This window comes from Streptomyces sporangiiformans, from assembly GCF_005768555.2.
Taxonomy (GTDB): domain Bacteria; phylum Actinomycetota; class Actinomycetes; order Streptomycetales; family Streptomycetaceae; genus Streptomyces; species Streptomyces sporangiiformans.
In genome coordinates this window covers 1-51,756 of sequence record NZ_VCHX02000171.1, presented here as the reverse complement: position 1 = coordinate 51,756, position 51,756 = coordinate 1, and the positions used below count along the sequence as shown (strand labels likewise).

The window sequence follows — 51,756 nt, the reverse complement described above, 5'->3', positions numbered from 1 at the left end:
CGTTCCCCGTCCTCCCCCTCCCCGTCCCCACCTTCCCCGTGCCCGAGTCCGGCGACGAAGCCGCACGACCCGAAGGATCCGCCATGCCGAAAACCACCGCCCGGACGGCAGCCGAGGCACCACCGGCCGAACCCGACCCGTACGCCCTGCGCGCCGAGGACGTCCGCGAAGCACCCCGCACTTTTGCCGGGCGGCTGCGCCATCTCGGTCCCGGATTCGTCCTGTCGGCCGCCGTCGTCGGCTCCGGAGAGCTCATCGTGACCACCTCGCTCGGCGCCGAGGCCGGGTTCGTGCTGCTGTGGCTCGTCGTCATCAGCACCGCGGTGAAGGTGTGGGTGCAGATGGAGCTGGCCCGCTGGACGATCCTCAACGGGCGTACGGCGCTGGAGGGTTACCGGGACATAGGCCCTCGCATCGGCCGGGTGGGCTGGATCAACTGGCTGTGGATCGGGATGGACTTCGCCAAGATGTTCCAGCGGGGCGGCATCATCGGCGGTACCGCGGCGGCGTGTTCGGTGATGTGGCCGATCACCGGCGAGACGCTGAGCTGGCCTTCGCTAGCCGTGTGGACGGTGCTGATCACCGCGCTGGCCGTGATCCTGCTGCGTACGGGCAAGTACAGCATGGTGGAGCGACTGTGCGTCGCCTCCGTGGTCATCTTCACCGTCGCAACGCTGGCACTCGCCCTCGGCCTGCCCCTGACCGAATTCGGGTACGGGCCACCCGAGCTGGGCGAGGGCTTCAGTTTCCTCATCCCGGCGGGCACGGCCGGAATCGCGCTGGCAATGTTCGGCATCACCGGGGTCGGCGCCGACGAGATGACGACCTACACCTACTGGTGCATCGAGAAGGGCTACGCCCGCTGGACCGGCCCGGACGACGGGAGCGAGGAGCGGGCCCGGCGGGCCGAGGGGTGGCTGAAGGTGATGCGCCTGGACGTCGCCGCCGGCTGGCTGGTCTGCACCCTGTGCACGCTCTCCTTCTATGTGATCGGCGCGGCCGTGCTGCATCCGCAGAACCTGATCCCCGAGGGCAACTCGATGATCACCACGCTGTCCCGCGTCTACACCGACACGATGGGTCCCTGGGCCGAGTACCTGTTCCTGATCGGCGCCTTCGCCGTCCTCTTCTCGACGCTGATCGGGTCGACCGCCAGCGTGCCGCGGCTGTGGACCAACACCCTCGGACTGCTCGGTGTCATCGACTGGCACGACGTCCGGGTACGGCGGCGCACGATCCAGGTCCTGACGTGCTGCCTGCCGCCCCTGTGGGCGTCGTCCTTCCTGTGGGTGCAGTCACCGGTCCTGATGGTGCAGATCGGTGGCATCGGCGGCGGAGTCTTCCTGCTGGCCGTGGTGATCGCGGTCTGGCGGCTGCGGTCCACCGGCGTCGACAAGCGCTTCCGCGGCAGCCCGTGGCTGACGGCGGCGCTCGCGGTCAGCAGTGCGGCGATCGTGTTCCTCGGCGTCTACGGCGTGCTGGACGTCCTCGGCATCAGCCTCGCCGGGTCCTGAGTCGGCCGGGCACGGGCGGGGTACCCGGGGTCTGCGAGACGGTACCGGGCGGCGACGGCCGGCTGTCCGCCGCCGCACCCGGCGCCGTGGGTCGAGGGAAGGAGCGGGACGTGGGCGAGAAGGACCCGCTGCGGACGTACCGCGGCAAGCGTGACTTCGGCAGGACCAGGGAACCTCACGGCCAGGACAGGCCCTCGGACGGCGAACCGCACTTCGTGGTGCAGATCCACGACGCGAGCACGATGCACTTCGACTTCCGGCTGCAGGTCGGCGACGTGCTGAAGTCCTGGTCCGTCCCGAAAGGGCCGTCGGCCGATCCGCGTGAGAAGCGGCTGGCTCTGCCCACGGAGGACCATCCACTGGAGTACGAGGAGTTCGAGGGCCTGATCCCCGAGGGCGAGTACGGCGGCGGAACGGTCATCGTCTGGGACCGCGGCACCTACCGGCCCACCAGCCACGACCGGCGTGGGCGGCCCGTGCCCTTCGAGGAGGCGCTGGAGCGTGGTCATGGCACGTTCCTGCTGCACGGCTCGAAGCTGCGCGGCGAGTACGCCCTGACCCGGCTCCGCGGCGGGAAGGGCGAGGCGTGGCTGCTGGTGAAGACCGCCGACGAGCGGGCCCGGCCCGGTGAGGGCGGGACGCCCGATCCGCGGCGGGCGCGGTCGGTGCGCAGCGGGCGCACGCTGCGGCAGGCGGCCGGAGCGGGGTGAGCGGCGGTGGCCGGTCTTCTGTACACGCTGTCCGCCGACGAGCGCCGATGGCTGCGTGACGCACGCTCGGGCGTGGAGCTGGCCTCCGAGCCCATGCTCGCCACGCTGAGCAGCCGGCGGGACTTCTCCGGCGAGTGGATCTTCGAGCGGAAGCTGGACGGCGTCCGTGCGCTGGCGGTCCGGGAGAACGGGCGGGTTCTTCTGCTCTCGCGCGGCGGCAACCGGCTCAACGAGACATATCCGGAGATCGTCGAAGCACTCGCCGCTCAAACGTGCACGGACTTCACGGTCGACGGCGAGATCGTCGCGTTCTCGCGGGGCCGTACCGACTTCGCCCGCCTCCAGCGGCGGATGGGGCTCACCCGGCGCCGGGACATAGACGCCAGCGGTGTGGCCGTGACGTACTACCTGTTCGATCTGCTGCGGCTGGAGGGCACCGACACCCGGCAACTGCCGTTGCGCACGCGCAAGTCGCTGCTGCGGCGCGCCCTGGCGTTCCGCGCACCGCTGCGGATGAGCACGCACCGCAACGAAGGCGGCGCCGAGTTGCTCGCCGAGTCCTGCGCCCGCGGCTGGGAGGGGCTCATCGCGAAACGGGCGAACAGCCGCTACCAGCCGCGCCGTTCACCGGACTGGCTCAAGCTGAAGTGCTCCCGGGAGCAGGAGTTCGTCGTCGGCGGATTCACCGAACCGGCCGGCAGCCGCGCCGGCCTCGGCGCGCTGCTGCTCGGCTATTACGAGGGTGACAAGTTGCGGTACGCGGGCAAGGCGGGCACCGGCTTCGACCACCGGATGCTCACCTACCTCCGCGACCGCTTGGACGACTTGTCCCTCGCCACCTCGCCTTTCGCCGACCGCGTCCGGGAGCCACGCGCCCACTGGGCGAAGCCGGAGCTCGTCGGGCAGATCGCGTTCACCGAGTGGACACGGGACGGCATGCTGCGCCATCCGCGGTTCCTCGGGCTGCGCGACGACAAGGCCGCGCGGGACGTCGTACGCGAACGCCCGGTGGCGTAGGCCGGGTCGCTCACCACCAGCACCCTCACGAACTCACGAACCACCGACTCGCCGGATCCGGCTCAGACGCGAACGCGGACCGTGCGCAGTTCCGCGTCGGAGGCGTCCGGAAGGTTCATCCCTGCCCGCAGGCCGGTTCGCAGGTACCGCAGGACCGGCTCGGTGAGCCGCTCACCCGGCAGGACGGCCGGGATGCCGGGCGGGTAGGGCGTGATCATCTCGGCCGAGACACAGCCTGCCGCGTGCTCCAGGGGCACGGCCCGGGCGGGGCCGAAGTACGCGTCGCGGGGGCGGCAGGTCTGCTCCATCCGCATGTCCTGCCCGCTCGGTACGTCGATGACCGGCCGGCCGTCGACCGGCTCCGCGGCATGCGCGGCGAGGTCGCGCAGGGCGTCGAGCAGCGGCTGTGTGGTGGCGGTCGAGTCGGCATGGGTGAGCTGGGCACTGATGCGCCGGTGGTCGACCAGGTGCATGTCGAGATGGTGTTCGCCGCGCAGCCAGTCGGCCGCTCGGTAGCCGCTCGTGCCGAGACCGCTGACGTCGATGACCACGGGCAGCGGGTCGAAGTCGGGGGACAGGCCGGGCCCCACGAGGTGGTCGTGGCCGAGGACGTGCAGGCCGGGTATCTCGTCGACGGCGGCGCGGACTTGCGAGGCGAGACGCAGCGCGTGGTCCAGGAGGCCCTTCCCGTGGAGGACCATCTGGCGGCGCCAGGCGTCGAGTCCCGCGTAGATGAGGACCGAGGGGCTGGTGGTGCCGAACAGGTCGGCGCGCGCCCGCAGGGTGTCCGCCTCGATCCGGGAGCCCTGGAGGTGGTAGACGGAGCCCTGTTCCAGTCCGCTGCCCATTTTGTGGATGCTCGTGACGCAGACGTCCGCGCCGGCGTCCATCGCCCAGGACGGCAGTTCCGGGTGGAAGGGCAGATGGGCGCCCCAGGCCTCGTCGACGACGACGGGGAGGCCGCGCGCGTGGAAGATCTCCGCGATGTCGTTCAGGGCGGCGCAACTGCCGTACGGGGTGGGGCTGGTGACCAGGGCGCCGCGCGCGTCCGGGTGTCGGGTCAGCGCCTCCTCGAAGGCTTCCGGGCCGGGGGCATGGGCGAAGCACTGCTCCTCGTCCCACTGGGGATCGACCCAGACCGGTTCGATTCCGGAGACGATCAGACCGGAGATCACCGATTTGTGGGCGTCGCGCCCCACGATGAGCTTCTCGCTCGGGCCCGCCACGGCGAGCATGGCCGCCTTGACGGACAGGGAACTGCCGCAGGTGGTGAAGTACGTGTGCTCGGCGTGGACCGCGTCCGCCATCAGCCGCTCCGCACGCACCAGCACCTCGCCGCTCGTACGCCGGTCGTCCAGGCCTCCGGACGCCAGCAGGTCGGAGTGGTAGACGGCGTCGCCCAGCGTTGCCCGGGCCTCCGGATCGGCGCCTCGCCCCTGCTTGTGTCCGGGCGGGGTGAAGGCGATTTCGCCTCGCTCGTGGTGGCGCCGCAGGGCGTCGAGTACGGGCGCTTGGGTGTGGTCCACGGGCCATGTCCTCCTTTCGGCGACGACTGTCGGGGCGGACCGCGCAGCGACTGGCGTACCGCCTAGGGGCGGTCCGAGCGGTCGTCCCCGGTGGCCTCGCGGTTCGCTCGGGTGCTCGGGGTGATGGGGTCGCCCGGCCCGCGCTCTCGGCCCCGGCTGGTGTCCGTGTCGTCCTCGTGGCCCTGCTGTTCGGCTTCTGCCAGAGCTTCTTCGGCCGCGGTACGGGGTGCCTTCTTGCGCCGCAGCGGGCGCTGCATGATCTTGCGCATACGGCGGCGAGTACCCGGCGCTCCGGTGTGCAGTCACCCGACTGTGGACCGTGCCCGGCCTCGTGGCGCCTATGACTCCGATGACGTCCGCTCGGCCCGGATGATCACGAGCTCCTCGTTCTCCTCGCGCTCGCCCACCAGACCGGACTCCCGCAGCCACGGGAGCCGGGAGCGCAGGACCGGACCGAACGGGATGTAGGCCCGGTCGCTCACGGCGGGCCGGAGCCCACAGCGCGCCAGGCGGACGAGTGTCTCCTCGATGTCGCTCAGCCCCGACTGGGCCATGAGCAGCACACCGCCGGGACGCAGGACTCGCGGCGCGTCGGCACAGATCCGGTCCAGAACCGCACGTCCGTCGCGGCCGGCGTTCCAGGCTCGTTCGGCGCCAGGGACGCCCGGCCGGTGCGAGGCGGGAGTGGGGACGTAGGGCGGGTTGCTGACCACCAGGTCGACGGAGCGGTCCGGGACGGAGCCGAGGAGGTCTCCGTGGCGGACCGTGAGGCGCTGTCCGGAGCGCAGGGCGTTGAGCCGGGTGGTGAGTACGGCGCGCCAGGAGATGTCGATCGCCGTGACGCGGGCTCCCTGACGAGCGGCGCAGATCGCGAGCGTGCCGTTACCGGTTCCGAGGTCCAGAACCTCCGCGCCGGTGCTCAGCTGTTCGCCGCAGAGGGCCTGTGCGAGCAGAAAGGTGTCGGCCTGCGGCCGGTAGACGCCGAGCGGCGTCAGGAGGGTCGTCGGAGGGGGGACTGTGTCCACGAGACCAGCCATGGTGGTGACTCTCCGTCCGGGCAACCGTCTCGGGTGGTGGAGATGGCCTTTGCCGCCGACCGTCGATCGCCTGGCAGGGCGCGTCCGTTTCGTCGCGCCGAGTGCCCTGCAACCGCTCCCCCACACGTCGTCCTTCACGCGAGCCCCGGTCCGCTCGTCCGAATGAAGGACGCCCCCGGCGGTCGCACGGGCGAGGCCGGTGCGACCGCTCAGGGGCGTACCGCGCGGGCGCGGGCCGGTCTACCGGGGGGTCTTCTTCGGGCGCTCGGAGGGCCTCATGCCTTGCTCCTCCGTCTTGCCCGACATCTGTTCGCTCCGGCCTTCGCGCTCCATGGCCGTGTCGCCCATGGTCTTGCCGGTGGTCTCCTTCATCTTGCCCTTCATCTGCTTGGCCTTGCCCTTTGCCTTACCCATGGTTTTCCGTCCTTTACGGGGAGGGTTGGACTGGCATGTCCACCCTGCGCCCCGATCTCACCGCTCGCAATTCGTGAACTTCTCCCTACGTGGAGTAACCATGCCGCGTGCTCGCGCGCGTTCGCACTGGCACACGTCAGGCCGAGTGGGGACGATGGATTCAGGCCATACGCACGCGGGACAGCGAAGGGATGACACGGGAGAACCACGCCAGTGCTCCGACCCGGAGGGGACGATGACGCCAGACACCCGTTCGGACGAGGTCGCCGGCGGCCCACAGGAGCCGACCGCACCGGACGACCAAACGGCCCGGATCGCCGAGTTGCGGGCGGAGATCGGCCAGTTGAAGGAGGCCGTGACCTCGCACGCGGTCGTGGACCAGGCGATCGGCATGATGGTCGCGCTGGGGCGGGTGACACCCGAACAGGGCTGGACCGTTCTGCGGGAAGTCTCCCAGCACACGAACATCAAGCTGCGCAATGTCGCGGAGCTGATCATCATCTGGGGGCAGAAAGGCGACCTCCCGCCCGAGATTCGCACCACGCTGGAAGACGCGCTCGACCGCTACGGGCCCACGCAGATTCCGCACGCCTGATTCCACGACGCCTGATTCCGGACGCCTGATTCCACGACGCCTGATTCCGGACGCCTGACCGCCCCGGCCATCATGGCCTCCGGCCAGGACCCGACGTGGTGTTTCGGTTCGACGCACTTGGTTAGTTCGGACACTGGCGACACACTGGCCAACCGCTCCCGGGAGGGTTCGGCAGTGAGCCCGCCACCCGGCCGCCCGGCCCGAAGGTACTCGCGCCGGGCGGCCGGGCGTTCCACCCGTCCACTCCGGCGCGAGCCAGGCATCAGGCAGGTCCGGCGAGCGCCTTCTCCCTCAGTTCGGTGCAGCACGCACTGAGCAGCCGGGACACGTGCATCTGCGAGATGCCGAGTTGCTGCGCGATGCGGCTTTGTGTCATGCCTCCGAAGAAGCGCAGGTAGAGGATGGTCCGTTCGCGTTCGGGGAGCTCTCGCAGACAGGGCTTCACGGCCTCGCGGTCGACGACCAGGTCGAACCCGGCGTCGGGCTCTCCCAGGACGTCCCCCAGCGCATAGCCGTCCTCGCTGCCCGGCAGTTCGGCGTCCAGAGAGAGGGCGGTGAAGCTGTCGAGGGCTTCAAGACCGACACGTACGTCGTCCTCACTCATGCGCGCGTACGCGGCGATCTCGGCGACGGTGGGCCGGCGGCCGGGAGCCGACTGCGACAGTTCCTTCTCGGCGACCCGGACGCGGTTGCGCAGGTCCTGGACCCGGCGTGGCACATGAAGGACCCACATGTGGTCGCGGAAGTGGCGCTTGATCTCGCCGGTGATGGTCGGGATCGCGTAGCTCTCGAAGGCACAGCCGCGATCCGGGTCGTAACGGGCGACCGCTTTGACGAGGCCGAGTGCGGCGACCTGGCAGAGGTCTTCGATGGACTCGCCGCGCCCCCGGTACTGGGTGGCGATGCGGTCCGCCATGGGCAGCCAGGCCTGGACGATCTCGTCCCGCAGCGCATCGCGGTGGGGCCCCTCGGGCAGAGCCGCGAGCCTTTCGAAAGCCGCGGCCGTGTCGGGGGCGTCGTCATGCGGGTGTTGCTTCGATCTGACGGTGACTCGCATGGTGCGTCGCATCTCCCTCAGAAGGCGCCGACTGGCAGTCACCATGGGAGGGCGCGCATGACGGGCTCGGAACACACCCGCGATCTGGCGGACCAGCTCCCACGGACGTGCCTCCTGTCCGAAGCACTTATATGCCCATTTCCCATCATTTCACCCGACCAAACGGGGATAATTTTCGCGATGCTCCGCGACGAGTCATCCGTGCGGAACTCGTGTAGAGCGTCGATTCGGGGAACTCGGGCTCTCAGGAGGTGGAGGTCATGGTCCCCGTCTTGTTGGTCCTCCTTCTGATCCTGATCCTGTTCGGAGTGGGATTCGTCCTGGAGGCCCTGTGGTGGATCGCCGTCGCCGTGCTCGTCGTCTGGTTGCTCGGCTTCCTGATGCGCGGCACGACGGCGACGGGTTCCCGGTCGCGCTGGTACAGGTGGTGAGGGCGAGGCCCAGGGCGCTCGTTCTGCGCGTGCGGCGTTGGCTCTACGCCACGCTGGGAGGGACGTACCAGCCCCGTGCGCGGACGGGTACCTGACGCGTACGGGCGAACGCCTGACAGGAAAAACTGCCGGCGGGTCTTTGACGGTGGGCCCGTCGGCGCCGGCGCGTGCGATGGCTGCCGGCGGTCGGCCGCCGGCAGTGGGCCCGCCTGGTGGCCCGGACCGCGGTCGGCCGCTGCCGCCGGGCGGTTGTTTCGGTCAGCCGCGGCGGGTACTCGCGCGAGATGGACACCGTCACGACGCACATGACCCTCTCCTCCCCCGTGCTGGGCGGAGTGGTGCCGTTCCTGGTAGGGGTCGTCATCGTCGGCGCCCTGATCGCCGCCGTCTGGTGGGGCCGTCGGCTCCGCGAGCGGGAGCCCGCGCCGCCGCACCCCCACGAACAGCCCCGGCCCCCGGCCTCCGGCCCCGTGCGCGAGGTGCGCGAGCGGCGAGAGCCCGTGGAGGTGCCGCGTGGCCGCCAACGGCTCACCCCGCACCAGCTGTGGGGACACGTCGGCGGCGGCTCCCGTCGCGCGCCGGACCAGGAGGCGCCGACCTGGGACAAGAAGAGCGGCGGAGCCTCCGGCAGCGGTGACCCCGGCCGGACGTGAACCTTCAGCGGACAGGGCCCCGGATGGCCACGGCACGCATGTGAGGGGTTCTCGGTCGCGGGTACCCCGCAGGCATGGAACGCGTAGCGAAGGGCCTGCCCCGGGAACCGGAACTGCCGCCGAGCCGGGGCCCACTCTCCGCGTCGGTCGCCGGCTATCTGCGTCATGCACGGCGACTGCCCGACCATGCCGCGATCGGCGACGCCGCCCCGTTCGGGGATGATCTGCAGCTGGCCCTCCACCTCTGCTACGAGCTGCACTATCGAGGCTTCGCGGGTGTCGACGCGGACCGGGAATGGGACCCCGAGCTGCTCAGGGTCCGGGCGGCGTTGGAGCGGCCGTTCCTGGCCGCTCTGCGTACCGGGGCTTCCCGGCACGAGCATGCCGACGACGCACTGGACGAGTTGCTCGTGGAACCCGTCGACGGCCACGGGATCACGCACTTCCTCCAGGACGAGGGCGAGCTGTGGCATCTGCGGGAGTACGCGGCCCAGCGGTCGGTCTACCACCTCAAGGAGGCCGATCCGCACGCCTGGGTCCTGCCGCGGCTCTGGGGCCGGGCCAAGGCGGGGATGGCGGCGGTGGAGTTCGACGAGTACGGCGCGGGACGCGCCGAGCGCGTGCACGCCCGGATGTTCGCCGACCTCATGACCGACCTGGAGCTGGACCCGGCATACGGTCACTATGTCTACGCGAGCGGCGCCGAGGCCCTGGCGGTCGTGAATCTCATGTCCCTCTTCGGGCTGCACCGTGCGCTGCGCGGCGCGCTGGTGGGGCACTTCGCCGCCGTCGAGACCACCTCGTCGCCCGGATCCCGGCGTCTCGCCCGCGCGATGCGACGTATCGGAGCGGGGCCGGCCGCCGAGCACTTCTACCGCGAGCACGTCGAGGCCGACGCGGTGCACGAGCAGATCGTGCGCCGGGAGGTCGTCGCGGGCCTTCTCGAGGAGGAGCCCCAGCTCGACGGCGACGTGGCGTTCGGTGTGGATGCCACCGGGTACCTCGAGGAGCGTCTCGCCGACCGGCTGCTGGCGGCGTGGCGGGCCGGTGAGTCGTCACTGCGTACATCCCTCAGCACGTCCCCCCGCACTTCCCTCCACCCATCCGTCTGACGTCTTCCCCGCAGGAGAGGCCGGTGGTCATCCGTGTCGACCGTCCCCGGCGAACGTCCGCGCCGGATCACAGCCCCACGCGAGGGCCCGCTGCTCGTCGAGGGTCCGGTCGAAGTCGTCCTGGAGGACGGCACGACCGTGTCCTCCGAGCGGTTCTGTGTGGCCTTGTGCACCTGCCGTCGCAGCCGCGCCTATCCGTGGTGCGACACCAGCCACCGCCAACACCCCGAGCGGGGGCGTCCGGACTGAGGGGCCGCCCCCGAGTCGGCTGATCCGGCGCGAATCCTCATGGGCCATTGACGTAGGGAGCGCTGTCGGGGACCGGCAGCGGCGTGGCCGTGCACTTCCTCAACCGTGGTCTGAGCCGCGAGGCGATGAGCGTCGTCGTTCCGGTGAGTGCCTCACGCGGGGGTGGCACTGTCCGTGCTGTGCGGCGTCTGCTTTCTCGGCTGCCGGACCACTCCCCTGGCCTGGCTGGGCATCCTGGTCGAGGTGCCCGCGCTGTGGCTCCTGTCCGGCGCGGGCGCTCAGCACGGCGCCAGTACGGCGCAGGCGTCCGCGGACGGTCTGCTCGCCAGTCTGGGCGTGGCCGTGCAGCACATCGGGCTGGCGCAGGCCGGTGCGGGGAGCGGGGTCCGGCCCGTGGTCGCGGGGCGCGTCGCCGCTGTCTTTCCGCTGCTGCCGAGCGCCCTGCGGCACATCCGGCGGTTCAGGCGGCCGCCGAACCGCCGGCCCAGGCGGTCGTGATCGGGGCGGGGGCGGCACTCGGCTGCCGCAGACAGGTCGTCGGCCTGGTGGGCGCGGGCTCCGCGACCATCCTGCCGGTCCTGGGCCGACAGTCGCTCGATAGTACGTACATTCGAATCCATGGGTAACCTGGAGCCATGTCCCCGCACCTCCAGGGCTCGCTCTTCGACCAGAGTGACGACGTCCGCCTGGGCCCGCTGAGCGGGCTGCGCCGGACCGCGCTCGGCGACGGCGCATGGATCGACCTGCTCCCGGGGTGGCTGCGGGGAGCCGACGCTCTGTTCACGCGGCTCGCCACCGAGGTGCCCTGGCGGGCCGAGCGGCGCAAAATGTACGAGCACACGGTCGACGTACCGCGGCTGCTCGCCTACTACGACGCCGGCGACACACTGCCGCACCCCGTCCTGGACGAGGCGCGGGACGCCCTTTCCTCGCACTACGCGGAGGAGTTGGGCGAACCGTTCGTCACGGCCGGGCTCTGCTACTACCGCGACGGCCGGGACAGCGTGGCCTGGCACGGGGACCGGACCGGGCGGGGCGGGCACGAGGACACGATGGTCGCCATCCTTTCCGTGGGCGCACCACGCGATCTGCTGCTGCGGCCTCGGCGCGGCGGCGGCAGCGTACGCCGGCCACTCGGGCACGGCGACCTCATCGTGATGGGCGGTTCCTGCCAGCGCACCTGGGAACACGCGATCCCCAAGACCACGCGTGCGGCCGGTCCCCGGATCAGCATCCAGTTCCGGCCGCACGGCGTGCTCTGACCGCGGGAACGCCCCGTCTCGTCATGCGCTGTGGGGGGTGGCGGGCGTCCGGCTCCTGCGCCACCACGAGCGACGGCGGCGCGGCTCCTGGTCCGGAAGCCAGCCGAAGGCCAGGCAACTGCCGACCACGCCGAGGAGAAGTCCCACGAAGAAGCCGCCCAGGTTCGAGGTGAGCCACGTACCGAGGGAGAGCAGAACACCGCTGATCGAATAGAAGAGGCGCTGTGTGGGGTTGAAGAGGATCAGCAGACCGCAGATCAGCATCAGGGCGGGCAGGAGATACCCGGCCAGACCCTGCATGCCGATGTGCATGACGACCTTCAGCGACGCCTTCTCGGTGACCAGGATCTCGGCCCCGCCCAGGGCGAGCAGCAGTCCACCCCAGAAGGGCCGGGCCGCCCGCCACCGCTGGAAGGCCGGCATCAGCAACCCTTGTCGCTGAAGCGGAGCTTCAGACCGGGGAGTTTGAACACCGCTGCCGTGGTGGCGTAGTTGGTCTGCCGGAGGTTGGCGATGTGTACGGTGTCGGCCTGCTGGCTGAAGACGCCCTTCGGTCCCTGACCCCCGGGACCGGCCTTGTCGAGGGTGCTGGCGTCGTTGCCGATCTCGATGTTCTTGAAGGCGGCGTCGCCGGAGAGTTCCGTGGAGTCGGTGGTCAGGTTGCTCGCGCTCACCTTCTCGGAGCCCTGGCCCGCCGTGATGAGCAGATTCGTGCCACCGAGGTCGACGCTCTGACAGAGCTTGGTGAGCGTCGCGCTCTTGATCGCGGAGACCACCACGAGGACCTGACCTCCGGTGTCGCCCTCGTTGGGGCTGCCTTCCGCCATCTGGTCGAGGCCGCCGAACTGCGCGAAACCCTTCCCGTCGAGCTCCGTCGCGGTGACGGTGAACGGCATGCCGGAGATCGCGAACTGGACACCCAGGGCTCCCTGGGCGGTGAGGATCATCAACCCCGCCGCGAGCGCCGTGGCAGGCACCGCCATCACCGCGGCGCGGCGGAGGCGGACCCGCCCGCGTCTTTCGGAAGTGGAACCGCTCTCCGAGCTCTCGGCGGGCTCGGGGCTGGAACCGGTGGACGAGGTGACGTCCGGGGACGAGGCCATTTCTGCTCCCTGTGCAGTTCAGCGTGGGTAGGGCTTCAGCGGCACGATGTCCTGGCGCGGACAGCGGCCGCGGCGCACGCCTCCTCACACCACCCGGCGAGTGCAAGGGCTTTCTCGTTACGCCGCAGTAACCGCCGTGGAAGTTACCCCCGGTAAACAACGGAGGTCAAGGAGCTTGTGGAAAAAGAAAGTTGGAAATGTGACGGACCCATGGAGGATTACTGAGTCCCTTGGTTGACCCGCGGAGCGGAGCTACCCGGCAACAGCGCCACAGCGCGGCGTGGGCCACTCATTTCCTCGCCAACTTCCTTGCTATGCCTTGACGTTGAGCAACCCTCAGGTTTACAACTCTCCCAGGTTTCGCACGGATCCGTGGCGCCGGATCCGTTGTGCGGCGCACGTCGACTCCCGGGTTCCCACGCACATCGACTCCGGGCTGCAATCCCCGTCACACGGGCGACAGATCTCCTGTGCGGCCGCACCCACTCCTCGTGGCACCGAGCACGGCCGCTGTCCCCGGCTGCAGCGTGCTCGGTCGCCCCGCCCCGCCGGTCCGTCGCGTACGGAGAAGGCGCGACGGGCCGGCGGCGGCCACCCTCCACCCCCGCTTCGACAGAAGAGGCATATCCCCATGCGTACTCGCACCTACCTCACCCTGGCCGGTGTCATCACGGCCCTCTCGCTGTCGGCGACCGGCCCGGCCTCGGCGGCCGACACCCCGGTACTGACCACCGGCGGCGTCGGCGGAACTCCCGTCGCGACCGGTGACGTCCTCAGCGCCTCACTGGCCACCGGCACCAATGCCACGCTCTACTCCAGCAGCACCGGCACGAGCGGCCTCTCCTGCTCCTCGTCGACCTTCGTCGCCGCCGTCACCGACAACCCGGCCGCACCGGGGACGGCCACCGAGTCGGTCACCCGCCACACCTTCGACAGCAGCAGTTGCTCCAGCAACGTCATCGGCGTCCTGGGGGTCACCAGAATCACCGTCGACAACCTGCCCTACACCACCGCCGTGACATCGGACGGCGCCGTCACCATCACCCCGGCCGATGGCTCGTCCATCCAGACAACGGTCGTACTGCGCACGCTCCTGGGCAGCATCACCTGCGTCTACCGGGCGCCCAGCCTGTCCGGCACGGCGAGCAACACCGACAACAGCATCTCGTTCACGAACCAGCAGTTCACGAAGTTCTCCGGGTCGTCGCTGTGCTTCAGCAACGGCTACTTCACCGCCAAGTACGCCCCTGTCGTGAACACGAGCCAGGAGGGCAGCCCGGCGGTCTTCGTCAACTGACTCGCACATCCCCGTACAGCGACTGTTCTTGAGTTCACTCAGAGGCAGTTGACGAGATCCCGTCGATCTTTACGATCGGTCGGGATCTTCGTCGTTTCCGGGGACTGTTCGACGGTGTTCGGGGTGGAAGATGGCGGCGGTCTTCACTGTCGGCGGTGGTGTCGCCTCGGTCCTTGGTGTTCCGGGCATCGCGAGGTGCCCCGAGGCGCCGGGGCTGGTGCTGATCGTTTGCGGTTCGGCCTGCTCAGGGTTCGGGATGCCGCGGGGGCGGCAGCCCTGTGTGCACCAGAGGTGCGGTCCGGTTCGGGTTCGGCTTGGGCGGTGCGACACGGGTGTCAGCGGTGAAGTCGGCGTCGGTGAGGCGGGTGCCGGTGCGCTGGTAGAGCCAGGTCTCGAGGATGTCGAGGATGCCGGCGGTGACCAGAATGGCGACGAGGACGTTCTGGGCGACCTGGCCGGGTGCGGGCCGGTGTTTGGGGTTGCCGATGTCGATCTCGTCGCTCTTGAGGCGGCCGTGGATCCCTTCGTTGTGGGACCGGATGGGCTTGTAGGCGACGATCCAGGCGGTGGAGAGGTAGGGGACGTCCTGCCGGAACTTCGCGGTCTTGAGGTGGGCGTGTCCGTTGATTAGACACTCCCCTCAGCCCCGGAACTACGCACGACCGGCGTCACCGAATCCGCACCGTGGCGCAGGTGAACGTGGTCTCCTTGAGTAGCTCCGGGGTGATGGCGACATGGCGAGCAGGATCGTTTGTGCCGCGATGCCGCGGATACGGCGGGAGCCCGCGGATTCGATGCCCTCGGCGAGGGGGTTCTTGGCGTAGCCGTTGTAGCCCTCGACGCTGTTACGGAGCCGGAAGTAGACCTTCTGCCATTCCGGGCCGCCGTACTCCAGGGACCGCCAGCGCTTGGCACCGGCTTCTGCGCTGACGGTGATGGCGTTCTGGCGGCAGATCTTCAGCGGGCCCACTGGGCTGGCTCGGGGCCGACGAGGGGCAGTTGGATGCTGCGGTCCATGGTGTGCGGCTTGATGGAGCACTGGGCCTTGCCCGCTTCGGCGGGGCACATCATCCGCTGGTAGCCCTCGTCGTCGGCGTTCTGCTTGGGCATGAGGCGGTATCCGCGGCGGGCGGCGGTCAGCCGGACCCAGGTCTCGCCCGCATCACCAGTCGCATGACGATCACCACACGGTCGATCGACAGAACCGAGTCGAGGCGCGGAGCGTCCGGGAACGGCCGGTCGGGCGGAAAATCGCGGTCAGGGCCTACGGCGTCTGTCCACGGCCACGGGGAGGACGTGGGCCGAGCCCGGGCGGCGGGTTGTCCACGCATGCGACGGCCCGGGTGCCGTCGGGCGGAAGAAGCGCGCCGTGGCCACCAGGGCCACGGCGAGGGCAGCGGGTATCGCGTAGGCGATGCGGAAGTGGCCCGTAGCCCCCAGACCCCCGCTCGCGCCGGCTCCGACGAGCACACCGACGTAGTTGAAGACGTTGAGCCGGGCCAGCACCGTCTCGGGGGCACCGGGTCGCAGCCGGCCGGCCGCGGCGACGCACAACGGGATCAGGGCGGCGACTCCGAGGCCCGCGCAGCATGCCGCGACGACCGCGTACGGCCAGCTCGGGGCCACCGCCAGACCGGCCAGGGCGACGGCGGTGAGCAGGGCCGCGGCGCGGACCACCGCCACCGGCCCGACCCGGCGCACCATGAGGTCGGCGCCCGCCCGGCCGGTCACCGTGCCCGCCTGGTAGGCCGCGTACGCGAGCGGCGCGGTGGCCAGGGACGCGGCGAGCGTCTGGTGAAGGTAGGCCGTCGACCAGGCCGAGACCGCGGAGTCGACGACGTAGGCGACGAGCAGAACGACACCGAAGGGGACGAGCCGCGCCCACACCCGCCGCCCCGGGATCTCGTCGTCCGGCGCCGGTCGGTCGCTGGACGAGGAGGGCACGGGCGCGAGGGCGTGGGGCCGGACGGTCAGCGCCAGGAGTGCCACGAGTACGGCGTGCGCGGTCAGGACGTACTGGACAGGCCAGCCCAGCCGGGAGACGCCCGCCGTCAGCAGCGCGGCAGCCACGCCCGCGGCGCTCCATACGGCGTAGAAGGAGGAGAGGATGCTGCGCCCGTAGTGGCGTTCGACGGTGGCCGCGCGGGTGTTGACGGACACGTCGATGACGCCCAGCGCCAGACCGAAGAGGACGTAGGCCGCCGAGGCGGCGGCCGGGCCGGGTGCCCACGCCACGGACAGCAGGGTCGCGACCGCGGTCAGCACCGCCGCGCGCATGACGGCGACGGGACCCGAGCGGCGTACGGCGGCCAGACCCGTGAAGCTACCGACGCCCGCAGCCAGGGTCAGGGCGATCGTGAGGGCGGTCATCGCCAGGGACGACAGCCCCAGACGGCTCGCCATGGCGGGCACGGTGGTGGACACGGCGGCCACCGCCACGCCCTGGGCGGCGAACACGGTGGCCGTGACCCGACGGGCTCCCGCGAGCGAGCCGCCGCTCGCGGACCGGGGCGGAGTCGTCGCTCCGACGGATGCGTTCATGGGGGACCCTCTTCCTGTCACGGACCGTGGACGGGCCGGCGTGCGCGAATTGGAGCAACCGTAGGAATCCGGACCGACCCGCCGGAGGACACCGACGGCCACACGAGGGACCCTGGCGGCCAGCAGCGGACGGCCCGGGGCCGGTAGCCGATGACTTCGGGGTCAAGAGCCCACGGCGGCTGGTGCCGAGGATCCGACGGTTCGGGTGGCCGGGAGCCGACGGTTCGGGTGGCCGGGAGCCAACAGCCCGGCAGTCGGAAAACGGACGGGCTGGGGGTGTCTCACGGGGCGGGTTCGCCGTCGGCCGGGTGGCAGGGGCATCGGTCTGTGGCGCGCCGGGGCGGTCAGTGGGCTGGCCGCTGCAGCCCCCTTTGTGGCCGCACGGGCCAGTCCGCCGGTGCTTGCGTGCTGCCTAAGTTCCTCCCACGCCGAAAGTGGCGGCGAGAGGAGGTGGACTCGTGAAGGAGTCCGAGTTCGACACGTGTGTCATCGGTGCCGGTCCCGCTGGGCTGGCAGTGGCACGGGCGCTCGGTGAGCGACGGCTTCCCTACACGCACATCGAGCGGCACACCGGTCCGGGCGGCCTGTGGGACATCGACAACCCGGGCAGCCCGATGTACGAGTCGGCCCATTTTGTCTCCAGCAAGACCCTCTCGGGCTTCGGCGGCTGGCCGATGCCCGACCACTTCGCCGACTACCCGCCGCAGCGGCAGATCCTGTCGTATCTGACGTCGTTCGCCGACGCGTACGGGCTGTCGGAACGCATCGAGTTCGGCACCGCGGTGCGCGACGTGGCGAAGAACGCGGACGGCACCTGGACGGTCACCCGTGCCGACGGGCGCCCCAGCCGGCACGCGCAGGTGGTGGTCTGCACCGGCTCGCAGTGGCACCCCAACATCCCCGAGATCCCGGGTGACTTCAGCGGCGAGATCCGGCACACGGTCGGCTACCGCAGCAGCGACGAACTGCGCGGCAAGCGGGTCCTGATGGTCGGCGGGGGCAACTCCGGCTGCGACATCGCCTGCGACGCGGCCCGTGCCGCCGACCACGCGGAGATCAGTATGCGCCGCGGTTACTGGTTCATCCCCAAGCACCTGTTCGGCAGGCCCGTGGACACCCTCGAAGGCGTCGGTCCCCGGATGCCGAAGTGGCTGGAGCAGAGGCTGTTCGGCACGCTCCTGCGGATCGTCAACGGCGATCCGACCCGCCTCGGCCTGCAGAAGCCGGACCACAAGCTCTTCGAGACCCACCCCACGGTCAACTCGATGCTCCTGCACCACCTGCAGCACGGCGACATCACCGCGCGCCCGGGCGTCCTCCGCGCCGAGGGCCGCACCGTCCACTTCACCGACGGCAGCAGCAACGACTTCGACCTGATCCTGCTGGCGACCGGCTATGTGCACAAAGTGCCCGTCGCGCAGGCCTACTTCGGCGACGAGCAGCACCCCGACCTGTACCTGTCGTCGTTCTCCCGCGAGCACGAGGGGCTGTTCGGCGTCGGCTTCATCGAAACCAACTCCGGCGCCTACCAACTCTTCGACGCCCAGGCGCAGCTGATCGCCGGCTTCGTCCAGGACACCCACCGGGGCCTGCCGAACGCCGCGCGGTTCGCCCGCATGATTCGCAGCGACCGCCCGGACCTGACCGGCGGTCTGCGGTTCGTGGACTCCCCGCGCCACACCGGCTACGTCGACAGCGCCGCGTACACCAAGTACGTCACCAAGGTCGCCGCCGCCATGGGCTGGCCCACCGAGGGTCGGCCGCCGGCCATGCCGGCCGTCCGCAGCAAGGAGACGGTGGCATGAGCGGCTACGACTACACCGGCAAGGTGATGCTGGTGACCGGCGGCGCGGGTGGCATCGGCAGCGCGCTGTGCCGGCGGTTCGCGATCGGCGGCGCGGTGTGCGTCGTCGTCGACATCGACGGTGAGCGCGCGCGGCGGGTCGCGGAAACCCTGCCCGGCGCCGGTCACCTGGGCCTCGGCTGCGACCTGCTGGACCGGGCCGGGGTCGCGGACCTCTTCGAACAGGTCGCCGCCGCCTTCGGCCGCCTCGATGTGCTGGTCAACAACGTCGGTATGACCAGCACCGAGCGGTTCGACGTGCGCACGGTGGAGACCATCGAGAGGGAGATCGACCTCAACATGATCTCCCCGCTGGTGGCCACCCGGCTGGCCGTTCCCCTGCTGAGGGCCTCCGCCGATCCCCGCGTCGTCACCACCGTGTCCCTCGCCGGCATCTTCCCCCAGGGGGAGACTCCCATCTACGCGGCGTCGAAGTTCGGGCTGCGCGGCGCGATGCTGTCCATCGCCCTCGACCTGGGCACCAAGGGCATTCGCGTCGGCTCGGTGCTGCCGTCGGCCACCGACACCCCGATGCTGCGCCGGGAGGCCGTCGACGGCGGCAACTCCCTGCAGTTCCAGGACCCGCCGCAGCAGCCGTCCGACGTCGTCGCCGCGGTGGTGAGCCTGCTCGACCGGCCACGCCTGGAGGCGTATCCACGCGTCGGCGAATCGCTCCTGGTCCGCTTCTCCATGCTCGTGCCGAACCTTCTCCCCAGGCTTCTCCCGCTCTTCCGCAAGCGCGGCGAACGCGGCCTGGCCCGGTACCTGGAGGACCTGCGCCGTAGGGGTCTGGCCCGACAGGTCGACGGCCGCTGGGAACTCGTGAAGGAAGCATGATCATGACCACGGAAGCGAACGACCGCCTGCTCCGGGTCGTCAACCCAGCCACCGGGGAGACCCTCGACACCCTGCCCGCCGCCACCGCGGGCGAGGTGGACACGGCCGTGGACCAGGCGCACCGCGTCTTCGACAGCGGGGTGTGGGCGGCTCGGCCGCCCCGGGAGCGGGCCGCGGTCCTGTTGCGCCTCGCCGAACTGATGGAGCGCGACGCCGAGATCCTGGCCCGCCTGGACTGCGAGGACGCGGGCAAACCCATCACGGAGTGCCGTACCGGCGATGTGCCGGGCGCGATCGAGTCGATCCGCTGGTTCGCGGAGGCGGCCGACAAGGTCTTCGGCCGCACCGCCCCCACCAGCCACGACCACCTGGGTCTGATGAGCCGGGAACCCGTCGGAGCGGTCGCCGCCGTCCTCCCCTGGAACTACCCGCTCGCCATGGCCGCCTGGAAGATCGGGCCCGCCCTCGCCGCGGGCAACAGCCTGCTGCTCAAGCCTGCCGAGGCGACCCCGCGCTCGGCCCTCCACGTGGCCCGGCTGGCGACGGAGGCGGGGCTGCCGGACGGCACCCTCGCCGTGCTGCCCGGCTACGGCGCGGAAGCCGGCCGGGCGCTCGCCCGCCACCCCGGGATCGGCGCGCTCTCGTTCACCGGCTCGACGGCGACCGGACGGCGGATCCTGGCCGACGCCGCGGAGACCAACTTCAAGCGGGTCTCCCTGGAGATGGGCGGCAAGAGCCCCCAGGTGCTGATGCCGGACGCGCTCGACTTCGGCGTCGACCTCATCGACGACATGATCGCGGCCGCGTTCCTGACGATGGGCCAGAACTGCACGGCCGGCTCCCGGATCCTGGTCCACGAGGACATCGCCGCCCAGGTCGTCGCACGGTTCACGGCCGCAGCCGGGGCCCTGGTCATCGGCGACCCGGCCAAGCCGGACACCCGCACGGGACCGCTGATCAGCACTGCGGCGCGAGACCGGGTCGCCCGCGCCGTGGACGAGGCGGTCGCCGCCGGAGCCGTGGCCCACACCGCCGGGTTGCCGGCGGGCCTACACCCGCACGGGGCCTACTACCCGCCCACCGTCGTCGTCGGCGCCCCCGACGGCAGCCGGGTCCTCACCGAGGAACTGTTCGGCCCCGTGGTCACCGTCCAGACCTTCGCCTCCGAGCAGGAGGCGATCCGGACGGCGAACGCCACCCCTTACGGCCTTGCCGCCTCACTGTGGACCCACGACCTCGACACCGCCTTCCGCCTCGCCCGCGGCATCCAGGCCGGAGTGGTCTCCGTCAACTCCTACAGTGAGGGCGACATCACCGCCCCCTTCGGTGGCTGGAAACAGTCCGGATTCGGCGGGGCGGAGCGGTCCACCGACGCCTTCGCGCAGTGGACCAGGGAGAAGACCGTCTGGATCCGTACCCGCTAGCGCGGCCGAAACCGGACGCAGATGCCTAAAGTGGTCGCGAGTACGGCCCTGGAGAGAAGCCATGACCGAGGCAACCCGTCCGGAGGACGGCACCACCCGCAGCACGTCGGCGACGATCTCCCCGAACATTCTGCGCTACCTGGACCAGATCACCGAGGAGTACGGAGTCGACCTGCAGCCGGAACTGGCCCAGGTCGGTCTCACCGAGACCCTGATGCGCTCGGCGGCCCTGCGCGTCTCCTACCGCCAGGGCAGTGCCGTCATCCGGCGCGCCGTCGAACTTACCGGGGACGAGAATCTGGGCCTGCGGGTCGGAGCCGCGCAGCACCTCACCGCCTGGGGGCTGGTGGGCTTCGCCATGCTCGCCAGCGACACTCTCCAGGTCGCCATCGAGGCGGGGGTACGCTTCCAGAACGTGTCCGGGGCAATGACGGTCTGGTCGGCGGGCCGGGAGGGCTCTGACTACGTGGTCCGAGCCGACCTCCCGGACCCGATGGTCGACCCGAACGTCGCCGTCTTCCTTGTCGAGGAGGCGTTCTCGAGCGTCGTCACCCTGGGCCGCCTCGCCGCCGACGTCGGCCTCGCACCCCAGGAGGTCCACTTCGCCTTCGCCGCCCCGCGCGACGTCCAGCCCTTCCGCGACATCTTCCGCTGCCCCCTGCACTTCGGCGCCTCCCGCAACCGGCTGGTGGTGCCGCAGGCATGGATCAACCGCCCGATGCCGGGCCGCGATCCGGTCACCTACGCCTCGACCCTCGAACTCCTCGAAGGGCAGATGGCCTCCCGCCGTCGGCAGCAGGACCTGCTGGAGATCCTGGAGATCTCCGTCGCACAGAGCCTCCCGGTCGTCCCCTCCTTCTCCGAGCAGGCCCGCAGACACGCGTCGAGCGAGCGGACGCTGCGCCGCCGCCTGGCCGACTGCGGCACCTCCTACGAGGCGATCGTCGAGGGCGTCCGCCGTGAGCGCGTCGAACTGCTCCTACACCGCCCTCACCTCACCCTCCGCGAGGTGGCCCGCCAGGCGGGCTTCTCCGACGAACGCGCCCTGCGCCGGGCGGTCCGCCGCTGGCACGGCATGGCACCGTTGCAGCTGCGCGAGGGCTTCTCTTCGCAGACGGCGGGAACAACGCCGAGTCAGGGGCGCGGGCAACTACGCGACCAGCCGTAACCGGACCCGTAGCCGCCACCACACCAGCCCCCCCCCACGCTTGAAGGCGGTCTGGGCCGTGGTCGACCAGAGTCGTGGTCGAACATCTCCTCGGACGCCTTGCCGATCTTGAGTCCGGACTCGCCTACATCGAGGAGAACACCACTGCTGGGACGTGCTCTTGCTCCGCCTGCCCGACGACATCACCTCGGTCTAGCAACTCCCCAATGCATACGAGTCGGCTCCGCTCGGCCGCCTGGACGATGTCCTTGCGACCATCACGTGCGCCGTCCCCGAAGCCGACCTTTCCGACCCCACCTGGGGAGAGATCCTCGGACCCACCTGGTCGATGGAACTCAACATCGGATCAGACGACCCCGTGGACTCGATCATGCTCCACATCCGGGGCTCCGGCGACGACGTCCTCAGGGTCGTCTTCCGCCTCGCCGAAGCCCTGAACTGCAAGGTCCTCGACTGCGCGGAAGGAGAACTCATCACTCCACGACAGACATCAGGCTGGCACGCCTTCCAGCAGTACCGCGACCACGCACTCGGCACGACAGTCGGGTAGAACGGCCGACATGACGGTCTTCTACTGTGCGAAGTGCGGTGCTCAGCTGACCCGCGACCTTCAGGAGCTTCCAGAGGTCCCCGACGCCCGCGTAGCCGACGCAGACCGCGACCACAAAACCCGGTTGGCGCCGTCGACCGTGCCCATGGGGTCCTACGCCATCGACCCGAAGCCATGGGGCGCACCATTGTGCGATCGTTGGTGCACGACCCCGAACCTGATGCATCCGGGAATCGCGCTCTTCTTATGCCGCCCGAGCTGGACGGAGCGGTCTCCACCGGCCCCAGGAACTCGGTGATCGTGCATCCGAAGGACGTGCCGAGCCTCCGTCCGACCGGCGCGTTGGGCATACACCGCGGGTGCTGCGGGCCGTTGGGAACAGGGGGCCGCAACATGGCGTGCGTCTGTGGAGCACTCGTGGCAACCTTGCCGCGGACTGCCTCGGGCCCCATGAACTGCACCTCGACCCCATCCGTGTGTACGCCTACAACACCGAACCCAAGGCGTGACCGCAGATCCCTCGTCACCCTGGGCCCCACTCCCTGCGGTACTGACTCACCGTGCTGGCCCAAGGGCCCGCCCGGCAGAAACGGGGAACGATCACCGTCCGACTGGGGAACGATCTTCAACACGCTCCGCAGCCCCAGGCCAGACCGATTCGTGAACACCCCTACAGCCGCACGCCCGTAAGCACGCAGGGCGGGAGAGGGAGACACCTCCCTCTCCCGCCCTGCGCGGTGTCACGCTTGCGACCGATGCGCCTCGGCCGAGGCGCCTTGGTGCACCTCAGTCGAGATCGCTCTTCTTGATGTAGCCCGAGTCCACGAGCACCCGCTTGTAATTGCCCTTGTCGACGCTCACCGGTTCGAGGAGGTACGCGGGGACGATCTTCTTGCCGTTGTCGTACGTGTCGCTGTCGTTGACGACGGGCTTCTTGTTGTGGATCACCGCGTTGACCATGTACGAGGTGATGAGCGCGAGCTCACGGGTGTCCTTGTAAACGGTCTCCGACTGCTCGCCGGCGATGATCGACTTGACCGAGGGCACCTCGGCGTCCTGCCCCGTGACGATGGGCAGGGACTTACCCGCCTTGCCGTAGCCGTGTGACTTCAGCGCCTTGATGATGCCCAGCGACATGCCGTCGTACGGCGAGAGGACCGCGTCGATGCGCTCGGTCCCGTAGTGGGCGTCGAGCAGGTCGTTCATGCGCTTCTGGGCCCTGACGCCGTCCCAGCGCAGCGTAGTGATCTTGTCGAGATTCGTCTCCCCGGACCGCACGACGAGGTCGCCGTTCTGGACGTAGGGCCGCAGGATTTTCATCGCCCCGTCGAAGAAGAACTTGGTGTTGTTGTCGTCGGGGGAGCCGGCGAACAGCTCGATGTTGAACGGACCCTTCGCGCTGCCGTTGACCAGTCCCAGTTGCTCGATGATGTGGTTGGCCTGCAGCTCGCCGACCTTCTCGTTGTCGAAGGTGGCGTAGTAGTCGACGTCGGGGGTGCCCAGGAGCAGACGGTCGTACGAGACCACGGGTATGTGGGCGGACTCCGCTCTTCGCAGGACCTCGTTGAACGAACGTCCGTCGACCGCGGCGATGACCAGTGCGTCCACACCCTGGTCGATCATGGTCTGCACCTGCTCGACCTGGGTCTTCGGATCGTCTTCCGCGTACTTCAGGGAAGCGCCGTAGCCGAATTCCTTCATCTGCTTCACCATGTTCCGACCGTCGTCGATCCACCGTGCGGACTTCGTCGTGGGCATGGCAATGCCGACGCTCTGGTCTCCTCCGCTGCCCGCGTCGCCGTCCTCGCCGCACGCGGCGAGAGAGACGGAGACGACCGCGGACAGGACCGCGGCTACGGTGGTGCGGACGCGCATGCTCATCGTTCCTCACAGGGTGAAAGACATCCGCAGCGCGCGGTTCCAGGGCGGGCGGATCCCCAGGTGCGTCCCAGGGGTGCCTGCGCCGAGGTCGTACCGAGGCTGCGTGGCAGGAGTTCGGGGCGCCACACCGGAGCGGTTCGCACGATTCATACGTCCTATGTGGTTCGCCAGGCGGACCGACGCCCGATACGTGGAGTTCTCCGGAGTCGGCTGGAATCACCGGGTCGCGCTGAGGTGGTGCGAGATGGTGCGGTGGGATGGTGTAGCGTCAGACCGCTCGGTATGTGCATCAGCCGGCCTTCCGCAAACACCCGCACACAAGCAGGCCGGGGTGACCGGCCTCACGCGCGCGGCCTCGAACATGGATGCGCGGCAGCGTATCCGGTTTTCAGCCCCTGCGGCGCCCCTTGTGTCACATTCGTTGCGCGGGCGCACGATGAACGAGACCCCGGGTCGCGGGGCGGTGCCCCCTCCTGAGGTGTGACCTGGTCTTCCGCCTACGCTTCGTGCGCGGCCAGTTGGGCAACCAGGTGGTCGGCGAGCTCGCGGACCTGGGGCATCAGGCCGTCCCAGGACTCCCTCTCGTCTCCGAGGTAAACGGACCGCGCATGCGCCAGTACGGGTCGGTGCCGGGCCGGAAGGCGGTCGAGTACCCATGCGGCCGCCGCGTCCTTGGAGGTGATCGTCCCGGTCTCCAGGGTCGTCCAGATGCGCGCCAGGGTCAGCAGGACGTTACGGGTGTCCGAGTCCAGATCGGCGAGCAGCTCCGGCACGCCGGCGACGATCGCCCGCCGCAGGTCCTCCTGCGGTACGGGCGCGAGGACCTCCGCCGGGGGCGGGCCGGACAACGCGGCGTTCCCGAGCAGCACCATCGTGATCAGCGGTGCCAGATCGGGGGTCGGTGCCGGTTCCGGCACCACACCCCGCTCGAACTCCTTCCGCAGCCACTCGCCGTAGAGGAACTCGCCACGGGGCGGGTAGCGCCAGGGCCGGACATCGCCCTGGGCCACGACCGTGAGCTCGACCGGGCGGGCGGAACCGGCGCGGGCCCCGGCGCCGGAGACCTCAAGGAGCCCTTGGACCAGGGCGCGCCGCTCGCGCTCCGCCGTACGCCGCCGCAGGACGACGAACACGTCGAGGTCGCTACTCGGCCGCAGGCCACCGAGCACGGCGGAACCATGTGCGTAGACGCCGACGACGTCCGTCCCGAACAAGCGGTGCACCAGACGCAGGACGTCCTCGGTCTGAGATGAGCGGTCCGTCACGGTTTCGGATCGTAGGGGCCAAGCAGCTCGCGGGCACAACGATTTCGGACCGTTCCCCGGCCGTGGTGGTGACGGCGGTGGGAACCGGGGAAGTCGAACCGAAGGAAGGGGCAACCCGGGTCGAGCCGAGGGCGGCGCATGGACACGAACGTGTGGGTGGTGGTCCTTCTCGTCGCGGCTCTGCTGGCCGCGATGCTCGCCGTGGCGGTCGCGCTGCTCGTCCGACTCGTCAGGACCCGGCGCGCTCTGCGCCGTGCCGGGCTTCCGACGGGCTCGCCCTGGGTCTTCTGGGGGGCCGTCGCCTACGTCGTCATGCCGGCCGACCTCCTGCCCGATCCCGCCTACCTCGACGACATCGGCGTCCTGCTCCTGGCCCTGAGGTCCATGCGTACGTCCGCTGACCCGCGGATCTGAAGCGGCCGTGCGTCTGCTTGGCTGAGTGCCGTCAGGCAGGTGAGCTCGAAGGTTCGGGACGGTCACGGTCATGCGGGAAAACATTCACCAAGTCGCCGACGGCGTTCATCTGGTGCACGGCAGCAACACCAACTGGGTGATCCTCACCGACGGTGACGCCGTCACCCTGGTGGACACCGGCTATCCCAAAGACCGCGAGAAGCTCCTCGCATCGCTGTCCGCGCTCGGCCACTCGCCCGAGGCGGTCACGGCCGTACTCATCACCCACGCGCACAACGACCACCTCGGCTCGGCCGAATACCTCCGCGGTACGTACGGCACGCCGGTCTACGCCGACGAGGCCGAAGTCCCGCACGCACGGCGGGACTTCCTCCACCAGGTGACCATCGGCCAGGTCCTGGGGAACGCCTGGCGTCCCGGTGTCGTTCCGTGGGCGGTGCACGCGCTGCGGTCCGGCGGCACCGCCCACATCCCGGTCGCGAGCCCCCAGCCGTTTCCCGCCGCCGGCCCGCTGGATCTGCCCGGCCGCCCCGTTCCCGTACCCACCCCCGGCCACACCGCCGGCCACAGCGCCTTTCACCTGCCGGACGCGGGGATCGTGATCTCCGGCGACGCGCTGGTCAGCGGTCATCCCACCTCGCGCGTCAAGGGACCGCAGTTGCTGCCCCTCATGTTCGACCGCGATCGACAGGGCACGGTGGCCGCACTGGACGTCTTCGAGGCACTCTCGGGTGACGTACTGCTGCCCGGACACGGCCCGGTCCACCGAGGTTCGGTACGCGAGGCGGCGCGGCGCGCCCGTGAGCGGGCGTCCTGACGGCCGCAGCTGTACGGGGTCGAGGTGCTCGGACCAGGACGTCCGACCGCCGCCGACGGTGAGCCGGGGAACCCCCGCTGACCGGTGAGACGTTGACCCGGCAACGCCCTTCGGGGCGGGTACGGCGACCCGGCACCCCGACAGGCGGCAGCGCGATGAGTGAGTTGGTTCCCGGAGGCAACCTGCCCTTGCCGAGCGGCACCCTGACACTGCAGGTGCCGGGCCCGTTCGACGTGTCCGCGCTCATCACCGACGACAGCGGCAAGGTGCGCGGCGACGGCGACTTCGTGTTCTACAACCAGCCGGCCGCTCCCGGGGCGCGGCTGAGCGGCGAGACGCTCAGCGTCGACCCGCCCGCGCTGCGACCCGGGGCGAGTCGCGTCACCGTGGTCGTCAGCCCTGCCGAGCCCGGCACTCCCCTGGGCCGGCTTCCCGCCCCGAGTCTGCGCGTGGCCGGGCCCGGCGGCCGTGTCCTCGCCAGGTTCACCCCACCCCGCCCCCAGCGGGAAACGGTGCTGCTGCTCGCGGAGATCTACCGCCGCGGCACGACGTGGAAGCTCCGCGCACTGGGTCAGGGGTACGCGGACGGGCTGGCGGGCATCGCACGGGACTTCGGAGTAGAGGTCAGCGAGGACGCCGCTCCGGCGTCGGCGCCACCCGTCGGTGCCGGGGCATCCGGGACCACGGCCACCGGGCGATCGGCCACGACCACGCCTTCCGGCCCGGCAAGGAACACGCCTGCCGCGCCCGCCCGGGGCCACGCTGTCCCGCCCGCCCGGCGCACGGGCGCCACTCCGCCCACAGGCTCTGGCGCCCCCTCCCCCGACGGCTTTCTCGGCATCGTCAACTCCGCTCGTGCCGCTGCCGGTTCCCCACCCGTGGTCCTCGACCCCCGCCTCACCGCCGCGGCCCACGCGCACGCAGCCGGCATGGCGGCGCGGGGGCGCCTCGGCTCCGAGGGCGCGGACGGGCTCTCCCTGTACCAGCGCGTGACCGCGGGCGGGTACGCGTATCTCACCGTCGGCGAGCACCTCGTCTCCGGTCCGCGCACCCCGGCCGAGTTCGTGGAGTACTGCCTTTCGGACGGGCAGTCCAGCGGCACGCTCCACGATCCCGCGTTCACCGAGGCCGGTGTGGCGTACGTCGCCGACCGCCGTTCCGGCACGCTCTACTGGACGGCGCTGTGGGCCCACCCCTTCACCCCCGGCGGGCTCGCCCGGACGGCCGCCGAAGTCATCGCGCTCACGAACGCCGAACGCGCCTCGGCCGGGCTGCCGCCCCTGGCCCTCGATTCCCAGCTCACCGCGGCGGCGCAGGGGCACAGCGCGGACATGGTCGCCCGCGCCTTCTACTCCCACACCGCACCCGACGGCAGCGAACCCTGGCACCGGGCCGCCGCCGCGGGCAGCACCCGGCGCACCATCGGCGAGAACATCGCCTGCGGCCAGCGCTCCCCCGCCGAGGTGGTACGCGGCTGGATGAACAGCCCCGGCCACCGCGCCAACATCCTCAAGCCGGCCTTCACCCACATAGGCGTCGGCTTCGCGGGCGGCGGCACGGCGGGTACGTACTGGACCCAGCTCTTCGGCGCCTGACCGCATCCATCGCTCTTCATCGCCGCAGGTCAGAGGCCTGTTAACGGTGATGACAACGGTCACCGATGCAGCCTTTGCCGATCTCCGCGAGGTGCGCTTCACTGCGTGGAGTCGGCCACCGAATCCAGGGGGAAGCAATGACCAGCGCGCACCACGACCACGGGCCGGGCGGGCACGCCGGGCACGCGCACGGTGTGGCCGCGGACGCGGACCGCCGCTGGCTGGCGATCGCGCTGACCCTGATCGCCTCGTTCATGGCGGCCGAGGTCGTGATCGGTGTCCTCGCCCAGTCGCTCGCCCTGATCTCGGACGCGGCGCACATGCTCACCGACGCCGTGTCCATCGTGCTGGCGCTCGTCGCGATGCGGCTGGCCGCGCGCCCGGCCCGCGGCGGCTTCACCTACGGCCTCAAGCGGGCGGAGATCCTTTCGGCGCAGGCGAACGGGCTCACTCTGCTGCTGCTCGGCGCCTGGCTGGCGTACGAGGCCGTGCACCGGCTGATCGATCCGCCCGAGGTGGAGGGCGGGCTGGTGTTCGGCACGGCCCTGGCCGGGATTCTGGTGAACGTCCTGGCGGCCTGGTGCATCTCGAAGGCCAACCGCTCCTCGCTCAATGTGGAGGGGGCCTACCAGCACATCCTCAACGACCTGTTCGCGTTCATCGGCACCGCCGTCGCCGGTCTCGTCGTGCTGCTCACCGGGTTCGCGCGGGCAGACGCCATCGCGACGCTGATCGTGGTCGTCCTCATGGTGAAGGCGGGCTACGGGCTCGTACGGGAGTCCGGGCGGATCTTCCTGGAGGCGGCGCCGGCCCATCTCGACCCGGACAGCATCGGGGACCGGCTGGTCGCCCACGACGCGGTGGTCGAGGTGCACGACCTGCACGTGTGGACGATCACCTCGGGCGAGCCCGCGCTGTCCGCGCACGTCCTCGTCGACCCCGTAGCGGACTGCCACACGGTGCGCCGGGATCTGGAGAAGACCCTGCAGTACGACTACGAGATCACTCACACCACCCTTCAGGTCGACCACGCCCCGGCGGAGGTGCTGGAGGTCCGCTCGAGCGCCGTCGACGACGCGCACTGCGGGGCCCCGCACGGACCGGTGCACCGCCACGGGCCGCACACCCACTGACCCGCCCCGCCCCGCCCCGACGGGGGCGGGGGGGCAGGGACGGGCAGACCGGCTAGGACGGCGACTGCGCGCTGGTGCCCCGCAACTTGCGCATCTCTCCGCCGACTTCGGTGCGCAGGACCTTGAGGAGGGCGGGCTTGGCGCCGATCGCCCACTTCGGGCCCACGAGATATGTACCGCCATAGACAGCGGCGGCGTCGAGCCATGTCTCCTTGAACTTCTCCGCCGGGAACGTCGTGACGGTCCAGTCACCACGCCCGGTCCGGCACACGCCTTCGCGGAGTTCGTCGGCCTCGATGCGGATCTCCGCCTTGCAGCCCGTCAGCGACGCGATCTTCTCGACCTTCGCCGGTGCCGGGGAGACGGTCTTCGGGCTCGGCTTGGTCTGCGATTTCGCGGAGTCGGCCGAACACCCCAACAGCAGGGGACTCAGCAGGGCGGCCGCCGCGACAGTGCACAGGGAGCGGAGGCGAGGGCTCGTCACCGTGGTTTCCTTCCTGGATTTCCTGGACAAGGACCGGATTCGACAGGGGATACGTGAGGTGGCGCCAGGGCGTTCAACACGGTCTGACAAGCCCGTGATTCGCCGAGGGCAGAACGCCACCCCCTTCCTGACGCGCGCCACGCTCCTAGGCTGGAGAGGTGAGCAGCCACGCGTCGAACCGAGCCCGCGTCATTCCCCTGCGACCGGTGCGGACGGAGCCCGCCGGGCCCGCCAGGTCCGCCAAGCCCGCAGAGTCGGCCCAACAGGCCGGGCCGCCCGGGCCGGCCGCGAAGGAGCCGCTGTGGCGGGACGTCGTGGGTGACGTCCTGCGGCGCGAGCGGCTCGCTCAGGAACGGACGCTCAAGGACGTCGCCGACGCGGCCCGCATCTCGATGCCGTACCTCTCCGAGTTGGAGCGCGGCCGCAAGGAGGCCTCGTCAGAGGTCCTCGCGGCCGCTGCGCACGCGCTCGGCCTCGGCCTCGCCGATCTGCTGGCCCTGGCCCACGGTCAACTNCTCGGCCTCGGCCTCGCCGATCTGCTGGCCCTGGCCCACGGTCAACTCGCCCAGCCGGCACGGCCGCTCAGGGCCCGCACCGCGCCCCGGCCCTCCGAGGCGCAGTCGCGGCTGAGCGTCGTACGTCTCGCCGCCTGAGCGGGCACCGTCGCGCCCCGTAGGGGCGCGGGGAACTACGTGACCGGCGACGACGAACCCGCGGCTTCGAACCGGCCTTCCAGCGGAGCGCTCACGCTGCGGCCACCAGCCGCCGGCTGAGCACCTCGTCGGCGAGCCCGTACTCCACGGACTCCTGCGCGGTGAACACCTTGTCGCGGTCCATGTCGGCGCGCAGGGTCTCCACGGAGTGATGCGTGTGCCGGGACAGCACCTCCTCGACCTGCGAGCGGATGCGGACCATCTCCTTGGCCTGGAGGCTGAGGTCGGAGACCGTGCCCCGGGCGCCGCCGCTCGCGGGCTGGCCGAGCAGCACGCGGGCGTGCTCCAGGACGAACCGCCGTCCGGGGTCTCCACCGGCCAGGAGCACCGCCGCGGTCGAGGCGGCCTGGCCGACGCAGAATGTCGAGATGGGCGCCCTGACGTAGCTCATGGTGTCGTAGATCGCCATCAGCGAAGTGAACGAGCCGCCGGGCGAGTTGATGTAGATCGCGACCTCCCGCTCGGGCGCGGACGACTCCAGGTGGAGCAGCTGGGCGATGACGGCGTTGGCGACGCCGTCGTCGATCTCGGTGCCGAGGAAGATGATCCGCTCGGACAGCAGCCGGCTGTAGATGTCGTACGCGCGCTCACCGTGAGGGGTGCGCTCGACGACGTTGGGAATCGTGTACTGGGCCATGTCAGAGTCCCATCCGTCGCTTCGAGGTGGCAGGGCGGACGTCGTCGAGGGACTCGACGACCCGGTCGACCATGCCGTACGCCATCGCCTGCTCGGCCGTGAACCAGCGGTCGCGGTCGCCGTCGCGGGAGATGGTCTCCTCGGTCTGGCCGGTGTGTTCGGCGGTGATCCGCTCGATGGTCTGCTTGGTGAACTGGAGGTTGTCGGCCTGAATGGCGATGTCGGCCGTGGTGCCGCCGATGCCGGCCGAGGGCTGGTGCATCATGATCCGCGCGTTCGGCAGGGTGTAGCGCTTGCCGCGTGTCCCGACGGTGAGCAGGAACTGCCCCATGCTCGCGGCGAATCCCATCGCAAGGGTCGCCACGTCGTTCGGGATGAGCCGCATCGTGTCGTAGATCGCCAGGCCCGCGTGGACGGATCCGCCCGGGCTGTTGATGTAGAGGCCGATGTCGGTGCGCGGGTCCTCCGCGGAGAGGAGGAGCAGCTGGGCACACACGCGGTTCGCCGAGACCTCGTCGACCTGGGTGCCGAGGAACACGATGCGCTGGTTGAGGAGTTGGCCGGCGAGGTGGTCGTCGAAGCGTGATGGAGGGGTGTCTCCCTCCTCCGCCCTGGGTGCCAGGGCCGGGGCCCAGCCGGTGCCGGGTCCGGTACCGATCCCCGTACTGAAGGGTGCCATCGTTCCTCCTCGTGGTGGCGCGGCTCGCATCGCCGCGGTGTCTCCACCCTCGGCCCGACGACGGGGGCGCGGAAGGAATCTCGGCCCGCAGCAGATTCGCCGACGGCAGAGCCCGCGGCCCCGGGGAGGGGCTACTTCGTCACCACCAGCGAGAACTCGTACAGGTCGCCCCGGCACAAGGATTCGCCGTACTCCACGACATGGCCTGTCTCGTCGTACGCCGTGCGCCGTACCAGCAGGGCGGCGGAGCCCTCCCCGACGCCGAGCAGCCGGGCTTGACGGCCGGTCACGTTCACCGCCCGGATCTGCTGGGTCGCCCGCACCACGCGGACGCCCTGGGTGATCTGCAGGGCCTCCGACAGCGAGCCTTTCAGAAGTGACTCGTCCAGGTTCGGGAACCGCTCGGCGGAGAGGTAGACCGTCTCCAGGCAGATGGGGAAGTCGTCGCCGAGGCGCAGCCGTTCGATGCGGTGGAGGGTGGTGCCGGGGTCCACGCCCAGGGCCGTGGAGTGGTGCAGGTCGGCCTCGACCAGCTCCGCGGCCAGGAGTTCGGAGCTGGGCCGGTAGCCACGCGATCGCAGGTCCTCGGAGAACGAGGTGAGCGTCGACGTCTTGGTGATCTGGGGGTGTGAGACGAACGTCCCCACGCCTCGCACGCTGCGGATGAGGCCGTCCTCGCGCAGCGCCTGGAGCGCGCGCCGGGCGGTCGCTCTGCTGACGTCGTACCGCTCGGCCAGCTGCCGTTCGGTGGGTAGCGCCTCGTCGGGCCGCATCCGGGCGATGTCGGCCTGGAGCCGCCGCCGGAGCGCCTCGTGCTTGTAGGACTCCATCGGCTTCATCGACTTCGTCGACTTCATCGCCCGGCCGTCGTCTCCGCGCCTGTCCTCGACCGTCACATTCACTCCGCGGTTCGCACGTGTCCGCTATCCCCGAGGGGCGCGGTAACGGGGCATCAGCGTACGCACCACGTCCAGGGTCGCCCCGGCGGCGTGCGGTCCGGGCGTCTTCGCCTCACTCCGGCCGGCGATCCACCGCTCCTCCCAGTCGATCAGGGATGCCTCGAACTCCTTGGCCCGGTAAGGGGATCCCGTCTCGATGGCCCGGCCGATGTGCTCGTACCAGCGCCGCCAGCGGTGGAGGTGGAACGAGCGGACGAGCCCGGCCCAGTGCCGCCCCGAGTAGTCGTGCAGTTCGCTGCGGGCGTGGCCCCAGAGCGTGAGGATGCGCCGCGCGTCGGCCGCGTACAGCTCGGCCTCGGCGGGGGTGGATGCCCAGCTCCTGGCGTCGGCCAGCCAGGCGTCCAGCCGGTACTCCGGCCGGGTGGCCAGCAGTCGGTCCAGATCCTCGATGGTGGCGAGCAGCGCGGTGGCGGCGGAGTCGAAGCGGTCGGCGTCCCGTGCGAGAGCCGCGTCCGCCGCCCGCCCCTGCTGCTCGCATGCCACATGGGTGAGTACCTGCGCGGTGACGTCGCACAGGTCGCGGCCGAGCGGGCCAGCGCTGTCCTCCTCCGTCGCCTCACCGGCCAGGAGCGTCCACGCCTCGTCCAGCCCCGGTGGAACGGTGGGTGACGCGGGCGCCGCCAGGTGCACCGGGAGTTCCGGACGCAGATCGCCTGCCGACGTGGGCCGGCAGACGATGACCGAGCCCGGTGGTCCGGGGCCGTCAGCGGCGTAGACGGTGTCGTGCAGCAGTTCCCAGGCGCGCAGCAGCAGGGGGCTCACGCGGCCGTACCGGGCCCGGGTCCAGCTCTGCAGCCACACTCGTACGTCCTTGACGCCGCCCTGCCAGGCGACGTCCGCCAGCAGTTCGTACAGGACCGGGTCTGCGCCGAAGGCCTCCATGCTCGCGCCGATTCCGGAGAGCGAACTTCCGCGTGGGTCAGTGCGTGCCCGCGCGGCGCCGGTGGCGATCTCGTCCAGCCGACCGTAGAGCCCTGGCCGCCCGCCCAGGTTGTGCAGCATGCACCACACCCACGGCTTTCCCCGGTACCCGTCGGTGTCGCGCCAGACCGGCCGGTGCTCGGCCCACAGGTCGAGGATCAGCATCCGCTCGTCCGGGATCGCGTCGAGGAAGGCCCGGGTCCGCTCCGCCGTCCAGTAGTCGGAGCGGTAGGAGAAGGGCCACGCCTGCAGCACCCAGGTCGCCCGGTCGTCCACCGCGGTCATGGCGCCGTGCACGGCCTGGGCGACGCGGGCGATGTCCGCGGGATCGGTCACGGGGGGCGTCGTCTCGATGAACGGATCGGCGGCGTAGAGGTGGTCGGTGCCGAAGAGCCGGGTCTGCTCGGTCAGCAGCGCGATGCCGAACTCCTCGAACAGCGGGTCGCGCGGGTCCAGGACACCGACCTCGAAGTCCCACCAGGGAAGGGTCGTCGACCGGGCGCCCCGGTCCGCGATCAGTTCCCGGGGGACATGCCCGGAGAAGCCCTGGAGGACGGGCCGCATGCCCAGGGAACGCTCCCGGTCCAGGATGCGGCGGCCCAGGTCCGCGTGGCCGTCGATCCAGCCCTGGGGCAGTGGGCCGCCCCAACTGTCGAGGGAGGAGAGCCAGTTCCAGGGGAGGTAGGCGGGGCCGCCGAGGAACCGGCGGGCACCCTCGTCGTCGAGGCCCGCGTGCAGGAGGGCCCGTTGCCAGGCCGCCTCCATGCCGGTCATCGCCAGCGGGGTGGTCACGCCGTGCAGTGCCATCCAGTCGATGTGGCGCTCCCAGCGCGGCCAGTCCCAGAACGCCGTGGTGTACCCGAAGGTGCAGACGTTGAAGTGGTAGCGGTGGCGGTAGGGGGAGGTCGTCCGGGCGGCCGTTCCGGTGCGCGGCAGGCGGTCGGGCAGCCGGGGGACGGGCGCGTCCCAGGTGATCTGCGTCCGGCAGACGGTCCGCAGATACCAGCGCAGTGCCGAGGCGACGGCGACACCGCTGGACCCACGCAGCACGACGCCTCCCGGCCCGGCGTCGACCTCGTACCAGTCGGGCCCGCTCTCCCCCGGGACCACGTCGGCGGTGAACTCGGCGGCCCGGTCCCCGAGCAGTCGCTGCAGCAGGTGCTGGGCTGCCTGATTGTCCGGCGCCTGTGGTACGTACCACACGAGCCTCAGGCTAAGTCGGCTGTTTCCTGACGGTCAAGGAAATGCGCTCCCCTGTCAGTGAGTTGGTGCGAGGACTGTGCAGCCGTCCGACCCTCTGGTACGGTCCACAGCCACGCCAGCCGCTCACACCAGCCACCACCTCCGAGGAGAGGACGGCAGGACAGCGTGATGTAGCCGACCAGCGCACCGCGGGGGCATCCTTGAACGCCGATCTCGCTTACTTGGCCGCTCTCCAGGCGAACCTCACCGAGTTGGCCACCGCCGAGCAGCCCGCCATCGAGCGCGCCGCCCGGGCCGTCGCGGACAGCATCGCCGCGGGGGGCGTCGTCCACTACTTCGGCAGCGGCCACTCGCAGCTGGTGGCCATCGAACCGCTGCAACGGGCGGGCGGCCTCGCACCGGTCAACGTCATCGCCGACCCGGGGCTCTCCCCCACCGCGCCTCGGCACGCGGGCGCGGCCGAACGCGTCAGCGGTTACGCCGCGGCGATCCTGCGGACGGCGGACATCAGGAAGGGCGAAGTGGTGGTCGTCGTCTCCAACTCCGGCATCAACGCGGTGCCGGTCGAATTCGCTCTGGGTGCCCACGAGTTGGGTGCGACCGTCGTAGCCGTCACCAGTCGCGCCCACTCGCTGGCCGCAAAGTCCCGGCACACCGGCGGGCGGCGACTGCTCGACGTCGCCGACATCGTCATCGACACGCACGGCCGCCCCGGTGACGCGGTGGTCCCCCTGGGCGACCTCACCGTCGGCGCCCTGTCGACCGCCGTGGGGGCGGCGATCGTCAACGCCCTGACCTGCCGGGCCGCCCAGTTGCTCGCCGAACACCACGGGCAGGCCCCGCCGTTGATCGTCAGTCAGAACACAGGCGACGACGCCGAGCACCACAACAGCGCGCTGCTGGAGAAGGTCAAGGACCGCTGTCCGCGGGGCTGAGGCACCGGTCCGCCCGACGAGGCCCCGCTGGGAGGCCGATGATGGAGAGTACGCACCGGGTGCGCCGCCGCATCGCCGGGGCGGTCTGCGCCGTCGCGCTCGTGCTGCCGCTCACCGCGTGCGACGCGCTCACCCCGGGCAGCGCGGCCGCGGTTCCGGGACCGCGCAGCGTGCCGTCCTCGACCGCCGTGCCGGACGACGACATCACCCTGCGTCTGCAGTTCGCCGACGCGCCGCCGATGGTCGACGCGCTGATCGCCGCGTTCGAGAAGGACCACCCCGGTATCAGCGTCGAGCCGCAGTACAAGACGTTCACCGACTACGTCCAGAACCTCAAGCTCACCATGACCTCCGACAGCGCCCCCGACATCGCGCAGTACGCGGTCGGGATGACCGACCTCGCGGCGGACGGCCACATCCTCGACCTGGCGCCCTACAGGGAGGCATACGGCTGGGACGAGTCCATTCCCCCGGTCAGCCTCGACCAGCTCACCGCGGGGCAGAACAGCGAGGCCACCGGCGGGCGCGCCCTGTTCGGGGTCCCGGCCGGACTGTCGATGACCGGCATCTACTACAACAAGGAACTCGCCGAGCGGGCCGGAATCGACGGGCCGCCCAGGACGCTGGCGGAGTTCGAGGATCAGCTCGCGGCCGCGAAGGAGGCAGGCCTGACGCCGCTCGGTGTCGGGGGCCTCGACACCGGCGGCCTGCACCTGTGGGCCGCCCTGCTCAACCAGACCATGCCCACGGACGACTACTGGGACTGGGTCAACGGCACCAAGGGCGCCACCCTCGAGAACAAGGCCGGGACCACCGCCAGCGAGCTCGTCGTCGAGTGGGGCCGTAAGGGGTATTACAACGAGTCCGCCAACGGCACCGCTCAGCTCGACTCCACCGCCCAGTTCACCAAGGGCGACAGCGTCTTCCTGGTCAACGGCAACTGGGCCGCCGGACAGCTGGCGACCGCCATGGGAGACAACGTCGGATTCTTCCCGATGCCGGGCGAGCGGGCCGACGACCCCACGGTGGCCTCCGGCTTCAGCGTCGCCTACGCCGTCTCGTCCCGGACCGAACACCCCGAAGCCGCAGGCGCGTTCCTCGACTTCCTGACCTCGCCCGAGGCCGGCCAGATCATCAGCGACAACGGCTTCCTCCCGCCCAACCCCGAGGCCGTGGCGAAGCCGAAGGGCGTGCTCGCGGACGTCGCGGAAGGCCACCGGCGAGCTGTCGCCGACGACGGGATCACCACGTTCCCCGACTTCGCGGCTCCCGCCATGCTCGACCGACTGCGTTCCGGCGTCCAGAAGCTCATCGCGGACCGTATCGAGCCCGCGGACTACCTCGACTCACTTCAGGACGAGTGGGAGGAACATCATGCGGAGTAGACCGCCGGTCCGGCCCCCGGGCGCTCCCAGGCGCAGCCCATGGCGCGGATATGTGTATGTGCTGCCCGCCTTCGCCGTCTACTTCGCCTTCGCGGTGCTACCCGCCCTGCACACGGCGTATCTCTCACTGTTCGAGTGGGACGGTGTCACGCTGGGCGAGTGGGTCGGCCTGGGCAACTACCAGGAGATCCTCCAGGACGCCGTGCTGCGCCGGTCCGTGTTCAACGCCCTGGTGCTGGTGGTGTTCTTCTCCTTCGTGCCCATCGTGCTCGGCCTGGCGATGACCGGTCTGCTGGCCCGTTACCGGAGGCCCGGCATGGGGGCGTACCGGTTCCTGTTCATGCTGCCCCAGGTCGTCCCGCTCGTCGCGGTCGGCGTGACCTGGCGGTGGCTCTACGGGGACGACGGGCTGGTGAACCAGACGTTCCGCGCGGTCGGTCTGGACGGGGTGACACGGGCGTGGCTGGGCGACTTCGGCGCCGCGCTGATCGCCGTGGGCCTCGTCGGCACCTGGGTGCTGAGCGGGCTGTGCATGATGCTCTTCCTCAGCGGCGTGCAGAAGGTGGACCCCAGCCTGTACGAGGCGGCCCGGATCGACGGCGCGGGACCGGTCCGGGAGTTCGTCTCCGTCACCTTGCCGCACCTGCGCGGTGAACTCGCCGTCGCCATGACCGTGACGACGGTGGCGGCGCTGGCCAGCTTCGACATCGTGTACGTGACGACGAACGGCGGGCCGGGCGAGCAGACCACCGTTCCCGGCCTCCTCGTGTACCGGCTGGCGTTCTCCGAGGGCAAGGTGGGGCTCGCCGCCGCTCTGGCCGTCGTACTCGGCTGTCTGATCCTCGGGATCGTCTACCTCATCAACCGTCTGTCGAGGTCGGAGACATGAGCAGCGCCACGCGATCGGAACGTTGGTCCGGCTACGCGCTCCTGACCGTCATGGCGATCGCCGTCGTGATCCCGTTCCTCAGCGTCTTCCTCGCCTCCGTGCAGCCGGCGGGCACGCCGGTGGTGGGCCTGACCTGGCCGGAGCGGTGGAGCTGGGACAACTACGAGCAGGCGTGGTCGGTGGCCGCGTTCTCCGACCTCATCCGGCACAGCATCGTCATCGCCGTGGGTGTCGTCCCCGCCTCCCTGGTGCTCGCCGCGCTGGCGGGCTACGCGCTGGGCACGATGCGGCTCCCGGGTGGCAACGCGGTCGCGGGCTTCTTCATCGCCGGGCTCACCATCCCGGTCGAACTGATCGTGGTCCCCCTCTACTTCGACCTGCGGGGCCTCGGTCTGACCAACTCGTTCCTGGGCGTGATCCTGGTGGAGATCGCGCTGTTCATGCCGTTCAGCGTGTTCTGGATGCGCACCCACTTCCAGTCCACACCCACGTCGCTGGTGGAGGCGGCCCGCATCGACGGCGCCTCGTCGGCCACGATCCTGCTGCGGATCCTCCTGCCCCTGGCCCGGCCGTCCTTGATGACACTCGGTCTGCTCGTCTTCATGTGGTCGTGGAAGCAGTTCCTGCTGGTGCTGGTCCTCATCCAGGACACCACCAAGCACACCGCCCCCGCCGGACTCGGGTTCTTCGTCGGTCAGAACAGTACGGACATCCCCACACTGGCGGCGGGCACGATCATCGTGATGCTGCCGATCCTGATCCTCTTCGTGATCTTCCAGCGCAGCTTCATCGCGGGGCTGCTCCAGGGGGCGATGAAGGGATGAGACGGCTCCGTGCGACGCGCCCGGGTCACGCGGCCTTCGCTGCCTGGAGTGTGGCCGCCGCCCACTCCATGACCAGCCGCTGGTACTCCTGCCGCTGGTCACCGCTGAGCGTGCCGCCCGTGCGCAGCCACAGGGCCCGGATCTCCTCGTTGACCTCGTCGGCCGATCGCCCGGTGGAGAACGGAGCACGATGTGGAGTGGCGGACATGTCGTGAATCATAGGGGGGCGGGCGTGAAGGCCATGTGAGGAGTCATGGTCACCGCGGCTGCGCTCCGGTGTCATCTCAGGGGCGCCGGCTTCACGCATCGCCGGACCCGAGCACCAGTACCTGGATCGCCAGGACCGCCGCCCCTCGCGCCCAGTCGTGGAAGTCGGCCACCCTGGTCTCTAGGTTGACCGGCTCCGCCCGTGGGTGGCGGTTGGCGACGATGGCCTCCTCGACGGCCGGCCCCGCCACGTCGACCAGACCGACGCCCTCGCCGGCGAGGAGGATCTTCTGGGGCATGGCGAAGTTGGCGATCTGCGCCACCAGCGCGCCCAGGGCGCGGGCCGCTTCGTCGACGACGCGGGCGGCCATGGGCTCACCCTCGGCGGCGAGGGCCAGGATCTCGTCGTACGACACATCACGGCCGGTCGCGGCCCGGATCTGGTAGCGGATGCTGGGGATGGTCAGCAGGGACACGGCGCTGCCGCGCTCCCCGTCGGGGGTGAGCGGGCCATGGGGGTTCACGATCCAGAAGCGGCCGTAGCCCACTCCGTCCTCTGCGGTCGCAATCCGCTTGCCGCCGTTCACGAGCCCGTAGCCGAGGCCCGCGCCGATGGTGAGCACCGCGAACCGGTCGAGTCCGCGGCCCGCGCCGAACCAGCTCTCGGCCTCTACGAGCGCGGCTACGTCGTTCTCCACGACGACGGGCAGCTCGGTGCGCTCCTCGACGAGTCGGGCCAGGGGAACGTCGTGCCAACCCAGGAAGGCCGACTCGTCCACGACGGACCGGTCCTGGGAACGGCCGCCCAGACCGATACCGATGCCCACCAGGCCGGGGAAGTCACGCGCGAACTCATCTGTCAACTCCCGTAGTACGTCTGCGACTTCGTCCGGGTCATTGCTGGCCAGCGGTCGGTCGCGGCGGGCCACGATGTCGCTCCTGAGCGTGGTGACGACGCCGTACACCATGTCCTGTGTGATCTTGAATCCCACGAAGGTACGGGATTCCGCGACGATGTCGAGGGGTTGAGAGGGGCGGCCCTGGCGCACCTCCGCGAAGGCGGTGCCCTCGGCGACCTCGACGAGCAGGCCCGACTCTATGAGCGGCTTCGTCAGCCGGGTGAGACTGCCCGCGGAGAGGTCGAGTCGCCGGGCGAGCTCGCTGCGGGACAACGGGCCGCGGGTGAGCACCTCGATCGCCACGGCGCGCTCGCCGGGACTGAGCGGCAGCCAGCTGGCGGCAAGTGCGGTCATGGTCGAAATCCTCGCATGTTTTCTTTCGCCATGGAAGCAACAGGGAAATGATGCAGCCATCACAAGGCCGGAAGTGCCGTTTCGAAAAGGTGCCGCACACCTCTTGACGCCCAGATTATTCCGCAGCAAAAGTAAGTGAGGCCCAAGGACGAGCCGCAGACGAGGGAGTCTCCCGATGACCGTCGCCTCCAGCAGCCCTCCGTCGCGTGTGCCACTGCGCGGCGTCGAGGGGACAGAAACGAAGCCGAAAGTCGGCAAGGCGCGAGAACACGTGGGCCGAGGTGACGGAGCCCTCGCGGCCCTCTTCATCGCACCGGCCATGCTGGGCTTCCTGGTCTTCCTGCTCTGGCCCACCCTGCGCGGCATCTGGCTCAGCTTCACCCGCTTCAACCTGCTGACTCCGGCGGAGTGGGTGGGCCTGGACAACTATGTCCGCATGGTCAACGACCCGATCTTCTGGGACTCGCTGACGGTAACCGTCGAGTACGTCGTCATCAACATCGGCGTGCAGACAGTGGTGGCGCTCGCCATCGCCGTCCTGCTCCAGCGGCTGACCCAGTCGGCCGTGCTGCGCGGCCTCGTGCTCACCCCGTATCTGATGTCGAACGTCGTCGCCGGCCTCGTCTGGCTCTGGATCCTCGACACCCAGCTCGGCATCGGCAACGAGATCATCACGGCCCTCGGCGCCGACCGCATCCCCTTCCTCGCCGACGAGACCTGGGCGATCCCCACCATCGCCCTGATCAACGTCTGGCGGCACGTCGGTTACACCGCCCTCCTCCTGTTCGCCGGTCTCCAGGCGATACCGAGCTACTTGTACGAGGCCGCCAAGGTCGACGGCGCGAGCGAGTGGCGGATGTTCTGGCGGATCACCATGCCGCTGCTGCGGCCGGTGCTGGCGGTGGTGCTGATCATGACCGTGATCGGTTCGTTCCAGGTCTTCGACACCGTCGCGGTGACCACCGCGGGCGGTCCGGCGAACGCCACGAACGTCCTGCAGTACTACATCTACGGCTCCGCCTTCGGCCGCTTCCAGTTCGGCTACGCCTCGGCGATGTCCGTCGCCCTGCTGGTCGTGCTCAGCGCGATCACCGTTCTCCAGTACCGGCTCACCCGGGCCGGCCAGACCGACCTCGGCTGACGAAAGGAGTCACCGTGGCTGCCGTGACAACGACGACCGGTGTACGGCCGGTCAGGCGCAGGTTCTCCCTGGGACGGGCGTCGGCCTGGGCCATGTTGGGCCTGATCCTCCTCATCACCCTGCTGCCGTTCTACTGGATCGTGCGCACCTCGCTCTCCACCAACTCGGGTCTGAGCGCCGACCCGACCAACCCGCTGCCGACCGGTCTCACCGGGAGCGGCTTCGAACGGGCCCTCGGCCTGCAGTCGGCCAAGGAGGCGATCGCGCAGGGCGGCGCGGGCGGCGGGCTGGACTTCTGGCGCTATCTGCTCAACTCGGTGTTCGTCTCCACACTGATCACCGGCTGCCAGATGTTCTTCTCCGCGATGGCCGCATACGCCTTCGCCCGGCTGCGCTGGCGCGGCCGGGACAAGGTCTTCGGCCTCTTCCTGGCCGGACTGATGGTGCCGACCATCTTCACCCTGCTGCCGAACTTCGTGCTCATCAAGCAACTCCACCTGGTGGACACGCTGTTGGGCATCGCGCTGCCCACCCTCTTCATGACGCCGTTCGCGGTGTTCTTCCTGCGGCAGTTCTTCATGAACATCCCCATGGAGATCGAGGAGGCGGCGCTGCTCGACGGCGCCGGAAAGATCAAGATCTTCTTCCGGGTGGTTCTGCCGATGGCGTCCACACCGATCATCACGCTGTCCGTGCTGACGTACATCACCTCCTGGAACGACTACTTCTGGCCGCTGATGGTCTCCTACAGCGACTCCTCGCGCGTGCTGACCGTGGCGCTGGCGATCTTCCGGGCGCAGACCCCGGCGACCGGCGTCGACTGGTCGGGCCTGACGGCGGCCACGCTGATCGCCGCGCTGCCGATGCTGGTGCTCTTCGCCTGCTTCGCCCGCCGCATCGTCAGCTCCATCAGCTTCACCGGGATCAAGTGAGGGAACACCGATGCGACTTCGTACGCTGACCGCGCTGACCGGAGCGCTGGCGCTGTCCCTGGTGACCGGATGCGCGAAGGGCGGCTCCACCGGTGCGTCCGCCAACACGGTGACGTACTGGCTGTGGGACGCCAACCAGCTGCCCGCCTACCAGGCCTGCGCCAAGGGGTTCGAGAAGGAGAACCCCGGACTGCGCGTCAAGATCACCCAGTTGGGCTGGAGCGACTACTGGACCAAGCTCACCGCCGGCTTCATCGCCGGCACCCAGCCAGACGTGTTCACCGACCACATCCAGAAGTTCGGCCAGTTCGCCGACCTCAAGGTGCTGGAACCGGTCGACGACCTCGGCATCAAGGATTCCGACTACCAGCCGGGGCTCGCCGCCAGCTGGATCGGCCAGGACGGCCACCGATACGGCGCCCCCAAGGACTGGGACACCGTCGCGCTCTTCTACAACGAGAAGATGGCACAGGAGGCGGGCCTCGCGGCCGACGAGCTCAACGACCTCTCCTGGAACCCCAAGGACGGTGGCACCTTCGAGAAGACCATCGCGCACCTCACCGTCGACCGGAACGGCAAGCGGGGCGACGAGCCGGGCTTCGACAAGAACAACGTCAAGGTGTACGGGCTGGCCACCCAGGGCGGCGGCTTCGGCGACGGCCAGACTCAGTGGAGCCCCTTCACCGGGTCGGCCGGGTGGAGCTACACGGACAAGGCACGCTGGGGCACGAACTACCAGTACGGAAGCAAGACCTTCCAGTCCGTCATCAAGTGGTACTTCGGACTCGCGAAGAAGGGCTACATGGCCCCGTTCTCCGACTACAACATCCAGTCCAACCAGGGCAACACGCAGATCGCCGCGGGCAAGGCCGCCGCCGTCTTCGACGGGGCCTGGATGATCTCCACGTATACCGGCTTCAAGGGCAAGGACATCAAGACCGCCCTCGCACCGGTCGGCCCGACCGGCAAGCGCGCCACCATGATGAACGGCCTCGCCGACTCCATCAGCAAGGGCTCCAAGAACAAGGAGGACGCCCGGAAGTGGGTCGCGTATCTGGCCTCCGACGCGTGCCAGACCGTGGTCGGCAAGTACGGAGTCGTCTTCCCCGCCACTCCGGCCGGTACCGAGGCCGCCGTCGCCGCCTACAAGAAGAAGGGCATCGACGTCTCGGCCTTCACCGACCCAGTGGCCGACAAGAAGAACTTCCGCACCTTCTCCTACCCGATCACGAACTACGCGGCGGACGTGACGGCGCTCATGCAGCCCGAGATGGAGGCCATCTACGGCCAGGGCAAGCCGGTGAGCAGCCTCGAAGAGACCAACGACCAGATCAACCTCATCCTCGGCCAGTGAGCGGTTCCCCTCCGACGAAAGGCATCCCCCGTATGACGTTCTCCCTCGGCATTGTCGGCGCCGGGCAGTTCTCCGGCCAGTTCGCCAAGCTGTTCCTCGCGCACCCGGGCGTGGGCGATGTGTACGTCACCGACCTCCTGCCCGAGCGGGCCGAACAGCTGGCGGCGGCGGAGGGACTGTCGGGCACGTTCCCCTCGTACGAGGCGATGCTGGAGTCGAAGAGCGTCGACGCCGTCGCGATCTTCACACAGCGCTGGACGCACGGCCCGCTGGTACTCCAGGGCCTGAACGCCGGCAAGCACGTGTACTCGGCGGTGCCCATGGCGATCAGCACGGAGGAGATCGCGGCGATCATCGACACCGTCAGGGCGACCGGGCTGACGTACATGATGGGCGAGACCAGCCAGTACAACCCCGCCACCGTGCACGCCCGCAACCAGATCGCCGACGGCGCCTTCGGACGGCTCTTCTACGCCGAGGGCGACTACGTCCACGACATGGACCTCGGGTTCTACGAGGCCTATCAGTACAGCGGCGGGGACAACTGGAAGGCCACCGCCAGCTATCCGCCGCTGCTCTACCCGACGCACTCGGTGGGCGGGGTGCTCGGCGCCTGGCAGACACACGCGGTGAGCGTGTCCGCGATCGGGGTCAAGGACGATCGTGGGGACGGGGTCTTCGACCAGGAGGTCAGCCAGTTCGGCAACGACTTCTCCAACGCGACCGCGCTGTTCGAGGTCGCGGGCGGCGGGTCGTTCCGTACGAACGAGTTCCGGCGGGTGGGTTACCCCTCACACATCCGGGAGTCGCGTTTCCGGTTCTTCGGTACGGACGCCAGTATGGAGCAGCTCGCCACGGTGGCCCTGTGGCAGGACAAGAAGGGGGTCAAGGACATCTCGGAGCTGCTGGAGCCCAAGCCCACCTTGTCCCCCGACGATCCGTCGCTCCAGCACATCGCGCCGGACCTGAGGGCCGCCTTCACGTCCGGTTCGGCGCCGGTGCACGACCGCTCCCGGCTGCCGCGGGAGTTCGAAAACCTGCACAACGGCCATGAGGGAAGCCACCACTTCCTGGTGGACGACTTCGTCACCGCGGTCAACACCCGGACCCTGCCGTCGGTGAACGCCTGGGTTGCCGCGCGCTACACCCTGCCGGGCATCGTCGCGCACGAGTCCGCGCGGCAGGGCGGGGCGAGGCTGGACATACCGGACTTCGGGAACGCTCCCGAGGTGTGATTCCCTGGCGTGGTCCGGCCGCCCCAAGGAGCGGCCGGGCCCGTCAAGCCCCCAGAAGCGGCCGGGCCCGGTCAGGTGCCCGGCTTGCGGCCGTACACGAAGACATCGTCGCCCTTCTTGAGGAGCGACCAGTACTTCTGGGCGGCGGTCTTCGTCATGTTGACGCAGCCGTGCGAGCCGGGCGGGTTCCACATGCTCACGCCGACCGAGTGGAAGGCCTGGCCGCCGTCGAAGAACTGGCTGTAGGGCATCGGCACGTTGTAGATGGTCGAGACGTGGTCGATGTTCCGCCAGTAGATCTTCTTCAGGCCGGTGCGGGTCTCGTATCCGTTGCGTCCGGTGCGGACCGGCACGGGGCCGTAGACGAGCCTGTTGCCGTCCTGGATCCAGCTGAGCTGCAGCGTCAGGTTCACACAGGCGATGCGGCCCTTGTTGACGGGGCACTTGCCGGCCTTGTTGGGGTTGTTCCCGACGGCCTTCTGCCTCGTCATCAGGTCCATCACGCCCCAGGTGACCGGGCCCGCGTACCCGGCGTTCGGGGTGATGCCGTGCTTGGTCTGGAAGGCCTTGATCACCTTGCAGTCGGCGGCGGACTGCCTGCCGTCGACCGACAGGCCGAGGAACTTCTCCACCTGCTTCTGATACGGGCCGGTCTGCGTGCTGCAGCTTGCCGCCTGCGCCGGCGCCGCGCCCAGCGCGACGGTCAGCGGCGCCACCAGCCCGGTGACCGCGAGTGCGACGACTCCCCGTCTGCGTACATCCCCCATCGGCCTTTCCCTTTCCTCCGTGGTGCGATCTCTGCCAGCTAGACCTGCTCCGGGGAGGGTGGGTTGTAGGGCGGCCCGGCCTGGGACGAAATGGTGACATTGCCCGCCATCCGATGGGAGACGTCCGCCGTGGGCTGATCTGTCGGCATGAGGTACTCACAAACGGTGGGTGACGGCGGGGCGAGGGCTTGGGGCTGGACAGGCGCGCCATGGGCCTATGGGCGCCTATCCCCTCCAGCGCACCGATGCCGTCGGGTGTCACACCCGGCCGCAGAAGCCAAAAAGGTTGCCGCCGGTTTCGGACATGCTCACGAGATTCACCATGGCTACACTCGCCCCCCATGTGTGAGGGCATCCGAACCACAGAAGCCCACAAGACATGCACTGATGCGTCATGTCACGACCCCTCTGATCGGAGCAGAAAGGCCTTGGGCCACGCAGTCACCACCGCGAGACACACCCCCTGCCCTGACCGGAAACGCATCAAGTGGTGCGTGATTAAAGACACATTGGGCGCGAGCGCATGAGCCGTGCCGTGAGAGCTCGACACAAGCGCTCCCGTGAGCCGCGTGGGCACTGGCTGCTGTTGAGTCTGGTCCTCCCCGTGATGTTCGCCTCCCTGCTCTTCGAAGGCTGGACCAACAACGAGGTCGACGCCGCGCCGACGCGGCACGACTGCACCGAACCGGCGCCGAAGACCGTGCGCCAGGGCGGTCCGGTGCTGCGCATCGACGGCGACAAGGTGCAGTCCTCCTCGATGCCCGCCCGTACCGTCGCGCTCACCTTCGACGGCGGACCCGACCCGGTGTGGACACCGCGTCTGCTCACCCTGTTGCGCAAGCATCACGTGCACGCCACCTTCTTCCTCTTCGGCGTCCAGGCGGCCCGGCATCCGGAGCTGGTGCGGCGGATCCGCGCCGAGGGGCACGAGATCGGATCGAACACCTACACCGGCGCAGACCTGGGCGCGTCGTCGGACGTCCGCTTCCGGATGGAGTTGTCGCTCACGCAAACGGCGCTGGCCGGCTCGGCGGGCGTCCGCACCACGTTGCTGCGCATGCCGCAGACCACCTCGGTGGACACGCTGTGCGGCGCCGAGTGGCAGGCGGCGCAACGCGCCGCAGCGGACGGTTACTTGTTGGTCGCGGCCGACAGGTGGAACCAAAAGCCGTCGAAGGGTGCGATCCGGCAGCTCAGCCAGACGGAACTTGCCTACAAAGAGACGGAAAAGCTCCTTAAAGATCGGAATATCGACAAGTTCACTACGGTGACGGCCGGCCTCCGGCTGGCCCGGCCCGACACATCGACGTCCACGATCGAACGAGGCCAGGGCAAGGGCCTGATCCTGGTCACGACCATGGGGCAAGAGTTCGCGAACGCCATGAACTGGGTGCTCGCGGTGGCAGGTGCGCTGGGAGTGGTGCGGCTGCTGGTGCTCGTCTTCTTCGCCCGCGCCCATGTCCGGCGTCTCACGCGCTCCCGCCCCGGAGCACCCTGGCTACGGGAGATCAACGACCCGGTGACGATCCTCATACCCGCCTACAACGAAGAGGCGGGTATCGAATCCACCGTCCACTCCCTGCTCGCCTCCGAGCACCGGTACCTGCAGATCATCGTGATCGACGACGGGTCGACGGATCAGACGGCGGATCTCGCCACCTGGATCAACGATCCGCGGGTGCGGGTGATCCGCCAGCCCAACGCGGGCAAGGCCGCCGCCCTGAACACCGGGCTGGACCATGCGATGTACGACATCGTGGTCATGGTCGACGCCGACACCGTCTTCGAGCCGGACGCGATACACGAGCTCATCCAGCCGCTGGCGCATCCGGCCGTCGGAGCGGTCAGCGGCAACACCAAGGTCGGCAACCGGCGCGGGCTGCTCGGCAGATGGCAGCACCTGGAATACGTCTTCGGGTTCAATCTCGACCGCCGGATGTTCGAAGTCCTGGAGTGCATGCCGACGGTCCCCGGCGCCATCGGGGCCTTCCGCCGGGACGCGCTGATGGGCGTCGGCGGGGTCAGCGAGGACACCCTGGCCGAGGACACCGACCTCACGATGGCCCTGTGGCGGGCCGGATGGCGGGTGGTCTACCAGGAGTCGGCCGTCGCCTGGACCGAGGTGCCCACCTCGCTGCGTCAGTTGTGGCGGCAGCGCTACCGCTGGTGCTACGGCACGATCCAGGCGATGTGGAAACACCGCGGTGCCATTTTCGAGGTGGGCCCGGCCGGCCGCTTCGGACGCCGCGGGCTGAGCTATCTCGCCATCTTCCAGGTCGCTCTGCCGCTGATGGCGCCGATCGTCGACCTCTTCGCCCTGTACGGGGCGCTCTTCCTCAACCCCGTGCAGTCGGCCGGCGTGTGGCTCGCCTTCCTCATCATTCAGCTGGCCTGCGCCGGATACGCGCTGCGGCTGGACGGTGAGCGGAGGAGGGCGCTGTGGTCGATGCCCTTCCAGCTCTTCGTCTACCGGCAGTTGATGTATCTCGTGGTCATCCAGTCCCTGGTCGCCATCGTGCTCGGCACTCGGCTGAAGTGGCATCGCATGCAGCGCTCCGGCACCGCCGCCGATCACATAGGTCAACCCGCCCAGGCAGCAGAGCTGACTTCGAGATGACCAAGGACAGCTCATGAATGATCGGCAGTACGGGTGGACGCCCACCGACGGGCTCGACGAACAGTGGGAGAGGCACCGCGTCATTCAGGGGGAGGTGTGGCGACGGACCGACCACCCGTCCCAGCCGCACACCATGCGGACTCCGAACGCATCGCTGAACACCGGCTCAACGGGTGTGTTCATCCCTCATCAGCGGGATACCCCCACCCACACCTATGACGGAAGCACCCTCCCGTTTTTTGACGCAAGCGCCCGCCCATACGGCGGAAGCGAGAGCGGCTACGGTCCCGGATTCAGTGCCGACGGACCCGCCAGGCCTGCCGGGTTCGGCGGTTCGGGCGGAACCCGCCGATCCAGCCGGCCCCTCAGAACTCCCCGCAGCCGGGCCCGCAGGATCATGCGGGCCGTGATCCTGCTGGTCTGCCTGCTCCTTGTCACAGCCGGCAGCACGTACCTCTGGGCCGACGTCGAGCTCAACCGCGACGTGGACCTCGGCAAGATCACGGACCGTGTACCGCATGGCAAAGGAACCAACTACCTCATCGTGGGTTCCGACAGCCGTGCGGGCCTTTCCGCCGAGGCCATCAAGGATCTGCACACCGGCGGCTCGGCCGCCGACGGCCGCCGCACCGACTCGATGATCCTTCTGCACACCGGCGCCCACGGCACCACGATGATGAGTCTGCCGCGCGACTCATGGGTGACCATCCCTGCGCACATCCGCCCCCAAACGGGCATGCACTACCGCCCGGCGAAGAACAAACTGAACGCGGCGTTCTCGTTCGGCGGGCCCGAACTGCTGATACGGACCATCGAGCACAACACGGGTCTGCGCATCGACCACTACGCGGAGATAGGTTTCGCGGGTTTCGTGAACATAGTCAACGCCGTGGGTGGCGTGGACATGTGCGTGGACAGGAACATCAAGGACGAGAAGTCGGGACTGAACCTGACGAAGGGCTGCCACAACCTCGACGGCCGCAACGCGCTCGCGTTCGTCCGCCAGCGCCATCAGGAGGCCGAGGGCGACCTCGGGCGCTCCCGAAACCAGCAGAAGTTCCTGGCCGCCCTCGCCCGCAAGGCCGTCACACCGGGTGTCGCGCTCGACCCGTCCAAGCTCTATCCGGCCGCGAGCGCAGGTCTGGACACGCTCATCGTGGACAAGGGCATGAGCCTGTCCACCCTCGCCTCGCTGTTCCAGGCGATGAGGAGCGTCACGGCCGGCCACGGCAAACAGATCAATGTGCCCGTGTCGTCCCTCGGCATCCGGACCTCCAAGGGCGAAGCCGTGAAGTGGGACGACGCGCACGCGAAGAAGCTCTTCGCCGAGCTGAGGGACGACCGGCCGGTGACGTTCGCGGAGAAGAAGTAGCACCGCCGGCGAAGGAGCGGCCCTTCGGCCACGGGCCGCCCGACCTGCGACCAGCCGGTTACGCAGCCCGCCGTCCTGCGGGAGACTTCCGCCGGACGGCGGGCCCCCCGTGCCCTTCCGGGCGGCGATGATCTGCCTCAGCCGCCGACGCCGCACCCGAGGAGGACCCGATGACCACCACTCCCCCGCCCTTCGACCCCGAGCTGGCCGCCGCGCTCGCGGTGATGGGCGACCAGGCGCCGACCACACTCCTGCCGGAGTGGATCTCCATGGCGCGAGAGGCGGGCGACGGTCCCTTCGAACTGCCGACGAACGAGGCGCTCAGCCGCGACGGCGCCTTCGAGGTGGAGGAACGCGCGGTGCCCGGTCCCGAGGGCGCACCCGACATCTCCCTGCTCATCTGCCGGCCCACCGGCACACCCGGTCCGCGACCGGTCGTCTACCACACCCACGGCGGCGGCATGGTGCTGGGCAACAACCGGCTCGGCATGGACGCGACGATGGAGTGGGCCGCGGAGCTGGGCCTGGTCGTGGTGTCGGTGGAGTACCGGCTCGCCCCGGAACATCCGCACCCGGCCCCCGTGGAGGACTGCTACGCGGGTCTGCTGTGGACGGCGGAGCACGCCAAGGAGATCGGAGGCGACCCGGACCGCATCATCCTGGCGGGCGGCAGCGCCGGCGGCGGGCTCACCGCGGCGATCGCTCTTCTGGCCCGCGATCGGAAGGGCCCCCGTGCGATCGGTCAGGTGCTGCTCTGCCCCATGCTCGACGACCGCAACGACACGCCGTCCGCGCACCAGATGGCCGGCATCGGCATCTGGGACCGCACCGCGAACGAGACGGGCTGGGCCGCGCTGCTCGGTGACGCACGCGGCACCGCGGACGTCTCCCCGTACGCCGCCCCGGCCCGCGCCGACGATCTCTCCGGGCTTCCCCCGGCGTTCATCGACGTCGGCTCGGCCGAGACCTTCCGTGACGAGGACGTCGCCTACGCGTCCCGGATCTGGCAGGCGGGCGGCCAGGCCGAGCTGCATGTATGGCCCGGCGGGTTCCATGCCTTCGACGGACTCGCCCCGCAGGCCGCGCTGTCCCAGGACGCTCGCGCGGCCCGGCTGCGGTGGCTGCGGCGCCTGCTCGGTGACTGACCGGGCGGACCGACCCGGACGACCGGCACGGGAGACCGCCCCGAATGACCGGCACGGGAGACCGGCACGGGAGACCGGCACAGCCCTACGGCACAGAAGAGTGACACGATCCTCAGACGCGCATATGTGATTCCTGACCGAGAATGAGCAGATGGAAGAGCTGGCAGGGCGCCTGGCGGCGCTCGACCCGGACGCCGGAGCCGCCGTCCAGGTGATCGCCTACTTCGACCGCCTGGTCGAAGGTCGCGCCGGCCTCGAGGCCCTCGTGCGGGGTGCGGCGGTACTGTCCGGCTGTCCCGCGCGGCTCGTGGACGCGGACCGGCACGTACGGATCCGGGTCGAGCCCGACGGGCGGAGGAGCGACGAGACCGGGCCGGTGCGCCCCGAGTGGCCCTCGACACCGCTGAGCCCGGGCGGAGCGCCCGCGGTGTGGCTGGAGCGCACGGGGCCGCCGACCGTGGTCGACTCCATGGTCCTGGAGCGCGCCGCGAGTGCCGCGCGGCTGGTCCTCGACCGCACCCGTGGGCGGGCGCCCGCCCACGGCACGGCCGACGATCCCGCCCTGCTGGAGACGGTGCTCGATCCGACGGCCGCGGTGGCCGCCCGGCTGCACGCGGCGCGCGGCCTCGGTCTCGACCCGGACGGCCAGGCCCGCGCGG

52 protein-coding genes and 2 pseudogenes are annotated in these 51,756 nt (G+C 69.9%); 34 read left to right on the top strand and 20 right to left on the bottom strand.

Going from position 1 to position 51,756, the window contains the following annotated elements:
- The 3 genes from FGD71_RS29720 to ligD all read left to right on the top strand — a co-directional run.
- Window positions 1-1,514 (top strand): Nramp family divalent metal transporter (locus FGD71_RS29720; RefSeq protein ID WP_420878359.1); only part of this gene is annotated, 1,514 nt, incomplete at its 5' end.
- Window positions 1,515-1,624: 110 nt separating this feature from the next.
- Entirely contained in the window at window positions 1,625-2,224 is a 600-nt protein-coding gene (locus FGD71_RS29715) for a DNA polymerase ligase N-terminal domain-containing protein (RefSeq protein ID WP_119103628.1), read from the top strand.
- 6 nt (window positions 2,225-2,230) lie between these two features.
- Window positions 2,231-3,241, top strand: a complete 1,011-nt coding sequence (gene ligD, locus FGD71_RS29710) for a non-homologous end-joining DNA ligase (protein WP_162931250.1) — start codon at window positions 2,231-2,233, stop codon at window positions 3,239-3,241.
- A gap of 62 nt (window positions 3,242-3,303) precedes the next feature.
- Here the strand turns inward: ligD and FGD71_RS29705 are convergent, their stop codons facing one another.
- From FGD71_RS29705 to FGD71_RS29690, 4 genes are all read right to left on the bottom strand, one after another.
- The gene (locus tag FGD71_RS29705; RefSeq protein WP_119103627.1) at window positions 3,304-4,767 is read right to left on the bottom strand and encodes an aminotransferase class I/II-fold pyridoxal phosphate-dependent enzyme; all 1,464 of its coding nucleotides are present in this window, start codon (window positions 4,765-4,767) and stop codon (window positions 3,304-3,306) included.
- Between the two features lie 62 nt (window positions 4,768-4,829).
- A complete protein-coding gene (locus FGD71_RS29700; RefSeq protein ID WP_119103626.1) occupies window positions 4,830-5,036 on the bottom strand; it encodes a hypothetical protein in 207 nt (68 codons plus the stop codon).
- Window positions 5,037-5,105: 69 nt separating this feature from the next.
- Window positions 5,106-5,804 carry a HemK2/MTQ2 family protein methyltransferase gene (locus FGD71_RS29695; protein ID WP_119103625.1) on the bottom strand — a complete coding sequence of 233 codons (699 nt, stop codon included), beginning with the start codon at window positions 5,802-5,804 and terminating at the stop codon, window positions 5,106-5,108.
- A 240-nt stretch (window positions 5,805-6,044) separates the two neighbouring features.
- Complete coding sequence (locus tag FGD71_RS29690; protein ID WP_119103624.1) at window positions 6,045-6,218, bottom strand: CsbD family protein; 174 nt, start codon at window positions 6,216-6,218, stop codon at window positions 6,045-6,047.
- Between the two features lie 235 nt (window positions 6,219-6,453).
- Between FGD71_RS29690 and FGD71_RS29685 the strand changes: the two genes are divergently transcribed.
- Window positions 6,454-6,813 carry an ANTAR domain-containing protein gene (locus FGD71_RS29685; protein WP_119103623.1) on the top strand — a complete coding sequence of 120 codons (360 nt, stop codon included), beginning with the start codon at window positions 6,454-6,456 and terminating at the stop codon, window positions 6,811-6,813.
- Window positions 6,814-7,075: 262 nt separating this feature from the next.
- Here FGD71_RS29685 and FGD71_RS29680 read toward each other — a convergent pair whose 3' ends face one another.
- The gene (locus tag FGD71_RS29680) at window positions 7,076-7,870 is read right to left on the bottom strand and encodes a SigB/SigF/SigG family RNA polymerase sigma factor (RefSeq protein WP_119103622.1); all 795 of its coding nucleotides are present in this window, start codon (window positions 7,868-7,870) and stop codon (window positions 7,076-7,078) included.
- A gap of 260 nt (window positions 7,871-8,130) precedes the next feature.
- Here FGD71_RS29680 and FGD71_RS29675 point away from each other — a divergent pair, with 260 nt between their 5' ends.
- The 6 genes from FGD71_RS29675 (at window position 8,131) to FGD71_RS29650 (ending at window position 11,577) form a co-directional block, all read left to right on the top strand.
- A complete protein-coding gene (locus FGD71_RS29675; RefSeq protein ID WP_119103621.1) occupies window positions 8,131-8,301 on the top strand; it encodes a hydrophobic protein in 171 nt (56 codons plus the stop codon).
- A gap of 167 nt (window positions 8,302-8,468) precedes the next feature.
- Window positions 8,469-8,954 carry a DUF6479 family protein gene (locus FGD71_RS29670; RefSeq protein ID WP_338120091.1) on the top strand — a complete coding sequence of 162 codons (486 nt, stop codon included), beginning with the start codon at window positions 8,469-8,471 and terminating at the stop codon, window positions 8,952-8,954.
- 74 nt (window positions 8,955-9,028) lie between these two features.
- Window positions 9,029-10,066: an iron-containing redox enzyme family protein gene (locus FGD71_RS29665; RefSeq protein WP_119103620.1), complete on the top strand. Its 1,038-nt coding sequence runs from the start codon at window positions 9,029-9,031 to the stop codon at window positions 10,064-10,066.
- Between the two features lie 33 nt (window positions 10,067-10,099).
- Complete coding sequence (locus FGD71_RS29660; protein ID WP_119103619.1) at window positions 10,100-10,315, top strand: CDGSH iron-sulfur domain-containing protein; 216 nt, start codon at window positions 10,100-10,102, stop codon at window positions 10,313-10,315.
- A 162-nt stretch (window positions 10,316-10,477) separates the two neighbouring features.
- Window positions 10,478-10,813 (top strand): hypothetical protein, encoded by a 336-nt coding sequence (locus tag FGD71_RS29655; protein ID WP_119103618.1) that lies wholly within the window; start codon window positions 10,478-10,480, stop codon window positions 10,811-10,813.
- 137 nt (window positions 10,814-10,950) lie between these two features.
- On the top strand, window positions 10,951-11,577 hold the full coding sequence (locus FGD71_RS29650) for an alpha-ketoglutarate-dependent dioxygenase AlkB (protein WP_119103617.1): 627 nt from the start codon (window positions 10,951-10,953) through the stop codon (window positions 11,575-11,577).
- Between the two features lie 21 nt (window positions 11,578-11,598).
- Here the strand turns inward: FGD71_RS29650 and FGD71_RS29645 are convergent, their stop codons facing one another.
- Window positions 11,599-12,000: a DUF6114 domain-containing protein gene (locus FGD71_RS29645; protein ID WP_119103616.1), complete on the bottom strand. Its 402-nt coding sequence runs from the start codon at window positions 11,998-12,000 to the stop codon at window positions 11,599-11,601.
- Window positions 12,000-12,680: a DUF6230 family protein gene (locus FGD71_RS29640; RefSeq protein WP_119103615.1), complete on the bottom strand. Its 681-nt coding sequence runs from the start codon at window positions 12,678-12,680 to the stop codon at window positions 12,000-12,002. Before FGD71_RS29640 ends, FGD71_RS29645 begins: the two co-directional genes overlap by 1 nt.
- 631 nt (window positions 12,681-13,311) lie before the next feature.
- On the opposite strand from FGD71_RS29640, the gene FGD71_RS29635 reads away from it, so the two are divergent.
- A complete protein-coding gene (locus FGD71_RS29635; protein ID WP_119103614.1) occupies window positions 13,312-13,977 on the top strand; it encodes a Tat pathway signal sequence domain protein in 666 nt (221 codons plus the stop codon).
- A 130-nt stretch (window positions 13,978-14,107) separates the two neighbouring features.
- Complete coding sequence (locus FGD71_RS29630) at window positions 14,108-14,608, top strand: hypothetical protein (protein WP_140935971.1); 501 nt, start codon at window positions 14,108-14,110, stop codon at window positions 14,606-14,608.
- 21 nt (window positions 14,609-14,629) lie between these two features.
- On the opposite strand, the gene FGD71_RS49205 is transcribed toward FGD71_RS29630, so the two are convergent.
- The 3 genes from FGD71_RS49205 to FGD71_RS29620 all read right to left on the bottom strand — a co-directional run bounded on the left by FGD71_RS49205 (window position 14,630) and on the right by FGD71_RS29620 (window position 16,518).
- Entirely contained in the window at window positions 14,630-14,947 is a 318-nt protein-coding gene (locus FGD71_RS49205; RefSeq protein WP_240436837.1) for a hypothetical protein, read from the bottom strand.
- Entirely contained in the window at window positions 14,935-15,087 is a 153-nt protein-coding gene (locus FGD71_RS49200; protein WP_240436836.1) for a hypothetical protein, read from the bottom strand. The genes FGD71_RS49205 and FGD71_RS49200 overlap by 13 nt, the downstream gene beginning before the upstream one ends.
- A 147-nt stretch (window positions 15,088-15,234) precedes the next feature.
- Window positions 15,235-16,518 carry an MFS transporter gene (locus FGD71_RS29620; protein WP_240436835.1) on the bottom strand — a complete coding sequence of 428 codons (1,284 nt, stop codon included), beginning with the start codon at window positions 16,516-16,518 and terminating at the stop codon, window positions 15,235-15,237.
- Window positions 16,519-16,976: 458 nt separating this feature from the next.
- Between FGD71_RS29620 and FGD71_RS29615 the strand changes: the two genes are divergently transcribed.
- The 5 genes from FGD71_RS29615 (at window position 16,977) to FGD71_RS49195 (ending at window position 22,340) form a co-directional block, all read left to right on the top strand.
- Window positions 16,977-18,323, top strand: coding sequence for a flavin-containing monooxygenase (locus FGD71_RS29615; RefSeq protein WP_119103613.1), 1,347 nt, complete (start codon window positions 16,977-16,979; stop codon window positions 18,321-18,323).
- A complete protein-coding gene (locus FGD71_RS29610; protein WP_119103612.1) occupies window positions 18,320-19,198 on the top strand; it encodes an SDR family NAD(P)-dependent oxidoreductase in 879 nt (292 codons plus the stop codon). The genes FGD71_RS29615 and FGD71_RS29610 overlap by 4 nt, the downstream gene beginning before the upstream one ends.
- Before the next feature lie 2 nt (window positions 19,199-19,200).
- Window positions 19,201-20,622 carry an aldehyde dehydrogenase family protein gene (locus FGD71_RS29605; RefSeq protein ID WP_119103611.1) on the top strand — a complete coding sequence of 474 codons (1,422 nt, stop codon included), beginning with the start codon at window positions 19,201-19,203 and terminating at the stop codon, window positions 20,620-20,622.
- Between the two features lie 61 nt (window positions 20,623-20,683).
- The gene (locus FGD71_RS29600) at window positions 20,684-21,790 is read left to right on the top strand and encodes an AraC family transcriptional regulator (RefSeq protein ID WP_119103610.1); all 1,107 of its coding nucleotides are present in this window, start codon (window positions 20,684-20,686) and stop codon (window positions 21,788-21,790) included.
- A gap of 328 nt (window positions 21,791-22,118) precedes the next feature.
- Window positions 22,119-22,340 carry a hypothetical protein gene (locus FGD71_RS49195; protein WP_240436834.1) on the top strand — a complete coding sequence of 74 codons (222 nt, stop codon included), beginning with the start codon at window positions 22,119-22,121 and terminating at the stop codon, window positions 22,338-22,340.
- Between the two features lie 786 nt (window positions 22,341-23,126).
- Here FGD71_RS49195 and chvE read toward each other — a convergent pair.
- Both chvE and FGD71_RS29580 read right to left on the bottom strand, forming a co-directional pair.
- On the bottom strand, window positions 23,127-24,221 hold the full coding sequence (gene chvE, locus FGD71_RS29585; protein ID WP_420878358.1) for a multiple monosaccharide ABC transporter substrate-binding protein: 1,095 nt from the start codon (window positions 24,219-24,221) through the stop codon (window positions 23,127-23,129).
- Window positions 24,222-24,718: 497 nt separating this feature from the next.
- Window positions 24,719-25,486: an aminoglycoside adenylyltransferase family protein gene (locus FGD71_RS29580; RefSeq protein ID WP_119103608.1), complete on the bottom strand. Its 768-nt coding sequence runs from the start codon at window positions 25,484-25,486 to the stop codon at window positions 24,719-24,721.
- A 138-nt stretch (window positions 25,487-25,624) separates the two neighbouring features.
- Between FGD71_RS29580 and FGD71_RS29575 the strand changes: the two genes are divergently transcribed.
- The 4 genes from FGD71_RS29575 (at window position 25,625) to FGD71_RS29560 (ending at window position 29,445) form a co-directional block, all read left to right on the top strand.
- Window positions 25,625-25,900 carry a YkvA family protein gene (locus FGD71_RS29575; protein WP_119103607.1) on the top strand — a complete coding sequence of 92 codons (276 nt, stop codon included), beginning with the start codon at window positions 25,625-25,627 and terminating at the stop codon, window positions 25,898-25,900.
- A 70-nt stretch (window positions 25,901-25,970) separates the two neighbouring features.
- A complete protein-coding gene (locus tag FGD71_RS29570; RefSeq protein WP_119103606.1) occupies window positions 25,971-26,717 on the top strand; it encodes an MBL fold metallo-hydrolase in 747 nt (248 codons plus the stop codon).
- 155 nt (window positions 26,718-26,872) lie between these two features.
- Window positions 26,873-28,312: a CAP domain-containing protein gene (locus tag FGD71_RS29565; protein WP_119103605.1), complete on the top strand. Its 1,440-nt coding sequence runs from the start codon at window positions 26,873-26,875 to the stop codon at window positions 28,310-28,312.
- Window positions 28,313-28,449: 137 nt separating this feature from the next.
- Window positions 28,450-29,445, top strand: coding sequence for a cation diffusion facilitator family transporter (locus tag FGD71_RS29560; protein WP_119103604.1), 996 nt, complete (start codon window positions 28,450-28,452; stop codon window positions 29,443-29,445).
- A 52-nt stretch (window positions 29,446-29,497) separates the two neighbouring features.
- Here FGD71_RS29560 and FGD71_RS29555 read toward each other — a convergent pair whose 3' ends face one another.
- Window positions 29,498-29,929: an SET domain-containing protein gene (locus FGD71_RS29555; RefSeq protein WP_119103603.1), complete on the bottom strand. Its 432-nt coding sequence runs from the start codon at window positions 29,927-29,929 to the stop codon at window positions 29,498-29,500.
- A gap of 158 nt (window positions 29,930-30,087) precedes the next feature.
- Here FGD71_RS29555 and FGD71_RS29550 point away from each other — a divergent pair.
- Window positions 30,088-30,443, top strand: a pseudogene (locus FGD71_RS29550) (helix-turn-helix domain-containing protein); the annotation flags it as partial.
- 230 nt (window positions 30,444-30,673) lie between these two features.
- Here FGD71_RS29550 and FGD71_RS29545 read toward each other — a convergent pair.
- The 4 genes from FGD71_RS29545 to FGD71_RS29530 form a co-directional block, all read right to left on the bottom strand.
- Window positions 30,674-31,279, bottom strand: a complete 606-nt coding sequence (locus FGD71_RS29545; protein ID WP_119103602.1) for a ClpP family protease — start codon at window positions 31,277-31,279, stop codon at window positions 30,674-30,676.
- A 1-nt stretch (window position 31,280) separates the two neighbouring features.
- On the bottom strand, window positions 31,281-31,958 hold the full coding sequence (locus FGD71_RS29540; RefSeq protein WP_119103601.1) for an ATP-dependent Clp protease proteolytic subunit: 678 nt from the start codon (window positions 31,956-31,958) through the stop codon (window positions 31,281-31,283).
- A 131-nt stretch (window positions 31,959-32,089) separates the two neighbouring features.
- Complete coding sequence (locus FGD71_RS29535; protein ID WP_119103600.1) at window positions 32,090-32,854, bottom strand: GntR family transcriptional regulator; 765 nt, start codon at window positions 32,852-32,854, stop codon at window positions 32,090-32,092.
- Window positions 32,855-32,881: 27 nt separating this feature from the next.
- A complete protein-coding gene (locus FGD71_RS29530; RefSeq protein ID WP_119103599.1) occupies window positions 32,882-35,041 on the bottom strand; it encodes an alpha-N-acetylglucosaminidase in 2,160 nt (719 codons plus the stop codon).
- 200 nt (window positions 35,042-35,241) lie between these two features.
- Between FGD71_RS29530 and FGD71_RS29525 the strand changes: the two genes are divergently transcribed.
- Genes FGD71_RS29525 through FGD71_RS29510 form a run of 4 tightly spaced genes read left to right on the top strand, consistent with a single transcriptional unit; the run spans window position 35,242 to window position 39,074 of the window.
- Complete coding sequence (locus tag FGD71_RS29525) at window positions 35,242-35,976, top strand: sugar isomerase domain-containing protein (RefSeq protein ID WP_162931249.1); 735 nt, start codon at window positions 35,242-35,244, stop codon at window positions 35,974-35,976.
- 38 nt (window positions 35,977-36,014) lie between these two features.
- The gene (locus FGD71_RS29520) at window positions 36,015-37,361 is read left to right on the top strand and encodes an ABC transporter substrate-binding protein (RefSeq protein ID WP_119103597.1); all 1,347 of its coding nucleotides are present in this window, start codon (window positions 36,015-36,017) and stop codon (window positions 37,359-37,361) included.
- On the top strand, window positions 37,351-38,250 hold the full coding sequence (locus FGD71_RS29515) for a carbohydrate ABC transporter permease (protein WP_119103596.1): 900 nt from the start codon (window positions 37,351-37,353) through the stop codon (window positions 38,248-38,250). The genes FGD71_RS29520 and FGD71_RS29515 overlap by 11 nt, the downstream gene beginning before the upstream one ends.
- A complete protein-coding gene (locus FGD71_RS29510) occupies window positions 38,247-39,074 on the top strand; it encodes a carbohydrate ABC transporter permease (protein ID WP_119103595.1) in 828 nt (275 codons plus the stop codon). Before FGD71_RS29515 ends, FGD71_RS29510 begins: the two co-directional genes overlap by 4 nt.
- 25 nt (window positions 39,075-39,099) lie before the next feature.
- Here the strand turns inward: FGD71_RS29510 and FGD71_RS29505 are convergent, their stop codons facing one another.
- The gene (locus FGD71_RS29505; protein WP_119103594.1) at window positions 39,100-39,294 is read right to left on the bottom strand and encodes a hypothetical protein; all 195 of its coding nucleotides are present in this window, start codon (window positions 39,292-39,294) and stop codon (window positions 39,100-39,102) included.
- Window positions 39,295-39,373: 79 nt separating this feature from the next.
- Window positions 39,374-40,534: an ROK family transcriptional regulator gene (locus tag FGD71_RS29500; protein ID WP_119103593.1), complete on the bottom strand. Its 1,161-nt coding sequence runs from the start codon at window positions 40,532-40,534 to the stop codon at window positions 39,374-39,376.
- Between the two features lie 175 nt (window positions 40,535-40,709).
- On the opposite strand from FGD71_RS29500, the gene FGD71_RS29495 reads away from it, so the two are divergent.
- The 4 genes from FGD71_RS29495 to FGD71_RS29480 are packed head-to-tail and all read left to right on the top strand — an operon-like array spanning window position 40,710 to window position 45,196.
- The gene (locus FGD71_RS29495; RefSeq protein WP_119103592.1) at window positions 40,710-41,675 is read left to right on the top strand and encodes a carbohydrate ABC transporter permease; all 966 of its coding nucleotides are present in this window, start codon (window positions 40,710-40,712) and stop codon (window positions 41,673-41,675) included.
- Window positions 41,676-41,689: 14 nt separating this feature from the next.
- Complete coding sequence (locus tag FGD71_RS29490) at window positions 41,690-42,607, top strand: carbohydrate ABC transporter permease (protein WP_119103591.1); 918 nt, start codon at window positions 41,690-41,692, stop codon at window positions 42,605-42,607.
- Window positions 42,608-42,617: 10 nt separating this feature from the next.
- A complete protein-coding gene (locus FGD71_RS29485) occupies window positions 42,618-43,961 on the top strand; it encodes an ABC transporter substrate-binding protein (protein WP_119103590.1) in 1,344 nt (447 codons plus the stop codon).
- A gap of 32 nt (window positions 43,962-43,993) precedes the next feature.
- A complete protein-coding gene (locus FGD71_RS29480; RefSeq protein ID WP_119103589.1) occupies window positions 43,994-45,196 on the top strand; it encodes a Gfo/Idh/MocA family protein in 1,203 nt (400 codons plus the stop codon).
- A gap of 71 nt (window positions 45,197-45,267) precedes the next feature.
- On the opposite strand, the gene FGD71_RS29475 is transcribed toward FGD71_RS29480, so the two are convergent.
- Window positions 45,268-45,963, bottom strand: coding sequence for a L,D-transpeptidase family protein (locus FGD71_RS29475; RefSeq protein ID WP_119103588.1), 696 nt, complete (start codon window positions 45,961-45,963; stop codon window positions 45,268-45,270).
- Window positions 45,964-46,486: 523 nt separating this feature from the next.
- Between FGD71_RS29475 and FGD71_RS29470 the strand changes: the two genes are divergently transcribed.
- From FGD71_RS29470 to FGD71_RS29455, 4 genes and pseudogenes are all read left to right on the top strand, one after another.
- Window positions 46,487-48,580, top strand: a complete 2,094-nt coding sequence (locus tag FGD71_RS29470) for a bifunctional polysaccharide deacetylase/glycosyltransferase family 2 protein (protein WP_119103587.1) — start codon at window positions 46,487-46,489, stop codon at window positions 48,578-48,580.
- A gap of 397 nt (window positions 48,581-48,977) precedes the next feature.
- On the top strand, window positions 48,978-49,952 hold the full coding sequence (locus FGD71_RS29465; protein ID WP_420878357.1) for an LCP family protein: 975 nt from the start codon (window positions 48,978-48,980) through the stop codon (window positions 49,950-49,952).
- A gap of 170 nt (window positions 49,953-50,122) precedes the next feature.
- Window positions 50,123-51,097, top strand: coding sequence for an alpha/beta hydrolase (locus FGD71_RS29460; RefSeq protein ID WP_119103586.1), 975 nt, complete (start codon window positions 50,123-50,125; stop codon window positions 51,095-51,097).
- 151 nt (window positions 51,098-51,248) lie between these two features.
- Window positions 51,249-51,756 (top strand): annotated as a pseudogene (locus FGD71_RS29455) (PucR family transcriptional regulator); the annotation flags it as partial.

What these genes read in the sequence shown, in the direction of transcription:
- FGD71_RS29465 (WP_420878357.1), top strand. Translation starts at nt 48,978, where the DNA reads ATGCGGGCCGTGATCCTGCTGGTCTGCCTGCTCCTTGTCACAGCCGGC.
- FGD71_RS29545 (WP_119103602.1), bottom strand. Translation starts at nt 31,279, where the DNA reads ATGGCCCAGTACACGATTCCCAACGTCGTCGAGCGCACCCCTCACGGT.
- FGD71_RS29565 (WP_119103605.1), top strand. Translation starts at nt 26,873, where the DNA reads ATGAGTGAGTTGGTTCCCGGAGGCAACCTGCCCTTGCCGAGCGGCACC.
- FGD71_RS29635 (WP_119103614.1), top strand. Translation starts at nt 13,312, where the DNA reads ATGCGTACTCGCACCTACCTCACCCTGGCCGGTGTCATCACGGCCCTC.
- FGD71_RS29630 (WP_140935971.1), top strand. Translation starts at nt 14,108, where the DNA reads ATGGCGGCGGTCTTCACTGTCGGCGGTGGTGTCGCCTCGGTCCTTGGT.
- FGD71_RS29645 (WP_119103616.1), bottom strand. Translation starts at nt 12,000, where the DNA reads ATGCCGGCCTTCCAGCGGTGGCGGGCGGCCCGGCCCTTCTGGGGTGGA.
- FGD71_RS29690 (WP_119103624.1), bottom strand. Translation starts at nt 6,218, where the DNA reads ATGGGTAAGGCAAAGGGCAAGGCCAAGCAGATGAAGGGCAAGATGAAG.
- FGD71_RS29560 (WP_119103604.1), top strand. Translation starts at nt 28,450, where the DNA reads ATGACCAGCGCGCACCACGACCACGGGCCGGGCGGGCACGCCGGGCAC.
- FGD71_RS29500 (WP_119103593.1), bottom strand. Translation starts at nt 40,534, where the DNA reads ATGACCGCACTTGCCGCCAGCTGGCTGCCGCTCAGTCCCGGCGAGCGC.
- FGD71_RS29665 (WP_119103620.1), top strand. Translation starts at nt 9,029, where the DNA reads ATGGAACGCGTAGCGAAGGGCCTGCCCCGGGAACCGGAACTGCCGCCG.
- FGD71_RS29520 (WP_119103597.1), top strand. Translation starts at nt 36,015, where the DNA reads ATGATGGAGAGTACGCACCGGGTGCGCCGCCGCATCGCCGGGGCGGTC.
- FGD71_RS29605 (WP_119103611.1), top strand. Translation starts at nt 19,201, where the DNA reads ATGACCACGGAAGCGAACGACCGCCTGCTCCGGGTCGTCAACCCAGCC.
- FGD71_RS29700 (WP_119103626.1), bottom strand. Translation starts at nt 5,036, where the DNA reads ATGCGCAAGATCATGCAGCGCCCGCTGCGGCGCAAGAAGGCACCCCGT.
- FGD71_RS29685 (WP_119103623.1), top strand. Translation starts at nt 6,454, where the DNA reads ATGACGCCAGACACCCGTTCGGACGAGGTCGCCGGCGGCCCACAGGAG.
- FGD71_RS29675 (WP_119103621.1), top strand. Translation starts at nt 8,131, where the DNA reads ATGGTCCCCGTCTTGTTGGTCCTCCTTCTGATCCTGATCCTGTTCGGA.
- FGD71_RS29510 (WP_119103595.1), top strand. Translation starts at nt 38,247, where the DNA reads ATGAGCAGCGCCACGCGATCGGAACGTTGGTCCGGCTACGCGCTCCTG.
- FGD71_RS29505 (WP_119103594.1), bottom strand. Translation starts at nt 39,294, where the DNA reads ATGATTCACGACATGTCCGCCACTCCACATCGTGCTCCGTTCTCCACC.
- FGD71_RS29575 (WP_119103607.1), top strand. Translation starts at nt 25,625, where the DNA reads ATGGACACGAACGTGTGGGTGGTGGTCCTTCTCGTCGCGGCTCTGCTG.
- FGD71_RS29460 (WP_119103586.1), top strand. Translation starts at nt 50,123, where the DNA reads ATGACCACCACTCCCCCGCCCTTCGACCCCGAGCTGGCCGCCGCGCTC.
- FGD71_RS29610 (WP_119103612.1), top strand. Translation starts at nt 18,320, where the DNA reads ATGAGCGGCTACGACTACACCGGCAAGGTGATGCTGGTGACCGGCGGC.
- FGD71_RS29680 (WP_119103622.1), bottom strand. Translation starts at nt 7,870, where the DNA reads ATGCGAGTCACCGTCAGATCGAAGCAACACCCGCATGACGACGCCCCC.
- FGD71_RS29600 (WP_119103610.1), top strand. Translation starts at nt 20,684, where the DNA reads ATGACCGAGGCAACCCGTCCGGAGGACGGCACCACCCGCAGCACGTCG.
- FGD71_RS29470 (WP_119103587.1), top strand. Translation starts at nt 46,487, where the DNA reads ATGAGCCGTGCCGTGAGAGCTCGACACAAGCGCTCCCGTGAGCCGCGT.
- FGD71_RS29515 (WP_119103596.1), top strand. Translation starts at nt 37,351, where the DNA reads ATGCGGAGTAGACCGCCGGTCCGGCCCCCGGGCGCTCCCAGGCGCAGC.
- FGD71_RS29570 (WP_119103606.1), top strand. Translation starts at nt 25,971, where the DNA reads ATGCGGGAAAACATTCACCAAGTCGCCGACGGCGTTCATCTGGTGCAC.
- FGD71_RS49195 (WP_240436834.1), top strand. Translation starts at nt 22,119, where the DNA reads ATGGAACTCAACATCGGATCAGACGACCCCGTGGACTCGATCATGCTC.
- FGD71_RS29620 (WP_240436835.1), bottom strand. Translation starts at nt 16,518, where the DNA reads ATGAACGCATCCGTCGGAGCGACGACTCCGCCCCGGTCCGCGAGCGGC.
- FGD71_RS29640 (WP_119103615.1), bottom strand. Translation starts at nt 12,680, where the DNA reads ATGGCCTCGTCCCCGGACGTCACCTCGTCCACCGGTTCCAGCCCCGAG.
- FGD71_RS29650 (WP_119103617.1), top strand. Translation starts at nt 10,951, where the DNA reads ATGTCCCCGCACCTCCAGGGCTCGCTCTTCGACCAGAGTGACGACGTC.
- FGD71_RS29485 (WP_119103590.1), top strand. Translation starts at nt 42,618, where the DNA reads ATGCGACTTCGTACGCTGACCGCGCTGACCGGAGCGCTGGCGCTGTCC.
- FGD71_RS29540 (WP_119103601.1), bottom strand. Translation starts at nt 31,958, where the DNA reads ATGGCACCCTTCAGTACGGGGATCGGTACCGGACCCGGCACCGGCTGG.
- FGD71_RS29495 (WP_119103592.1), top strand. Translation starts at nt 40,710, where the DNA reads ATGACCGTCGCCTCCAGCAGCCCTCCGTCGCGTGTGCCACTGCGCGGC.
- FGD71_RS29475 (WP_119103588.1), bottom strand. Translation starts at nt 45,963, where the DNA reads ATGGGGGATGTACGCAGACGGGGAGTCGTCGCACTCGCGGTCACCGGG.
- FGD71_RS29480 (WP_119103589.1), top strand. Translation starts at nt 43,994, where the DNA reads ATGACGTTCTCCCTCGGCATTGTCGGCGCCGGGCAGTTCTCCGGCCAG.
- FGD71_RS49200 (WP_240436836.1), bottom strand. Translation starts at nt 15,087, where the DNA reads ATGCCCAAGCAGAACGCCGACGACGAGGGCTACCAGCGGATGATGTGC.
- FGD71_RS29695 (WP_119103625.1), bottom strand. Translation starts at nt 5,804, where the DNA reads ATGGCTGGTCTCGTGGACACAGTCCCCCCTCCGACGACCCTCCTGACG.
- chvE (WP_420878358.1), bottom strand. Translation starts at nt 24,221, where the DNA reads ATGAGCATGCGCGTCCGCACCACCGTAGCCGCGGTCCTGTCCGCGGTC.